General features: G+C 58.0%; 58 protein-coding genes and 3 pseudogenes (2 of these 61 running past the window's edge). 13 read left to right on the forward strand and 48 right to left on the reverse strand.

Translation table 11 applies throughout. From position 1 onward, the window contains the following. Positions 1 to 15 carry the beginning of an SDR family NAD(P)-dependent oxidoreductase gene (locus tag ACS5Q8_RS16735; protein ID WP_276197623.1) on the reverse strand. 753 nt of this gene lie to the left of the window's left edge, so the window shows 15 of its 768 coding nt (coding positions 1-15); the start codon lies at positions 13 to 15; the stop codon falls past the left edge of the window. A gap of 138 nt (positions 16 to 153) precedes the next feature. Between ACS5Q8_RS16735 and ACS5Q8_RS16740 the strand changes: the two genes are divergently transcribed. After that, positions 154 to 1,302 (forward strand): aldose epimerase family protein, encoded by a 1,149-nt coding sequence (locus tag ACS5Q8_RS16740; protein ID WP_276197622.1) that lies wholly within the window; start codon positions 154 to 156, stop codon positions 1,300 to 1,302. Between the two features lie 150 nt (positions 1,303 to 1,452). Further along, entirely contained in the window at positions 1,453 to 1,884 is a 432-nt protein-coding gene (locus tag ACS5Q8_RS16745) for a hypothetical protein (RefSeq protein WP_276197621.1), read from the forward strand. A gap of 52 nt (positions 1,885 to 1,936) precedes the next feature. Here the strand turns inward: ACS5Q8_RS16745 and ACS5Q8_RS16750 are convergent, their stop codons facing one another. Then, a complete protein-coding gene (locus ACS5Q8_RS16750) occupies positions 1,937 to 2,914 on the reverse strand; it encodes a saccharopine dehydrogenase family protein (RefSeq protein WP_443700032.1) in 978 nt (325 codons plus the stop codon). A gap of 15 nt (positions 2,915 to 2,929) precedes the next feature. Continuing rightward, complete coding sequence (locus tag ACS5Q8_RS16755; protein WP_276197619.1) at positions 2,930 to 3,673, reverse strand: SDR family NAD(P)-dependent oxidoreductase; 744 nt, start codon at positions 3,671 to 3,673, stop codon at positions 2,930 to 2,932. A gap of 138 nt (positions 3,674 to 3,811) precedes the next feature. On the opposite strand from ACS5Q8_RS16755, the gene ACS5Q8_RS16760 reads away from it, so the two are divergent. Together ACS5Q8_RS16760 and potE are read left to right on the forward strand one after the other, a co-directional pair. After that, positions 3,812 to 4,696 carry an AraC family transcriptional regulator gene (locus ACS5Q8_RS16760; RefSeq protein WP_426100889.1) on the forward strand — a complete coding sequence of 295 codons (885 nt, stop codon included), beginning with the start codon at positions 3,812 to 3,814 and terminating at the stop codon, positions 4,694 to 4,696. Between the two features lie 70 nt (positions 4,697 to 4,766). Then, positions 4,767 to 6,095: a putrescine-ornithine antiporter gene (gene potE, locus ACS5Q8_RS16765; RefSeq protein ID WP_276197617.1), complete on the forward strand. Its 1,329-nt coding sequence runs from the start codon at positions 4,767 to 4,769 to the stop codon at positions 6,093 to 6,095. Between the two features lie 114 nt (positions 6,096 to 6,209). Here potE and ACS5Q8_RS16770 read toward each other — a convergent pair whose 3' ends face one another. Genes ACS5Q8_RS16770 through ACS5Q8_RS16795 form a run of 6 tightly spaced genes read right to left on the reverse strand, consistent with a single transcriptional unit; the run spans position 6,210 to position 12,134 of the window. Beyond that, positions 6,210 to 7,952: an ABC transporter substrate-binding protein gene (locus tag ACS5Q8_RS16770; RefSeq protein WP_443697394.1), complete on the reverse strand. Its 1,743-nt coding sequence runs from the start codon at positions 7,950 to 7,952 to the stop codon at positions 6,210 to 6,212. 33 nt (positions 7,953 to 7,985) lie between these two features. Continuing rightward, positions 7,986 to 8,258, reverse strand: coding sequence for a DUF2160 domain-containing protein (locus tag ACS5Q8_RS16775; RefSeq protein WP_247397802.1), 273 nt, complete (start codon positions 8,256 to 8,258; stop codon positions 7,986 to 7,988). Positions 8,259 to 8,268: 10 nt separating this feature from the next. Continuing rightward, positions 8,269 to 9,069: a carbohydrate ABC transporter permease gene (locus tag ACS5Q8_RS16780; RefSeq protein WP_276197616.1), complete on the reverse strand. Its 801-nt coding sequence runs from the start codon at positions 9,067 to 9,069 to the stop codon at positions 8,269 to 8,271. Positions 9,070 to 9,079: 10 nt separating this feature from the next. Then, positions 9,080 to 9,946, reverse strand: coding sequence for a carbohydrate ABC transporter permease (locus tag ACS5Q8_RS16785; protein ID WP_247397808.1), 867 nt, complete (start codon positions 9,944 to 9,946; stop codon positions 9,080 to 9,082). Next, positions 9,943 to 11,040: an ABC transporter ATP-binding protein gene (locus tag ACS5Q8_RS16790; protein ID WP_276197615.1), complete on the reverse strand. Its 1,098-nt coding sequence runs from the start codon at positions 11,038 to 11,040 to the stop codon at positions 9,943 to 9,945. The genes ACS5Q8_RS16785 and ACS5Q8_RS16790 overlap by 4 nt, the downstream gene beginning before the upstream one ends. Beyond that, complete coding sequence (locus tag ACS5Q8_RS16795; protein ID WP_276197614.1) at positions 11,040 to 12,134, reverse strand: ABC transporter ATP-binding protein; 1,095 nt, start codon at positions 12,132 to 12,134, stop codon at positions 11,040 to 11,042. The genes ACS5Q8_RS16790 and ACS5Q8_RS16795 overlap by 1 nt, the downstream gene beginning before the upstream one ends. Before the next feature lie 287 nt (positions 12,135 to 12,421). Between ACS5Q8_RS16795 and ACS5Q8_RS16800 the strand changes: the two genes are divergently transcribed. Both ACS5Q8_RS16800 and ACS5Q8_RS16805 read left to right on the forward strand, forming a co-directional pair. Continuing rightward, positions 12,422 to 14,239 (forward strand): sigma-54-dependent Fis family transcriptional regulator, encoded by a 1,818-nt coding sequence (locus ACS5Q8_RS16800; RefSeq protein ID WP_465159163.1) that lies wholly within the window; start codon positions 12,422 to 12,424, stop codon positions 14,237 to 14,239. Between the two features lie 89 nt (positions 14,240 to 14,328). Further along, a complete protein-coding gene (locus tag ACS5Q8_RS16805; protein ID WP_276197612.1) occupies positions 14,329 to 14,658 on the forward strand; it encodes a DUF7693 family protein in 330 nt (109 codons plus the stop codon). Here ACS5Q8_RS16805 and ACS5Q8_RS16810 read toward each other — a convergent pair. The 5 genes from ACS5Q8_RS16810 to ACS5Q8_RS16830 form a co-directional block, all read right to left on the reverse strand. Then, complete coding sequence (locus ACS5Q8_RS16810; protein ID WP_465159164.1) at positions 14,628 to 16,745, reverse strand: TonB-dependent receptor family protein; 2,118 nt, start codon at positions 16,743 to 16,745, stop codon at positions 14,628 to 14,630. The two genes, ACS5Q8_RS16805 and ACS5Q8_RS16810, sit on opposite strands and share 31 nt — an antisense overlap. 223 nt (positions 16,746 to 16,968) lie before the next feature. Then, positions 16,969 to 17,238, reverse strand: a complete 270-nt coding sequence (locus tag ACS5Q8_RS16815) for a hypothetical protein (RefSeq protein ID WP_247397819.1) — start codon at positions 17,236 to 17,238, stop codon at positions 16,969 to 16,971. Between the two features lie 111 nt (positions 17,239 to 17,349). Continuing rightward, positions 17,350 to 17,643: a hypothetical protein gene (locus tag ACS5Q8_RS16820; protein WP_276197610.1), complete on the reverse strand. Its 294-nt coding sequence runs from the start codon at positions 17,641 to 17,643 to the stop codon at positions 17,350 to 17,352. A 73-nt stretch (positions 17,644 to 17,716) separates the two neighbouring features. Then, positions 17,717 to 18,430, reverse strand: a complete 714-nt coding sequence (locus ACS5Q8_RS16825; protein WP_426101012.1) for a hypothetical protein — start codon at positions 18,428 to 18,430, stop codon at positions 17,717 to 17,719. A gap of 1,332 nt (positions 18,431 to 19,762) precedes the next feature. Next, entirely contained in the window at positions 19,763 to 21,088 is a 1,326-nt protein-coding gene (locus ACS5Q8_RS16830; RefSeq protein WP_465159165.1) for an OprD family porin, read from the reverse strand. Positions 21,089 to 21,458: 370 nt separating this feature from the next. Here ACS5Q8_RS16830 and ACS5Q8_RS16835 point away from each other — a divergent pair, with 370 nt between their 5' ends. After that, complete coding sequence (locus tag ACS5Q8_RS16835; protein ID WP_465159166.1) at positions 21,459 to 21,620, forward strand: hypothetical protein; 162 nt, start codon at positions 21,459 to 21,461, stop codon at positions 21,618 to 21,620. Between the two features lie 287 nt (positions 21,621 to 21,907). Beyond that, the gene (locus tag ACS5Q8_RS16840; protein WP_465159167.1) at positions 21,908 to 24,508 is read left to right on the forward strand and encodes a cation-translocating P-type ATPase; all 2,601 of its coding nucleotides are present in this window, start codon (positions 21,908 to 21,910) and stop codon (positions 24,506 to 24,508) included. Positions 24,509 to 24,839: 331 nt separating this feature from the next. Here the strand turns inward: ACS5Q8_RS16840 and ACS5Q8_RS16845 are convergent, their stop codons facing one another. The 3 genes and pseudogenes from ACS5Q8_RS16845 to ACS5Q8_RS16855 all read right to left on the reverse strand — a co-directional run bounded on the left by ACS5Q8_RS16845 (position 24,840) and on the right by ACS5Q8_RS16855 (position 26,578). Beyond that, positions 24,840 to 25,022, reverse strand: coding sequence for a hypothetical protein (locus tag ACS5Q8_RS16845; protein ID WP_346429966.1), 183 nt, complete (start codon positions 25,020 to 25,022; stop codon positions 24,840 to 24,842). 1,006 nt (positions 25,023 to 26,028) lie between these two features. After that, positions 26,029 to 26,244 (reverse strand): annotated as a pseudogene (locus ACS5Q8_RS16850) (transposase); the annotation flags it as partial. Positions 26,245 to 26,410: 166 nt separating this feature from the next. Next, on the reverse strand, positions 26,411 to 26,578 hold the full coding sequence (locus tag ACS5Q8_RS16855; protein ID WP_426100875.1) for a hypothetical protein: 168 nt from the start codon (positions 26,576 to 26,578) through the stop codon (positions 26,411 to 26,413). A gap of 307 nt (positions 26,579 to 26,885) precedes the next feature. Here ACS5Q8_RS16855 and ACS5Q8_RS16860 point away from each other — a divergent pair, with 307 nt between their 5' ends. From ACS5Q8_RS16860 to ACS5Q8_RS16870, 3 genes and pseudogenes are all read left to right on the forward strand, one after another. Next, positions 26,886 to 27,722 (forward strand): S24 family peptidase, encoded by an 837-nt coding sequence (locus ACS5Q8_RS16860; protein WP_426100873.1) that lies wholly within the window; start codon positions 26,886 to 26,888, stop codon positions 27,720 to 27,722. Between the two features lie 51 nt (positions 27,723 to 27,773). Next, on the forward strand, positions 27,774 to 28,427 hold the full coding sequence (locus ACS5Q8_RS16865) for a putative 2OG-Fe(II) oxygenase (protein WP_276197606.1): 654 nt from the start codon (positions 27,774 to 27,776) through the stop codon (positions 28,425 to 28,427). Between the two features lie 170 nt (positions 28,428 to 28,597). Further along, a pseudogene (locus tag ACS5Q8_RS16870) lies at positions 28,598 to 29,468 on the forward strand (IS110 family RNA-guided transposase); the annotation flags it as partial. Between the two features lie 182 nt (positions 29,469 to 29,650). Here the strand turns inward: ACS5Q8_RS16870 and ACS5Q8_RS16875 are convergent. The 16 genes and pseudogenes from ACS5Q8_RS16875 to ACS5Q8_RS16950 form a co-directional block, all read right to left on the reverse strand. Further along, positions 29,651 to 30,813, reverse strand: a protein-coding gene (locus tag ACS5Q8_RS16875; RefSeq protein WP_095019831.1) for an IS3 family transposase whose coding sequence is annotated in 2 segments (ribosomal slippage) — positions 29,651 to 30,558 and positions 30,558 to 30,813 — 1,164 coding nt in all. Because the reading frame shifts where the segments join, the coding sequence is not laid out codon by codon here. A 2,052-nt stretch (positions 30,814 to 32,865) separates the two neighbouring features. Next, positions 32,866 to 33,384, reverse strand: a complete 519-nt coding sequence (locus ACS5Q8_RS16880; protein ID WP_465159168.1) for a lysis system i-spanin subunit Rz — start codon at positions 33,382 to 33,384, stop codon at positions 32,866 to 32,868. Beyond that, on the reverse strand, positions 33,384 to 33,809 hold the full coding sequence (locus tag ACS5Q8_RS16885; RefSeq protein WP_465159169.1) for a cell wall hydrolase: 426 nt from the start codon (positions 33,807 to 33,809) through the stop codon (positions 33,384 to 33,386). The genes ACS5Q8_RS16880 and ACS5Q8_RS16885 overlap by 1 nt, the downstream gene beginning before the upstream one ends. A gap of 430 nt (positions 33,810 to 34,239) precedes the next feature. After that, positions 34,240 to 34,398 (reverse strand): annotated as a pseudogene (locus tag ACS5Q8_RS16890) (glycoside hydrolase family 19 protein); the annotation flags it as partial. Between the two features lie 58 nt (positions 34,399 to 34,456). Next, on the reverse strand, positions 34,457 to 34,669 hold the full coding sequence (locus ACS5Q8_RS16895; RefSeq protein ID WP_465159170.1) for a hypothetical protein: 213 nt from the start codon (positions 34,667 to 34,669) through the stop codon (positions 34,457 to 34,459). Next, positions 34,647 to 35,057, reverse strand: a complete 411-nt coding sequence (locus ACS5Q8_RS16900) for a hypothetical protein (RefSeq protein WP_465159171.1) — start codon at positions 35,055 to 35,057, stop codon at positions 34,647 to 34,649. The genes ACS5Q8_RS16895 and ACS5Q8_RS16900 overlap by 23 nt, the downstream gene beginning before the upstream one ends. Continuing rightward, complete coding sequence (locus tag ACS5Q8_RS16905) at positions 35,027 to 35,899, reverse strand: hypothetical protein (RefSeq protein WP_465159172.1); 873 nt, start codon at positions 35,897 to 35,899, stop codon at positions 35,027 to 35,029. The genes ACS5Q8_RS16900 and ACS5Q8_RS16905 overlap by 31 nt, the downstream gene beginning before the upstream one ends. Before the next feature lie 73 nt (positions 35,900 to 35,972). Then, positions 35,973 to 36,662: a hypothetical protein gene (locus ACS5Q8_RS16910; RefSeq protein WP_465159173.1), complete on the reverse strand. Its 690-nt coding sequence runs from the start codon at positions 36,660 to 36,662 to the stop codon at positions 35,973 to 35,975. Next, positions 36,659 to 36,940, reverse strand: coding sequence for a hypothetical protein (locus ACS5Q8_RS16915; protein ID WP_177029703.1), 282 nt, complete (start codon positions 36,938 to 36,940; stop codon positions 36,659 to 36,661). The genes ACS5Q8_RS16910 and ACS5Q8_RS16915 overlap by 4 nt, the downstream gene beginning before the upstream one ends. A gap of 41 nt (positions 36,941 to 36,981) precedes the next feature. Continuing rightward, positions 36,982 to 40,581 carry a TipJ family phage tail tip protein gene (locus ACS5Q8_RS16920; protein ID WP_465159174.1) on the reverse strand — a complete coding sequence of 1,200 codons (3,600 nt, stop codon included), beginning with the start codon at positions 40,579 to 40,581 and terminating at the stop codon, positions 36,982 to 36,984. Between the two features lie 59 nt (positions 40,582 to 40,640). After that, a complete protein-coding gene (locus ACS5Q8_RS16925) occupies positions 40,641 to 41,228 on the reverse strand; it encodes a tail assembly protein (RefSeq protein ID WP_465159175.1) in 588 nt (195 codons plus the stop codon). 54 nt (positions 41,229 to 41,282) lie between these two features. After that, positions 41,283 to 41,627, reverse strand: coding sequence for a hypothetical protein (locus ACS5Q8_RS16930; protein WP_465159176.1), 345 nt, complete (start codon positions 41,625 to 41,627; stop codon positions 41,283 to 41,285). A 19-nt stretch (positions 41,628 to 41,646) separates the two neighbouring features. Further along, positions 41,647 to 42,039 carry a hypothetical protein gene (locus ACS5Q8_RS16935; RefSeq protein ID WP_465159177.1) on the reverse strand — a complete coding sequence of 131 codons (393 nt, stop codon included), beginning with the start codon at positions 42,037 to 42,039 and terminating at the stop codon, positions 41,647 to 41,649. Between the two features lie 161 nt (positions 42,040 to 42,200). After that, a complete protein-coding gene (locus ACS5Q8_RS16940; protein ID WP_247395570.1) occupies positions 42,201 to 42,656 on the reverse strand; it encodes a hypothetical protein in 456 nt (151 codons plus the stop codon). Between the two features lie 51 nt (positions 42,657 to 42,707). Then, the gene (locus tag ACS5Q8_RS16945) at positions 42,708 to 43,028 is read right to left on the reverse strand and encodes a hypothetical protein (RefSeq protein WP_247395571.1); all 321 of its coding nucleotides are present in this window, start codon (positions 43,026 to 43,028) and stop codon (positions 42,708 to 42,710) included. Between the two features lie 188 nt (positions 43,029 to 43,216). Then, a complete protein-coding gene (locus tag ACS5Q8_RS16950) occupies positions 43,217 to 43,675 on the reverse strand; it encodes an Hsp20 family protein (RefSeq protein WP_122676438.1) in 459 nt (152 codons plus the stop codon). Positions 43,676 to 44,008: 333 nt separating this feature from the next. Here ACS5Q8_RS16950 and ACS5Q8_RS16955 point away from each other — a divergent pair, with 333 nt between their 5' ends. Further along, complete coding sequence (locus ACS5Q8_RS16955) at positions 44,009 to 44,245, forward strand: hypothetical protein (protein WP_247395573.1); 237 nt, start codon at positions 44,009 to 44,011, stop codon at positions 44,243 to 44,245. Here ACS5Q8_RS16955 and ACS5Q8_RS16960 read toward each other — a convergent pair. After that, positions 44,229 to 44,495 carry a hypothetical protein gene (locus tag ACS5Q8_RS16960; protein WP_465159178.1) on the reverse strand — a complete coding sequence of 89 codons (267 nt, stop codon included), beginning with the start codon at positions 44,493 to 44,495 and terminating at the stop codon, positions 44,229 to 44,231. The two genes, ACS5Q8_RS16955 and ACS5Q8_RS16960, sit on opposite strands and share 17 nt — an antisense overlap. A 122-nt stretch (positions 44,496 to 44,617) precedes the next feature. Here ACS5Q8_RS16960 and ACS5Q8_RS16965 point away from each other — a divergent pair, with 122 nt between their 5' ends. Further along, on the forward strand, positions 44,618 to 44,866 hold the full coding sequence (locus tag ACS5Q8_RS16965; RefSeq protein WP_465159179.1) for a hypothetical protein: 249 nt from the start codon (positions 44,618 to 44,620) through the stop codon (positions 44,864 to 44,866). A gap of 53 nt (positions 44,867 to 44,919) precedes the next feature. Here ACS5Q8_RS16965 and ACS5Q8_RS16970 read toward each other — a convergent pair whose 3' ends face one another. The 14 genes from ACS5Q8_RS16970 to ACS5Q8_RS17035 form a co-directional block, all read right to left on the reverse strand. Beyond that, on the reverse strand, positions 44,920 to 45,723 hold the full coding sequence (locus tag ACS5Q8_RS16970) for a C40 family peptidase (RefSeq protein WP_465159180.1): 804 nt from the start codon (positions 45,721 to 45,723) through the stop codon (positions 44,920 to 44,922). A gap of 2 nt (positions 45,724 to 45,725) precedes the next feature. Next, positions 45,726 to 46,478, reverse strand: coding sequence for a phage minor tail protein L (locus ACS5Q8_RS16975; protein ID WP_465159181.1), 753 nt, complete (start codon positions 46,476 to 46,478; stop codon positions 45,726 to 45,728). Between the two features lie 9 nt (positions 46,479 to 46,487). After that, the gene (locus ACS5Q8_RS16980; RefSeq protein WP_465159182.1) at positions 46,488 to 46,826 is read right to left on the reverse strand and encodes a phage tail protein; all 339 of its coding nucleotides are present in this window, start codon (positions 46,824 to 46,826) and stop codon (positions 46,488 to 46,490) included. Further along, positions 46,826 to 49,876 carry a phage tail tape measure protein gene (locus tag ACS5Q8_RS16985; protein ID WP_465159183.1) on the reverse strand — a complete coding sequence of 1,017 codons (3,051 nt, stop codon included), beginning with the start codon at positions 49,874 to 49,876 and terminating at the stop codon, positions 46,826 to 46,828. The genes ACS5Q8_RS16980 and ACS5Q8_RS16985 overlap by 1 nt, the downstream gene beginning before the upstream one ends. Before the next feature lie 27 nt (positions 49,877 to 49,903). Beyond that, positions 49,904 to 50,206, reverse strand: coding sequence for a DUF1799 domain-containing protein (locus tag ACS5Q8_RS16990; RefSeq protein WP_308584886.1), 303 nt, complete (start codon positions 50,204 to 50,206; stop codon positions 49,904 to 49,906). Positions 50,207 to 50,223: 17 nt separating this feature from the next. Next, complete coding sequence (locus tag ACS5Q8_RS16995) at positions 50,224 to 50,604, reverse strand: phage tail assembly chaperone (RefSeq protein WP_465159184.1); 381 nt, start codon at positions 50,602 to 50,604, stop codon at positions 50,224 to 50,226. A 3-nt stretch (positions 50,605 to 50,607) separates the two neighbouring features. Then, positions 50,608 to 51,264 carry a phage tail protein gene (locus tag ACS5Q8_RS17000; RefSeq protein ID WP_465159185.1) on the reverse strand — a complete coding sequence of 219 codons (657 nt, stop codon included), beginning with the start codon at positions 51,262 to 51,264 and terminating at the stop codon, positions 50,608 to 50,610. Positions 51,265 to 51,336: 72 nt separating this feature from the next. After that, positions 51,337 to 51,753, reverse strand: a complete 417-nt coding sequence (locus ACS5Q8_RS17005; protein ID WP_465159186.1) for a phage tail terminator-like protein — start codon at positions 51,751 to 51,753, stop codon at positions 51,337 to 51,339. Further along, positions 51,750 to 52,346: a hypothetical protein gene (locus tag ACS5Q8_RS17010; protein WP_465159187.1), complete on the reverse strand. Its 597-nt coding sequence runs from the start codon at positions 52,344 to 52,346 to the stop codon at positions 51,750 to 51,752. The genes ACS5Q8_RS17005 and ACS5Q8_RS17010 overlap by 4 nt, the downstream gene beginning before the upstream one ends. Beyond that, the gene (locus ACS5Q8_RS17015) at positions 52,343 to 52,711 is read right to left on the reverse strand and encodes a hypothetical protein (protein WP_465159188.1); all 369 of its coding nucleotides are present in this window, start codon (positions 52,709 to 52,711) and stop codon (positions 52,343 to 52,345) included. Before ACS5Q8_RS17015 ends, ACS5Q8_RS17010 begins: the two co-directional genes overlap by 4 nt. Before the next feature lie 17 nt (positions 52,712 to 52,728). Further along, positions 52,729 to 53,232: a DnaT-like ssDNA-binding protein gene (locus tag ACS5Q8_RS17020; RefSeq protein WP_465159189.1), complete on the reverse strand. Its 504-nt coding sequence runs from the start codon at positions 53,230 to 53,232 to the stop codon at positions 52,729 to 52,731. A gap of 59 nt (positions 53,233 to 53,291) precedes the next feature. Then, positions 53,292 to 53,876 (reverse strand): hypothetical protein, encoded by a 585-nt coding sequence (locus ACS5Q8_RS17025; RefSeq protein WP_465159190.1) that lies wholly within the window; start codon positions 53,874 to 53,876, stop codon positions 53,292 to 53,294. Between the two features lie 47 nt (positions 53,877 to 53,923). Next, a complete protein-coding gene (locus ACS5Q8_RS17030) occupies positions 53,924 to 54,889 on the reverse strand; it encodes a major capsid protein (protein ID WP_042572010.1) in 966 nt (321 codons plus the stop codon). 12 nt (positions 54,890 to 54,901) lie between these two features. Further along, positions 54,902 to 54,973: the 3' end of a hypothetical protein gene (locus ACS5Q8_RS17035; protein ID WP_017479625.1), read on the reverse strand. 657 nt of this gene lie beyond the right edge of the window; the window shows 72 of its 729 coding nt (coding positions 658-729); its start codon lies beyond the right edge, outside the window; the stop codon is at positions 54,902 to 54,904.

A 54,973-nucleotide genomic window follows, 5' to 3' on the forward strand; every position in this document is an offset into this window, starting at 1 on the left:
CTGTTCAGTACTCATATCAAGGTTGCCTCGATCAATTAGTCTTATTTTATTTTACGAAATCGGCGTTTAAGGCTATAAATTTGCGGTCACACCGACAAAATATCGCACATTAGTAGAACTATTCCACTCAAAACAACAAAAGGAAGTTCGACCATGAAGCACCCTCGATACCTGCTGTCCGGCCTTGCCTTGTCCATGCTGATCGCCAGCGGTGGCGCGCAAGCGGCCGGTCTGTCCAGTGAACATAAACCGTTTGGGAAAACCAACGACGGCAGCGCCGTCGAGCAATACATATTGCGCAACAGCCATGGCATGCAAGCCACGGTGATCACCTATGGCGGCGTGTTGCAGGCGCTGAAAGTGCCGGACAAGCACGGCAAGGTCGAGGACGTGGTGCTCGGCTTCGACGACGTGCAGGGCTATCAGCGCGGCACGGCGTTTTTTGGCGCGACCATCGGCCGCTTCGGCAATCGCCTGGCTGGCGGTGCGTTTGAACTCGACGGCAAGCGCTATCAGGTGCCACTCAACGATGGTCCCAATTCGCTGCATGGCGGCGCCCAGGGCTTCGACAAGCGCGTGTGGCAAGCCAAGCCCGTCAAGGACAAGGATTCGGTCGGCGTAACCCTGACTTACCTGTCCAAGGACGGTGAGATGGGCTTTCCCGGCAACCTGACCACCGAAGTCACGTATCGGCTCAACGACAACAACGAACTGCACATCGACTACAAGGCCACCACCGACAAACCGACGGTGCTCAACCTCACCAACCACAGCTATTTCAACCTCGCCGGCGCGGGCAACGGCGATATCCTCAAGCAGGTGGCGACGTTGCATGCCAGCCACTACACGCCAGTGAATGCGACCTTGATCCCCACCGGCGAACTGGCGCCGGTCAAGGGCACGCCGATGGACTTTCTCCAGCCCACTGCCATCGGCCAGCACATCAAGGACGATCATCCGCAACTCAAATTCGCCGAGCCGAAACAGGGCGGGTTTGACTTCAACTGGGCACTGGACACCCAAGGCGATCTCAAACAACTCGCCGCCGACGTGTACGACCCCGACTCCGGCCGCCGTTTGCAGCTCTACACCACGGAACCTGGAGTGCAGTTCTATACCAGCAACTTCCTCGATGGCTCGGTGAAGGGCAAGGCAGGCAAAACCTACAAGCACTGGAGCGGTTTCACGCTGGAGACCCAGCACTTTCCCGACGCGCCGAACCAACCGAAGTTTGCCTCGACACGCCTGGACCCAGGGCAGACCTACACCCAGCGCACCGTCTTCAAGTTCTCCGCCGATTGAGGCTGGCGGCCGGCTTACCGGCGACCAAAACACGGTCGCAGGCAAGCCGGCGTCCGGATCTATTGTGATGCAAATAGTCCCCAAAACCGTGCTTGGCTGCTATTGTGCCGCGCTTTGAAAAGCCGCCGCCTACCAGCAAGGAAATGGACGTTGAACACTGACGAAAAAATGACCGGGGACCTGTTCGAGGTGGATAAGCGCCTGTCACTCAAACCCGTGGTGGACTTCAACACCTACCTGCGCAACGCGTTTGGCGACGGCCCATGCACCTGCGTGCGCTGTGCTGCCAGTGGCGGGGATGAAACCGGCTATGCGTTCCAGCACACCTTCAACCTCGACGCCAAACCCACCCACCGCCGCTTTGCCTCGACGGCCGGCAGCGATGTGTTGTTGATGTTGAAGAAGGCGTGGCTCTCGTACACCAAGGCGGAATTGCCGCTCAGCGGCGTGCTGGCGTTGCCGACGGTAAAGGAGTTTGTCGAGCCGCAGTTGCACAAACGCCTGGCGCCGCTGTTTCTGGCCAGCGGGTTGGCAAAGGAGGTGGACGGCGAACTGCGCATCCAACCGCAGGCGATGGCCTGATCCCCTCCCCTGAAAACCACCGAAATCCAATTTGGGGCTCAGGCGCCGGGCGCTATAAATCGATGATCCGCGTGCCTGCAATCGTCTGTGCAAAACCCACGCCGAACAGGCCTGCCGGGGTTGCAAAACCTACACGCCGCTCGCCGCCGAGTACGCGACGTGCGGCTTCCACGGCGGCCAGCGGCGTGTAGCTATAGCCATTGACGGTCTCGATCACGGAGCGCGCAACGCTGCCGTCGGCAGCGGTCACTTCGGCCACGGCGCGGGCGCGGTGGGCATCGCGTTGCGCCTGGTTGGGGCCGTCGGGCAGTTGTGACAGGTCACCGTCGGGGAAGGCCTCGCCAGTGATATGCACGAACATGGCGATATTGGGAATGCCCGTGGAGTGCCACGCGGTGACCAGGTCGCCAAACGAAAGCGGTGCGCACAAGACCGGACCGGCGCCGAAATCCAGGTGTTGCGGTGGCGCGTCCGGGGTGGCGACCAGGTGACCATCGATGCGCGCCAAGACGCCGGCGCCGATGATCTCGCCGACACTCATCGCCGAACCACGCGACATGGCGCCGGGCACCTGCAGCGCGATCCTCAGCGCATGGGGTTGCTGCACGCGGCTGGCGACGTGCATCGCCAGACTGTCAGTGGGAACCACGTCCCAGCCCACGCCAGGCAGCAGCATCACGCCGGCCTCACGGGCGTCAACACCGAGTTGCTCGGCCAGCCGGTACACATTGATCTCGGCGGTGATGTCGAGGTAATCGGTACCGCTGGCGATACAGGCGCGCATCAATGGCTGGGCGGTGTGTACGAACGGCCCGGCGAAATTGAGCAGGACGTCGATGCCCGTGAGGCTGGCGGCGGCATGCTCATCCGCGCTGAACACACGGTAGGCAACGTCCAACTGTGCGGCGAGAGCTGCCAGGGCCGTTGCGTTGCGGCCCGCAATCACCAGGTCGAGCCCGAGTGCCTTGGCGTGCTCGGCCGCCATGCGCCCGGTGTAGCCGGTGGCGCCGTAGATCATCAACGTTTTCATAAGGTGTACTTCCAATCAGATGAGGTAACCGCCCGCGACTTCAATCGTCTGGGCATTGATCCAGCGGCCTTCCTCAGACAGCAGCATCGCAATCACCCGTGCTACGTCTTCAGGCTCGCCGACGCGGCCCAGGGCGGTTTGCCCGGCCAGTAGCGCTTCGAATTCATCGTTCAAGCCACCGCCCAGTTCGGTGCGAATGGCGCCAGGGGACACCGCGTTGGCGCGGATACGCCGCGCGCCGAACTCCTTGGCCATGTAGCGGGTGAGCACATCCAGGCCGCCCTTGAACGCGGCATACGGTGCGACGCCGGCAGTGGCGACACGGGTGGTAGCGCTGGTGAGGTTGACGATGCCGGCATGCTCTTCCAGCAGCGGCAGCAAGGTTTGGGTGAGGAAGAACGGGCCCTTGAGATGCACATTGAACAGGCCGTCGAACTGCGCCTCGGTCACCGACTCAAGGGGGTTGAACAGACCGTAGCCAGCGTTGTTGACCAGCCCGCTCAAGCTGTTCACGCCCCACGTGGCGCTCAGGGCCAGTGTCACTGTGTCGCGAAAGGCCGCGAAAGCACTCACATCGGCGACGTCCAGTTGCAGCGCGAGCGCCTTACCGCCGGCGGCTTCGATGCGCTGCACCACCGCCTGTGCCGCGTCGGTGTTACGGTTGTAAGTGAGGATCACGCCGTGGCCCTGGCGGGCACACCATTCGGCGGTACTGGCACCGATTCCACGGCTGCCTCCGGTAATCACGATGACGCTCATGGCCTGCTCCACTGTCGAAAAGTTAAGTGACCACAATAGCGATCGCCCTACCCTGGGACGCTGCCGTTCCTACTCCAATCCTGCCTGTTTCTGCTTTTCCCTTGCGCAAGGTTCATCAGTGGGATCAGCATGGCTCTCATGAATAATCAATTGATCGAACTGCGCGCCTTGGCCGCCAAGGCGGAAAACCGTCGCACCGAGACTGGCATCCCGCGCGTGGCGATGGTCCAGGGCGCGATTCCGGAGCATATGCTCGCGGCCGTGTACGACCCGATGATCAACCTGATCCTCCAGGGCAGTAAGTGCATGACCGTGGGCGACCGCACCTTGCATTACGACCCGGCGACGTATTTTGTGATGTCCATCGAGTTGCCCGCCGTGGGGGTGGTCAACCCGGCGAGTACCGGTGAGCCGTACCTGGCGGTCAGCCTGACCCTGGACCCGACGGTGCTCAGCACCTTGCTCAATGACCTGCCGGCGCCCAGCGGCCGCGGCGAGCAGGAAGCCGGGTTTTCCGTGGCGGCGGTGACGCCTTCATTGATGGACGCTTGGGTACGCATGCTGCGCCTGATGGGCGATCCGGTGGCGATTGCAGCCCTGGCGCCAGCCTACGAGCGGGAAATCCTCTACCACGTGCTGCAAGGCCCGCACGGTTGGATGCTGCGGGAAATCGCCGCGCCGGACACCGCCATGGCGCGGGTCAGCCAGGCGATCCAGTGGATCCGCCGCGACTTTGCCGAACCGATCCGGGTAGACGCGCTGGCTTCGCTGGCGGCGATGAGTGCTTCGGCGTTTCATCGGCACTTCAAGGCGGTGACCAACCTGAGCCCGTTGCAGTATCAGAAACGCGTGCGCCTGCTGCACGCGCGCACATTGATGGTGGCCAGTGCGAGCAGCGTGACCCAGGCCGCGTTCGAGGTGGGGTATGAAAGCCCGACCCAATTCAGCCGGGACTACGCACGGGTGTTCGGCTTGCCACCGGCACGCGATACGGCGCGGATTCTCAGCGCGACTAAAGGATAGAGCGGCTAAAACCGTCGTCTGACGGCCTCAGCACAGGCTCGGGTTTTGCATTGATCACAAGGAGTTTCGGATGACCACACCCAGCAAGAAGATGAGCCTGTTGGGCCTGACCACCCTGGTAGCGATTAACATGATGGGCTCGGGGATCATCATGTTGCCGGCCAGCATGGCGCAACTGGGTGCGATTTCGCTGCTGTCGTGGGTCGTCACCGCGCTCGGTTCAATGGCGATTGCCTACGGCTTCGCCCAATGCGGGATGTTCTGTACCCGCACCGGCGGGATGTCGGCGTATACCGAGGAGGCCCACGGCAAGTCGGGGTTTTTCCTGTGTTCGTTTCTGTATTTTCTGTCGCTGATCATCGCCAATGTGGCGATTGCAATTTCGGCGGTGGGCTATTTGTCATCGTTTATTCCGTGGCTGGGTAGCGGGCCGGTGCCGTTGTTGGTCGGCAGCCTGGCGCTGATCTGGCTGACCACCGTGGCCAACTTCGGCGGCCCGCGCATCACTGGGCGCATCGGTGTGGTGACGGTATGGGGCGTGATCATTCCAGTGGCGGGGCTCTGTGTGATCGGTTGGTTCTATTTCAAGCCCGAGGTGTTCACGGCCGCCTGGAACCCACACCAACTGCACCTGTGGGACGCCGTCAGTGCGAGTATTCCTCTGACCCTGTGGGCCTTTCTTGGCATGGAGTCGGCCGCCCAGGGCTACGATGCGGTGGAGAACCCCAACCGCACCGTGCCCCTGGCCTGCCTGCTCGGCACGCTTGGGGTGGCCGTGGTGTATGTGCTGTCGACCTCGGTGATCCAGGGCATCGTGCCCAATGCCGAACTGGCCGCGTCCTCGGCACCGTTTGCGCTGGTTTACGCGCAGATGTTCAACCCCGGGGTCGGCCAGCTGATCATGGCGCTGGCGGTGCTAGCCTGTATCGGTTCGTTGCTGGGCTGGCAATTCACCCTGGCGCAAACGGCCAAGATGTCGGCGGACCAACGCCTGTTTCCGCGCTTTTTCAGCCGCGTCAGCGCCGCGAATGCGCCAGTGCTGGGGTTGCTGGCCTGTGCCACGCTGCAAAGCCTGATTGCCTTGTCGACCATCTCGCCCACTGCCAGCGCGCAGTTCAGCAAACTGGTGAACCTGGCGGTGGTGACTAACCTGTTGCCTTATGTGACCGCCCTCACCGGCTTGCTGGTGATGATGTATAAGGCGCACGCCAGCGCGACGGTGCAGGCGCGCAATACGCTGGTGGTGCTGGTGGCCGTGGGGTATTCGCTGTATGCGATTTATGCCTGCGGTGAAGACGCGGTGTTTGGCGCGATGCTGGTGCTGGCGTTCGGGTATCTGTTGTATGGCTTTCTGGCCAAGCGGTTTGTCGGGGAACAGGTCTATCCCCCTGACAGATGAAGATCAAAATGTGGGAGGGGGCTTGCCCCCGATAGCGATGGTTCAGTCAATGCATGTATCGACTGGCGCCGCAATCGGGGGCAAGACCCCTCCCACATTTTCTACCGAGTGCGTTTATTTACGCGCCGCCTCCCACTGTTTGAGCAGGTCGCCGTAGGCCACGGTTTCGCCTTTGGGTTTCTCGTTGGCCAGTTTCGGCTTCGGCGCGCCCGGCTGGTCGAACCAGTATTGGGCGTCGCGTTCCGGGTTCATTTTCGGCCCGCACACCGGTTGCACTTTGGAACGCTCCAGGCGCGCCATGATCGCGTCTTGCTCCTTGGCCAGATTGTCGAGCGCTTGTTGCGGGGTTTTCTCGCCACTGGCGGCCGCTGCGATGTTGCTCCACCACAGTTGCGCCAGGCGTGGATAGTCGGGCACGTTGGTGCCGGTCGGGGTCCACTCCACCCGGGCCGGGCTGCGGTAGAACTCCACCAGGCCACCGAGTTTCGGCGCCAGGTCGGTCATGGCTTGGGAGTTGATGTCGGACTCACGAATCGGCGTCAGGCCAACGATGGTTTTCTTCAGCGACACGGTTTTCGAGGTGACGAACTGCGCGTACAGCCAGGCCGCGAGTTTCTGCTTCTCAGGCGTCGATTTGAGGAAGGTCCAGGAACCCACGTCCTGATACCCCTTCTTCATGCCCTTTTCCCAATACGGCCCGACGGGCGATGGCGCCATGCGCCATTTCGGCGTGCCGTCGGCGTTTACCACAGGCAGGCCCGGTTTGGTCATGTCGGCGGTAAACGCGGTGTACCAGAAGATCTGCTGGGCGATATTGCCCTGGGACGGCACCGGGCCGGACTCGGAGAAGGTCATGCCCGCCGCTTCCGGTGGCGCATAGGCTTTCATCCAGTCCACGTATTTCTGCGTGGCAAACACGGCGGCCGGGCCGTTGGTGTCGCCGCCACGGGTCACGCTGGAGCCCACCGGGTGGCAGTCCTCCACGCGAATGCCCCACTCATCCACCGGCAAACCGTTGGGCAAACCCTTGTCGCCACCGCCGGCCATGGAGAACCAGGCATCGGTGAAGCGCCAGCCCAGGGACGGGTCTTTCTTGCCGTAGTCCATATGCCCATAGATGCGCTTGCCGTCGATTTCCTTGACGTCTTCGCTGAAGAATTTGGCGATGTCTTCGTAGGCCGACCAGTTCACCGGCACGCCGAGGTCATAGCCGTACTTCTCCTTGAACTTGGCTTTCAGCTCGGGACGTTCGAACCAGTCGGCGCGGAACCAGTACAGGTTGGCGAATTGCTGGTCGGGCAACTGGTAGATCTTGCCGTCCGGCGCGGTGGTGAAGGAGATCCCGATGAAGTCCTTGATGTCCAGGGTCGGCGAGGTGAAGTCCTTGCCTTCGTTGGCCATCAGGTCGGTGATGGATTCGGTCTTGCCGTAGCGAAAGTGCGTACCGATCAAGTCGGAATCGTTGACCCAACCGTCATAGATGTTCTTGTCGGACTGCATTTGGGTCTGCAGTTTCTCCACCACGTCGCCCTCCTGCAGCAGGTCGTGGGTCAGCTTGATGCCGGTGATTTCACTGAAGGCCTTGGCCAGTACCTTGGATTCGTACTCATGGGTGGTGAGGGTTTCCGACACCACGTTGATCTTCATCCCACGGAACGGTTCGGCGGCCTTGATAAACCACTTGAGTTCCTCGAGCTGCTGGTCGGCCGTGAGGGTCGACGGTTTGAACTCGCTGCCGATCCATTTTTTCGCCGCATCTTCATACGCATCGGCCCAGGCCGTGGCGCTCAAACCACTGAGGGCCAGTACGGCGGCCAATGAAATGCTATGTCGCAGCTTATTGTTTTTATCGAACATAGAGACCTCCTGGTTGTTTATTCATACGGAGCGCTAGCCCCAACGCATCACAGACAACAGCCACACCACAGACAGCGCGGACGCCACCCAGATGCTCCAGTCGGTTACGCCGATCACCAGCAGGTGCAGGTAGGCGCTTCCGAGAAGACCGATAAACAAACGATCACCACGGGTGGTGCTGATCGGCAAAAAACCGCGCCGAGGGATACTCGGCGAGCGCAGTTCCCAGGTGGTCATGCCCGCCAGAATCAGGGCGATACCGCCAAAGAACAGCGCGGTCGGGGTGGTCCAGGCCATCCATTCCATCATCGACTCCTCAGACCCGGCCCAGGGCAAAGCCCTTGGCCACGTGGTTGCGCACAAACCAGATCACCAGCATGCCGGGCAGGATGGTCAATACCCCCGCCGCTGCCAGCACGCCCCAATCGATCCCCGACGCCGAGACGGTGCGGGTCATCACCGCCGCGATGGGCTTGGCGTTGACCGAGGTCAGCGTGCGCGCCAGCAGCAGTTCGACCCAGGAAAACATGAAGCAGAAAAACGCCGTCACGCCGATGCCGGAGCCAATCAACGGGATAAAAATCTTCACAAAGAACTTGGGAAAGGAGTAGCCGTCGATGTAGGCCGTTTCGTCGATTTCCTTGGGCACGCCAGACATGAAGCCTTCGAGAATCCACACCGCCAATGGCACGTTGAACAGGCAATGCGCCAAGGCCACCGCGATATGCGTGTCGAACAGGCCGATCGACGAATACAGCTGGAAAAACGGCAGCAGAAACACCGCCGGTGGCGCCATACGGTTGGTCAGCAGCCAGAAGAACAGGTGCTTGTCGCCCAGGAAGCGATAGCGCGAGAACGCATAGGCCGCCGGCAGCGCCACGCTCAGGGAGATCACGGTGTTCAGGCTCACGTAGTACAGCGAGTTCAGATAACCGGTGTACCAACTCGGGTCGGTGAAGATCACCTTGTAGTTGGCCAGGGTAAAATGCTGCGGAAACAGCGTGAGCCCGCCGAGGATTTCGGTGTTGCTTTTGAAGGACATGTTCAGCAGCCAGTAGATCGGCACCAGCAGGAACAGCATGTAGATCAGCAGCGGTATGAGTTTGCGCTTGCTCATGTTGGCGGCCTCAACGGTTGGCGTCGGAATGGGTCATGGCGGTGTAGAACAGCCAGGACACCAACAGGATGATCAGGAAGTACACCAGGGAAAACGCTGCGGCCGGGCCCAGGTCGAATTGGCCGACAGCCATCTGGGTCAGCGTCTGACTGAGGAACGTGGTGGCGTTACCCGGCCCGCCGCCGGTCAGTACGAAGGGCTCGGTGTAGATCATGAAACTGTCCATGAAGCGCAGCATCACCGCGATCAGCAGCACGCTTTTCAGCTTCGGCAACTGGATGTGTCGGAAAACCGCCCACGCCGACGCCCGATCGATACGCGCTGCCTGGTAGTACACGTCCGGAATGGCGCGCAGCCCCGAGAAGCAAAGCAGCGCCACCAGGGACGTCCAGTGCCAGACGTCCATCACCAGCACCGTGACCCAGGCGTCCATGGTGTTGGCCGCATAGTTGTAGCTGATGCCCATGGCATTGAGGGTGGAGCCGAGCAGGCCAATATCGGCGCGGCCGAAGATCTGCCAGATGGTGCCCACCACGTTCCACGGAATCAGCAGCGGAATGGCGAGGATGATCAGCACCAGCGATGACCAGCGCCCCTTGGTCGGCATGGTCAGGGCGATGGCGATGCCCAGCGGGATTTCGATCAGCAGCACGCACGCCGAGTAGATGAACTGGCGCAACAACGAGTCGTGCAGACGCGGGTCGAGCAACACCTGCTTGTACCAGTCGGCGCCGACGAAATAGCGACTGGACTGGTCGAAAATGTCCTGCACCGAGTAGTTGACCACCGTCATCATCGGGATCACCGCACTGAATGCCACCAGCAGGAACACCGGCAACACCAGCCACCAGGCCTTGTTGTTCTGCACCTTGTTCATGGCAGCACCTCCAGCAGGTAATCGTCGGCGTAGAGCATCAACCACTGCGTGGGGAAGCTGATGGAGGCGCGCCCCTCGGGCACGGGTTTGTCTTCGGCCAGGCGCACTTTCAGCGGTGCACCGTCGAGGTTGAGGGTCAGGATCTTGTAGGTGCCGAGGTCCTCCACATAAACGACGTCGGCCTGGAGGGCGTCGGGATTTGGCTCATCCCACACGTGAATGAATTCCGGGCGGATGCCCACCTGCAAGGTCGTGTAGTGCGTATCGGTAATGCGTTGCTGCAACGCGGCGGACATGGGCAGCTGGGTGCCGGCAAAGCGCACGCCGCCCGCCTCGGCCTGCACTTCGATCAGATTCATCCCCGGGCTGCCGATGAAATAGCCGACAAACGTATGGCTCGGCCGCTCGAACAACTCGCGTGGTGTGCCGAACTGCACGATCTGCCCGCCGTACATCACCGCGATCTTGTCGGCGAAGGTCGAGGCTTCCAGTTGATCGTGGGTCACGTAGACCATGGTGATATTGAACTGCTCGTGGATCTGCTTGAGCTTGCGCCGCAGTTTCCATTTGAGGTGCGGGTCGATCACCGTCAGCGGCTCATCGAACAGGATCGCCGAGACATCGTCGCGCACCAGACCACGGCCCATGGAAACTTTCTGTTTTTCGTCGGCGGTGAGGTTGCGCGCCTTTTTGCCCAGCAGGCTTTGCAGGTCGAGGACTTCGGCGATTTCCTGCACTTTGCTGTGAATTTTCGCCTCGGCCATGCCCTGGTTACGTAACGGGAAAGCCAGGTTGTCGAACACCGTCATGGTGTCGTACACCACCGGGAACTGGAACACCTGGGCGATGTTGCGTTTTTCCGGGGTCAGCTCGTTGACCACTTTATGGTCGAACAGCACCTGCCCTTCGGACGGGCTGAGCAGGCCGGAGATGATATTGAGCAGGGTCGACTTGCCACAGCCCGAAGGCCCGAGCAAGGCGTAGGCACCGCCCTGCTCCCACACATGGTTCATTTCCCGAATGGCGTAGTCTTCAGGACCAGTCGGCGTAGGGCTGTAGCTGTGCGCCAAGTTCTGCAAATGGATCTCGGCCATCAGGCAACCCTCGCGACACGGCGTCCGGGCGCCTGGACCAAACGGCCCTGGCTGTCGAACACAAACAGTTTATGGGTGGGGATGTACACGCGGATCGGCGCGTCGACGTCGTACTCATGCACCCCCGGCAAGTGCAGCACCAGCAGGAAATGCTCGCTGCGTACATGCAGGAAGGTTTCCGAGCCACTGATCTCGGCAACTTCCACGGTCACCGCCAGTTCGAGGTCGTCGTCGTTGCTGGGCACCAGGGCGATATGGCTGGGGCGCACACCAAAGCGGAACTCGCCCTCGCCGATGGGGCGCAGGTCGACGTTGAGCGGGAAATGAATGAAATTGGCGAAGCTCACTTCGTTGCCGCTGATGCGTCCCGGCATCAGGTTGATCGGCGGTTCGGAAAACAACTCGGCGGCCAATACGGTTTGCGGCTGGTGGTAGACCTCGGCCGCCTTGCCGCTCTGGATCACCCGGCCTTCGTGGAGGATGGTGGTGGTGCCGCCGAGCGCCAGCGCTTCGTTGGGCTCGGTGGTGGCGTAGATGGCAATGGTGTGGCGGGCCTTGAACAGCTCGCGCATTTCCTGACGCAGTTCTTCGCGCAGTTTGTAGTCCAGGTTCACCAACGGCTCATCGAACAGGATCAGTTCGGCATCCTTCACCAACGCGCGGGCCATCGCCGTGCGTTGCTGCTGGCCGCCGGACAGTTCCAGCGGGTGACGCTTGAGGAATTTCTCGATGCGCAGCATCTTCGCGGTTTCGAGCACCTTGCTCTGGATCAGCTCGTTGGACACACCGGCCTGGCGCAACGGCGAGGCGATGTTCTCGAACACGGTCATGGTCGGGTAGTTGATGAACTGTTGATACACCATCGACACGTTGCGCAGGCGCACCGGTTTATGCGTGACATCCACGCCGTTCATCAGGATGCGGCCGCTGTCGGGCTTGTCCAGGCCGGCCATCAGGCGCATCAGGCTGGTCTTGCCGGACAGGGTGCGACCGAGCAGCACGTTGAAAGAGCCGGCCTCGAAACGCAGGTTGGCATCGTCGATCCAGGTCTGGCCTTCGATGACGCGGGAGACATGTTCCAGGGTCAATGACATGACACGCCCTTTTTTATTATTGGAATGAATCTGGCCAGTCGTCAGAGCGAGTTTCATGCCAACTGCGGCAGGTGCTTGATCCACAAGCAAATGCCCTGAAAGAGATGTTCGGGAGTGAACAAAAATGAACAATGCTGACTGAACAACTGAACACTCGCCGGGTTGACAATGAACAGTTCTGAACAACACTGTTTTAACCCGATTTACTGAACACCGCCCCTTCGACATTGACTTGGTTACATCCGTTAGATTGTGCAAGACCCCAAAACAATAAAAAGAAGGTCTCCATGGCCGAACCGCTGACTCACGACACCCTCATCCAGGACTCCTGGCGCCGCTGCCGCGCGTTCGGCCTGGACCATCTGAGCCCACCCAGCTTTGACCAACTGCCCGCCGAGGGCATTAGCCAATTGCTGGAGAGCCAGCATTCCTTGGTGCAGACCACCCACCAGGAAGTATTGCCTTACTACGAGAACATCCTGAGCAACTCCAACTGTCTGATCATGCTGGCCGACAACCAGGGCCAGGTGTTGACGTCGTGGGGCACCCAACGCTTCATCGAACCCAAGTTGGCCCGTGGTTTCAGCGCCGGCGCCAGTTGGATGGAGCGCTCCAGTGGCACCAATGCCATCGGCACAGCGTTGGCCTGCGCCCAGGCGGTGCATATCGAACACGATGAGCACTTCCTCAAGGCCAACCGCTTCATGACCGGCTCGGCGGCGCCGATCTTCGACGCCCAGCGCGAAATCATCGCGGTGCTGGACGTGTCCAGCGACAGCTACCTGCCGCCCTCCCACACCCTGGGCATGGTCAAGATGATGAGCCAGACCGTGGAAAACCGGCTGATCCTCAACCTGTTTCGCGGCGAGCATTTCCAACTGACCTTCAACACCGGGCTGAACAACCTCGACAGTCAATGGGCGGGCCTGCTGATCTTTGATGAAAGCGGCCAGGTGTTGTCGGCCAATCGGCGCGCCGACAATTTGCTGGGCATCAGCCTGTCGCGGGTGATGATCGACCGCTTGTTCAAGGTGTCGATGCTGGAGTTACTGAATCAGCCGCAGGGTTTGCCGTTTTCCTTGCAGGCGGCAGGCCGCAATCGCTTCCAGTGTTTATTGAAGCGGCCCAAGCAGATGCCGATACACGCACGCGTTTTCAGCCAACCGGCGCCGCCTAAAGCCGCATCGATCAGCCTCAACACCCTGCATTTCGGCGATGTGCGCGTGGAAAAGGCCGTGCGCCAGGCCGAACGCCTGCTGGAAAAGGACATTCCGCTGCTGATCCACGGTGAAACCGGCGTGGGCAAAGAGGTGTTCGTCAAAGCCCTGCACCAGGCCAGTTCGCGCAGCCAACAGGCGTTTATCGCGGTGAACTGTGCGGCGATTCCCGCTGAACTGGTGGAATCGGAACTGTTCGGCTACGAAAAAGGCGCGTTTACCGGTGCAAATCAAAAAGGCAGCATCGGCCTGATCCGCAAGGCCGACAAGGGCACACTGTTTCTCGACGAGATCGGCGATATGCCACTGCCGACCCAGGCCCGCTTGCTGCGGGTCTTGCAGGAGCGCTGCGTGCAACCGGTGGGCAGCAGCGAACTGTTCCCGGTGGATTTGCGCATCATTTCCGCCACCAACCATGTACTACGCGAGCAGGTGCAGGCCGGGCGCTTTCGCGAGGATTTGTACTACCGCATTGGCGGATTGACCCTGGAGCTGCCGCCACTGCGCGAGCGCACTGACAAGCAGGCGCTATTCCAACACCTGTGGCAGCAACACCGCGAACCGACCCAATGTGCCGGGCTGAGCGCCGAGGTGCTGGCGTTGTTCGAGCAGCACCCGTGGCCGGGCAATTTGCGCCAGGTCAGCAGTGTGTTGCAGGTGGCGTTGGCCATGGCCGAGGGGCAGGCGATCCGTCCGGAGCATCTGCCGGATGATTTCTTCGTGGATCTGAACGTGACGGCGCCGCTGCCCGCCAGCGCGTCTCTGGATGACAGCGTCGATCTGACGCTGCGCTTGAAAGCGGCGGGCGGGAATATTTCCCACCTTGCGCGGGAACTCGGAGTGAGCCGCAACACGCTGTACAAGCGCCTGCGCCAAGGCAATGACTGAACAAACGCGATTGAGACAGGGCCACCTCGGACTTGAAACCGCCCCGTCCACACGCGACACTTCGCCGCTCCATCACGAGGACACTGCCGATGACCGCAAGCGCCGCCACCGTTTCTGCACGGGAGGCTTATCAAGTGCTCAAGGATATGGCCCTGGAAACGCGGGTCATCAGCGCCTGCGCGGCAGTGGATGACACGGTGAGCGTGGAAATCGACGGCTGGCAGGTAGTGCTGCTGATCCAAGGCGCGGTGCTGGTGGGCTGCCAGCACTGCCGCTCACCCGACGGGCGGAATGGGTCATTGGACAGTTGGCAACGCTACGGCACCAATCCGGTGGCATTGATGAGTATGTGGGAGCAGGCGCAAGTCGAGCGCCTGTTGTCGGTGTCTCAACGCCAGCTCCACGACACGCCGGTGTAAATGCCCCGACCATCCCCAGGCGTGGAGCGGGCGGCGTCCAGGCCGTTATCGTTGTAACCGGGCGTGACTGTGTTGGCGTAGCGGCGGTTGGTCAGGTTGCGCAGGTCGACCCAGGCTTGCCAGTCCTGCTGCGGGGCGTCGTAGCCGAAGGTCGCGCCGAGTAAGGTATAGGCCGTCGCGTAGTAGGAATTGGCGTAGTCCACCGCCACACGCGAGGAGTGCTCGGTGTTGAGGCTGGTGTAGAAGCCGGTCGGATGGCTATAGCGCAGTTGCGCCTGGTAGTAGTGCTTGGGAATGCCCGGCAAGGTGTTGTCGCCAAAGCGCTCATCGTCGCGGTAGTGGAAGTCGCTGAAGGTGTAGGCCTGGCGCAGGGCGAGCTTACCGCTGCGGCCGCCGTCCCACAGCGGGCTGAGCAGGCTCAGTTCGACGCCTTGGTGAACCGTGGGGCTGGCGTTGGATTCGGCGAGGATCGCATTGCTGGTAGGGGTCTGGGCCTGGGTTTCGACGGTGAGCAACTCGTGGCGCACTTCGGAGCGGTACAGCGCCAGGTCCCATTGGCCGAACCACGCATCACCCCGACCACCGACTTCCAGCGTGGTGGCGGTCTGGTTTTTCAAGCTCACGCCTTCGCGTTGCAGTCCGGTCGCCGGGCCGCTGCCTGGCCCGAAGTATTTGTTGGAGCCCCAGATCATCGACCAGGCATGCGGCGGTTCGACCGATCGGCTCAGGTTGCCGTACACCTGCAATTGTGGGGTGAAGTCATAGCGCAGGCCGATACGCGGCGCGTAGTCCCAGTCATGTTGACTGAGCGGCGCCTGGCCATCGGGATAGGTCACCTGGGTTTCGCGGCGGGTGTAGATCGCGGCCAGGCCGGTGGTCAGCCACAGGTCCGGGACCAGTTCCAGGTCGTTGCCGATGTGCAGCACGGTGTCGGAGCCCAGGTAGCTGTAGTCGCGGGTCTTGGTGCCAGGGGCGTAGCCTGCGGTATTGCCGACAGGAATGCGCACGTATTCCGACGCGCCGTTGTTCGGCATCGCCTGGGTGGTGCGCAAGCCGATCGTGGTTTTGCTGTCGTGGCCGAACAGCGTGTCCTGGCGAATGTAGTTCAGCGTGCCGCTGATATCGGTGTAGGCGACTTTCAGTCGATTGGTGCCTTCGCGCAGGTCCATCGGGTAGTCGTGATAGGCCAGGCCAACTTCGATCCGGGAATTGTCGTCGAGCTGCAACGTGGTCTTGTTGGCGAGCCAGGTGGAGCCCGGTTGCAGGCGTTTTGAGTCGCGGGCGGCGTTGAGGCTGTTGGCGGCACGCGGATCGTGGCTGATCTGGTAGCGCGTGAGCTTGCCCGGCGTATCGTTGGTGGTTTCGCGGTAGCGCACGTAGAAACGCGTCTCCAGCTGCGGGTTGAAACGGTAGCCGAAGTTGGCCGCGATGCCCTTGCCCGTGCCGGCGCTCTGCTGCTGATAGCCGTCGGATTCGGAATCGGTGAGGCTGATGTAGTAGTCGGCGTCCCCCAGCACCTGGCCCGAACTGATCTCGCGCTGGGCATAGCCACGGCTGCCCGCTTCATAGCGCACTTGCAACTTGGGTGCGTCGTACCCGGTGTGGGTCACGTAGTTGACCGCCCCACCCAGGGCCAGCGCGCCCTGGTCAAAACCGTTGGCGCCGCGCAGCACCTCGACGCGGCTTTGCCACAAGGGGTCCTTGAGTTCATAAGGCGTACCGCCGGGGCCTGTGAGCGGCAAGCCGTCGAGCATCTCGTACAACCCGGAAGCATGGGCGCCGGGGCTGCGATTCAGGCCCGAGCCACGAATCGAGAGCTTTACCCCTTCATTATTCGCCGCCTTGGCGTACACCCCGGCCTGGTACTTGAACACGTCCTCGTTGGTGCTCACCCGTCCCTGTTGCACGCTGCCCATGTCAATGTAATTGGTACCGCCGGGCACGCTCTTGAGCTGCGCCTGCGCCACTTCACCCGCGCTGGCTTCACGGGTGGTGACTTCGATCGGCGCCAATTGCAGGTCTTCGGCCTGCACAAGGGAGCTGAGGGTCAGGGCGGCAAAAAGCAGCGGAGGTTGGCGCAGCAGCATGGGGCGGGTCCTTGGAATGCGGGGGCGTGAAGGCCAGGCCAGGCACGCGAACTGTGATGGGAAGACAGGGATGCTCGCCAGGTCACGCTTTATTAACGAACCGGAGCCTTCCTACAACAGCATCGGACCCTGCCTGTTTTTAAACGCCATGGGATTGGGGAGTCGCGACCAGCCGAAAGGAAATAAGCACTCCAATCATTGCAAAAGAAGCCCTGGCGGCTCCCTAGTCAGCGGCGGGCTCCAACGCCCGCATGAAATCATCCGCCTCCGAGCCCGCCGGGAACCGGAAGCCGTACATTTCATCGGTGGCCAGAATCGCGCTGAGGGCGTCGCGAAACTGGGCTTCGGTCGGCGACTCCTGCAGCAGTTTGTGCGCCTGTAACAACAGGTCGGCAGAGACACCTTGAACACTTGCGGCGTCAATCACCGCAAACAGGATAAATCGCAGACGAATTTCGCGATCCGTGGGCCAAACCGTTTTTCGCTTACCCAAGGTAGGGCCTCATATTTAAGAAAAGTCCGAGGCTATTGCCGACGGGTGGGCGTTTCAAGCAGTGCAGTGCAAGATAGGGCACTTCCTACAGAGGAAACGGAAACTCCGCACTCAACCGCCCTGTCGACGCTGCCGAGTGGCTTGCCAGCACATCAGCGAGCCGGCCGTCACCAGCACGGCGCCCTGCCAGAATTGCGCGGTGAGGTGAGCCCCCAACCACAGCGCGGCGAACGCCGAGGCCAACACCGGCCCCAGTGTGGAGATCAACGCCGCGCCACCCAACGGGCCGAAGCGTTCACTGACACTGCGGATCAATCCAGCGGCAGTGCTCCACAGGAGAATCGCCACCAAACCGCATGCTGTGGCGGCACGCTCGCTGTTGATCTGCAGGGTTACCCCTGACACCCGAAGAAATCTGGCGATGATGCTACCAGCGATCCACGCGGGCCTGGGGATTCAAACCGGGCAACGTCAACGCTCACTGCACCGGCAGGAAATTCATCAGCAACAGGCTTTGCGCATAATTGACGCCCATACGTCGGTAGCGCTCATCGAGCATCTGGGTCAGCAGGTCGAGACGCGCGACGATCTTGCCGAACTCGACGGCGAAGCTGAGGTTACTGCCCTCTTCCGAGATCTCGTTGGAAAACAGCAGCAGCACGCCGTTGGCGTCCTGACGCTGGCTGAGCAGCCAGGTGGCCTTTTCGATATTGCGCGCAGCGTTGCTGACGAATTGCGGGTCGATCGAGTCAGAGATATAGAACTGGGTGCGCCCGCCATGCGCGGTCACCAGCATGCTGCCAATCGCATAGATAAACGCCCCGACCCGGTCGCCACGAAACTCTGGGCTCAAGGAATAGCTCAGGGCCGCCAGATCACGTCGGTCCCCCAGGGCAGGCAGCGGTTGGCGGTTCTCGATGGCCTGACGGATTTCCCGCGAAGCACTCACCGCGTCCGGATAACCCGACTGGCGCCACTGGTTGGGGTTACGCAGGTACAGCTTATTCATCAGCAGATACAGACTTTGCAGGTTATCGCGCATGCCCAGGGTGGCCATGCGATCGACACTGGTCTGGAAGAACTCATCAGGTTTGCCATCGCTGAACTGCCTGGCGATATCCCGCCCCTGTTGCTGGCTGCAAGCGGTGGTGCAGAGCATGAACACGACAACCAGCCAAAGCGGGCGGCTCATCCATCGGGGGATAAAAGGCGGGAACGTATGCTTCATCTGCACCAGGTCTAGTTCTTATGTCCACACGCAGTATGGGTGTGGCTGGGACAGAGATAGATCCGAAAAATCCGAAAAAGTGCGGGATTAGGCAACAGAAAGCCCTGAATTTCATGAGAAGTGCCCAGCGCATGTTAGTGCGTATCGCGACCCGCAGGATTACCCAATAAAAACCTGATACCGAGCGGTTTATTCATAACTACAAAAGACAGGCCTTTAAATATTTAAGCCCCTGCAAACCCCGCAAATTTAAATACCGTTTCCTGCAAGGCACCTGCTGTGTCGGTTCAAACGGGAAACGAGGGCGCTGAGCGCCGGCTCGACGACCGAAGTGACACCGAAACCACTCAAATCAATAGAAACGAGATTGAATACAATTAACAAAAACATAAAATTGATGAGCATGCTGCCTGCCAGATCGTTACACCCCTGACGTATCGGCTCTAAACTGAGAAAGATACTCAGCTATTCCGAACGAGGTGCTCGATCATGGCGTTCTGTTTTGGTCTATTCTCGCCGCGTCACCATTACAAAAATTACGTTTTGATCGATAACAGCGGTTGCTGTATAGGATTCAAGACGTGCGCTCGACATCCTGGCGGAAAATGGGTTGAAACTGAAGAGATAAACCTAACCTGGCTAAACAAACCATTTATCAACAGGTGCTCACCTCCCCCTTCAAGCCCCCATCCAAAGGCATAGAACAAAAGACATTCGCACTCAAAAGCAGACTGCTTTTGTTTCACCATGCCTCTTTGCATACATACTTATAAACACGCAGCTCACTCACATCAATATCACAATATTTTCACACTTCACACGGTTCAAAACCAATCAACTTCCTTAAGCATGGGAAGCACTCTCAATTATTTTAATTGCATTGCTTTCACATCAACTATCAAACAACGGTACCGATAGTATTAACTCAATTTACAGCTGCTTAAGGAAATCAACATGACATCTGCAATCAACGGCTCAACTCAAGCCAATTTACCTCAAGCGATAGTCACTCCGCGCCAAGCGCCCCCCGCTCCGATGGTAGACAGTGATGGCGATACTGACGGTAGCAGACCAGGCGAAGTAGAACAGACCAAGGCGACCTCAGGGTCGGTCGGTACACGAATCAACACAACCGCGTAACAATCCGCAGGTTTAGGCTCCAAAAACGGGGGCCTAAACCTCGTAGTGCAGACCCAGACATAGAGCGCTTTATACAAACAAAACGGCCAGCTTCAGCAGGGCTGAAACTGGCCGTCATAGCATTGTGTCCTTCGGGCTTGGCCGGTAGTCGTCCGATTAGAAAATCGAGATTGGGTAATCCACGATCAGACGGGTTTCGTTGTAATCCCCTTCCGCCTGATCGGCGTTACCGCGGTGCCAGGCTTGACGCACTCGCATCGACAAGTCTTTGACTGGGCCGGTCTGCACCACGTACTTGGCTTCAAAGTTGGTTTCGTGGTGCTTACCGTCAGCGCCATAACCATAGGCTTGGTAGGCACTGCCGACCGGCATGTGCGTGCCGTCGATATTGTCACCGTTCAAGTAGCGCGTCATAAAGCTCAGCCCCGGCACGCCGTAAGCCGCCATGTTCAGGTCGTAACGGGCCTGCCAGGACCTTTCGCCTGGGCCGTTAAAGTCAGAGTATTGAACCGAGTTGGCCAGGAAGATGGAATCGGCCAAATCACCCGATTTGTTATTACCCACGGCCACATAGTCAAACGGCGTGTCACCGTGCACTTTCTGGAACGCCAGTGTGACGGTATGAGCACTCAGGAAAGAGTATGCCGCTGCCAACGACCAAGTGGTGTTGTCGATGGTACCGGCTTTGGACTGGCCGGAATCGAGGGTGCGGTAGATATTGAAGTCCAGGTTGAGTGACTGATCGGCAGTGAACGGGATAGTGTAGTTGGCATTACCGTAGTATTGATGCCAGACGTCTTTGAGGTCCGACGCAAACACGCTCATGGACAGGTTATCGGTCAGCGTGTATTTACCGCCGAGGTAGTCAATGCTCTTGGCCGGCACGTTTGCATAACCGGCATACAGTTCATGGCTATTGTTGGTCGTGGTCGGACCGTTACTACTGGTGAAGTGTCCGGCGTCGAGGTTCAATCCTTCAATTTCGCTGCTCAACAAGTTGAAGCCAGTCGCTGTTTGAGGCGTGGCGCGAGTACCCGCCGTGGCCAGGACGGGGTTGTTGGGCTGCAAGTTGCCATAATGCAGTTCAGTCTTGGAAAAGCGGGCCTTGATCGACGCGCCTGCGCTACTGAAATCATTCTCCAGCCGGCCGTTGCTGCTGACCGGCAAGTTGCCAGAGTCCGCATTGCCTTTGCCACCATCCAGTTTCACGCCCCAGTATCCGTAAGCATCCACACCAAAGCCGACAGTGCCTTGGGTAAAGCCGGAGGTGAAGTTGCCTTGCATCACCTGCAACCAGTCCTGTTTGTCGCCCGCCGAATTTTTACCGTCACGATCAAAATAAAAGTTGCGAAGTAGGAGATTCAAGCTACTTCCGTCAACAAACCCCTTAGCCGTCGTTTGATCATCCACACCGGCGGCTGAGGCTAGTTGACTCACACCCAGCGAGACCGTCAGCGCCACCAAATTCCACTTAAAAGACATTGTTCGTTCCCCTGTTTTTAATAGAGCTGCCTCGTCTCTCGGTGCACAGTCAGCAGGGTGCCCCCTGAAGTCAGGCCGTCAAAGCGAACAGTTATAAGTCGATGGCAGATGAGAAAAATTCTAAGTCGCAACGCATTGACTGCGCAGCGCGAGGCACCGTTTTATAACGGTTTAGTTTTTGTACAGGGCAGCCCCTAAGGGGGAGAACTTATAACACCTCCCCGCCGAAAGAATGATCTCGTTTCCCGTGAAAGTAATTTTCCATTTCTGTAACAATTCAGGCTTATACAAGAAAGGCGAACGCGTGAAATGAGTTAGACATCCATGTTTCTCATATATCTAAAGTCCACAACATAATGCGTTCAAAGCGATGCAACCCATTGATTTCTTTAAATTCCCCATCAAGCTCAACCGCTATAGCGGCAAGGGTGAAGTCATGTCTGAGGAAATAAAACCGATCCAGGCAACCCCAGTCGTACTCGATGAAAACGGCATACTCTGGCACCCGGACCTGCCATCACTCAAAAAATGAAGACGAAGAAGTGAGTGCCGAAATCTATACGCGGCAGCCGATCGCGTCGGATTCACGTCTAACTAAACAACGTTGTGCTAGCGTACCTGGAGGATGAATTACATGATGGTCTTAGACGCACGCATCGAGGTCGATACGACTATAAGCCTCGAGGCAGGACATCACATCGCTATAGAGCCTGCCTGCAAGTATCGCAGCGGCGTGGGGGTACGGAACCTGATGACACACACTGTCCCATTGCACCCTCTTGATATGGATCGTGATCAACCACTCATAAAGGTCGCTCTGTGAATACTGAGCTACCTCATTCAGGTTCGCCGCTGCTTAAGGGTTTGTGCGAGGAAGAGGTGCAGCGACGTCTGACGCAGGACGGGCCGAACGAACTCCCCGCGTCCCGCCGACGCAGCGCCCTGCGCCTGATATGCGACGTGGCCTTCGAGCCGATGTTCCTCCTGCTGGTCGCGTGCGGCGCTTTGTATATGGTGTTGGGCGATGTCCAGGAAGCCCTCATGTTGCTGGGCTTCGTCTTCGTTGTGATGAGCATCAGCTTTATCCAACAGCGGCGCAGTGAACGCTCCTTGAATGCGTTGCGGGACCTCTCCAGCCCCAGGGCTCAAGTGCTAAGGGGAGGTAAGGAGTGCAGCGTTCCCGCGCGGGACTTGGTCGTTGGCGATGTTGTAATGCTGGCTGAAGGCGATCGCGTACCCGCTGACCTGCTACTGACAACTTGCGCCAACCTATCAATTGATGAGTCCTTGCTGACCGGAGAATCCGTGCCCGTCAGCAAACTGGTCGCCCCGCAGTCTCATACACTCGGTGATCCAGCGCCGCCACCAATAGATGTGGCGCTTGCACAGGCGTTTTCAGGCACATTGGTCACATGCGGTACCGCCCAGGGACGTGTCACAGCCACAGGCGAGCGCAGTGCGCTGGGCCGGATTGGCCAGTCACTGGCAAACATTGAGGTGGAACCCACCCCGACGCAACAGGAAACGCGTCGTGTGGTCAAGCGGGTCGCTCTCATGGGCCTGGTGCTGGCGGCGGCGCTCGCTATCGCTTTCGGGCTGCTGCGCGGTGACTGGCTGCATGGGATGCTTGCTGGCCTGACGCTGGCGATGGCGATTCTACCGGAAGAGTTACCGGTTGTACTGACGCTCTTTCTAGGCCTCGGCGCCTGGCGACTCGCCCGTGAGAAAGTGTTAGCGCGCAGCATTCCTGCTGTCGAACTGCTCGGTGCTACCACCGTCTTATGCGTCGACAAAACAGGTACGCTGACGGCTAACAGAATGACGGTCAGGCGCCTTTGGTCCGAGGAGGCCGTGTATGAAGTCGCTGGGGACGGTACTCACGTCGGCACGCCTTTGCAGGAGGCACTCCACGGCGTGCTTGAGTACGCGGTTCTCGCTAGCCACCGCCATGCTTTCGATCCGATGGAGTCGGCCATCGGCGAGACCGGGCAGAGCCTGTTGGCGCTCACCGAGCACCTTCACGCTGACTGGACCCTGATCGAAGACTATCCCTTGTCGCCCCAGATGCTCGCAATGTCGCGGGTCTGGCAATCGCCGAATCAACGAGAGCGACTCATTGCCGCAAAGGGTGCGCCCGAGGCAATCGTCGATTTGTGCCATCTGGATCCCGCCCGCAGCGCGCTCATTGCGGCTCAGGTCCTGGCAATGGCAGCAGACGGGCTTCGCGTTCTTGGCGTCGCACAAGCGACCTTCGCCACCGAGGTGCTACCCGGTTTACAGCACGACTTCGACTTCAGGTTTCTAGGGTTGGTCGGGCTCGAAGATCCGATTCGCCCAGATGTGCCGCAGGCTATTGCCGAGTGCCGGGCCGCAGGCATCCGCGTGGTGATGATGACTGGCGACCACCCGGCCACAGCGATTTCGGTCGCCAGGCAGGCCGGTCTGGGCACCGATGCCCCTGTGATCACTGGAACCGAACTGTCCTCCCTGAACGATTCGGAGCTGGACAAACGGCTTGGCACGACGCAGATCTTCTGCCGCGTTCAGCCAGACCAGAAACTGCGCCTGGTACGCGCTTTCCGTGCGCATGGCGATGTAGTTGCCATGACCGGCGACGGCGTCAACGACGCACCTGCACTGAAGGCAGCCGATATTGGCGTTGCGATGGGTGCGCGTGGCACCGAGGTAGCACGCGAAGCCGCCGCACTGGTTTTACTCAATGATGATTTCGAGTCGTTGCTGACCGCAGTGCGCTATGGCCGCCGCATCTTCGCCAACTTGCGCAAAGCGATCGTATTTGTGGTGGCCGTACACGTGCCGATTGTCGGCCTATCCATGCTTCCAGTGCTTTTCGGCTGGCCGATGGTGCTGATGCCGGCGCACATTCTATTCTTGCAACTGATCATCGACCCTGCCTGCTCGGTCGTGTTCGAGGCCGAACCGCTTGAGCCAGATGCGATGAAGGCGCCTCCACGTCGACAGGACCAACGGTTATTCGACAGCGCGGTGATGACGCGTGGTATCTGCCAGGGCATTGGCTTACTGATACTGCTTCTAGCGACGTATGCGGGTATCAGGTTCTTTGCGCCGGTAGCGTCTGACCGAGATGAGCTTGCCAGAACACTAACCTTCGTCGTACTGGCGCTGGCCAACCTCGCCCTGATCCATACAAATAAGTCATGGCGCCGCACGCGCTGGATGGGGCATGGCGCGTTTGGTGCCCAACTGAGCTGGATCGCTTTCGCAACGTTGGCCATGTTGGCGCTAGCGCTCTTTTTTCCGCCTGTTACCCAGCTGTTCTCCTTCGTGACACCCGCGCCAGTATTGATACTCTTCGCGTTTGGCATCGTCGCCCTTAGCTTGATGTGGTTCGAGGTGGTGAAATGGGTAATAAACATGAGGAGCGAGCATAGTGGCTGAACTATGCTCGTTGGCGCTGACCGAAAGCCTTTGGTACTAATTCTTGAGTTCGCCAGAGGCCGCACATCAGGCAGTCGTTGATCTGGGCATTAATGACGGTACCGTCTGCGAGGATCTTAAAAGTCGGTTTCAAAATGAATCGTATCCGTCCGGTCAAGTTATCTAGCGCACTTTGCAAAACCAAGACATGGTGTTCGCTTAAGTGGTAGCCAGCCAATCAGATGAGAAATCGATGTATGCATGGGGCTGAAACGATAGCCTCCAGTCTCGCGCCACGATCTGGCGCATTCGAAAACGTGGCGCGGATTAGACGAAATCGCGACCTATAACGCTATAGGCCGCCACGGACACTCAAGGAATCAGTCATCCCGATCATCACGATCTCGGCCGTGATTACGATCATACCCGCGATCATCGTATCGGCGATCGTACCCACGGCCTCGACCTTGATCATTGTCGTAGCCCTGGTCGTATCTCCGCCCATGATCATCCCCTCTGTAACGATCATGCCCATACCTTCCTCCGTCGTCCCAGATAGGCACGCAACCACTAAGCAGAATAAGACCAGAAATGGCCAAAAGTGTTACTGCTGCGCGCTTCATCTTGAACGTCCTAATTGCTTGTGGGGGTTAATTTTTTGACTGCAAATTAGCCCAATGATTCAGCGGTGCCCCCGAATAAACATCAGCCCTTCGCCGACCTAACCAGCTACAAACACCGTGCCCAACAGCGCAAGTGGCTGAAGAACCGTAACTGGGTATTCGGCCTCTGGTGGGCAGCATGTTTGGCCGCATGAAGTTGGATATGGGCAACCCAACGATCGTCGACCAGAACCCGCTGCAGGCGCGACCGGCTTGGACGCCTGATTTTTCCAGAGTGAACTGAAATGCGCCCCCGAAACACAGAGAACAGGGACTTACCGCCGGGAATGGCACGATGCAAACGTCCGCGCAAGAACGGTAAGCCGACTCGTTAATAGCCTCAAGCCAAGACCTTGATCATCAACCTGCCGCAGCGACAGTAGAGCTATCCGCCAATAGAAAACTATAAACAAACTAGCAAATGCTCACGAAATCATCACAAACTTTTCACCACTCACTTGAAAACCAAAGCAACAAAAAACTTAAGCTCAAGAAACTCTCTCAGTTATTTTTATTCATGGGACTTTTAATTAGACCGCTTAACACATTGAAATAACATGCCGATAGTATTAACTCAAACCACCGTTTCTTAAGGGGATTCACATGACATCGGCAATCACTGGTTCGACACAGATCATCCAACCTCAACACGCAGCTATCAAACCCCAAGTCCGGCCAGCCGTGTCGGCAGACAGCGACGGCGATCATGACGGTAGCACTGCAAGCAAAGTCGAACAGCCCAAAGCAACCTCAGGATCGATAGGTACACGAGTCAACACGACCGCGTAACTGTCAGAAGACCTAGGAGGAGCAACAAACCCCCTCTGCGTCTTTGAAGGTTTTCCATTTGGCCCGTGCGCGGGCCCTTTTTTTGGTTCTTCACGGATTACCGGGAAAGACGCTCTTGATCTTCATGAAAAAGAATTCGCTATCCCGGTAACCATACGCCATACGTTTGATCACCTTTATTCGATTGTTTATTCCTTCCAACTGACCAGCGTGCATTGGCCAGCGAACCCGACTGACGATGCCTCGCCAGTAACCCTTTAGTCTTTTGGCAAACTGCATCAGGGCAGGTATCTCGCTTTCATGGGCGTGACGCTAGGAGTAGCGTAACCGCAGTCCATCGCAGTCCCATAATTAGATTCTTTTTTTGACTATTTGTTGTAACAAGCAAACCAAAATAAAATGTAGGAAAATCGCTATTTTACCCCCTGAAATCTAATCGTTCTGACATAAGCTTGGCACGCCCTCAGCACGATCAGTCCTTGGTTCCCGTCACTGGTGATGGCGTTAATTCGTTGAGCATGCGCCGGGGCAAGTTGGGTTCGCGCGGCGCCATAAACCCCGCCGACGGCGCCGGGCACGACAGGTGCAGGTCACGGCTCAGTGCCTGGGCGTAACCGTCTTGGCTCAGGCTGGTACGCACGATCCGGGTGCAGACCCGCAATGGTGATCTCGCTACCTGATGCATCCTGAAGACGGTCTGCCAGGTCAGCCGAGGCCTTTCGGTGACCGCCTGCCAACTGCCACAGGTGCCCTACCGTCGTCTTAGCTGCGGCAGCCAATGACTGGCGCCGTTCGTTTGAAGCGCTGGCGAGCCCATCGCGCAGATGGTCATTCATGGATCTCTTCTTAAATACAGGTTAAATTTAGCTTGAAGCTACTATTTCAGCAAAAACTGTTTAGCCTTGAGCACATTTAGCATTGAGCTAAACACTGGCATTCTTGCCTGTATGGATATTTATGAGATTCGCAAGCAGCAACTAGTCAGCCTCATAGGCGCCCAGCGAAAAGGCGCTTGCGCTGAGCGCTGGGGGATGGCTCCTGCGCACCTGAGTCAGATACTGTCTGACAAGACTGCAAAGAATTTGGGCGATGACGTTGCGCGTCGAATTGAAGTAATTGAGGGCTTGCCTAGAGGCTGGTTTGATTCAATCTCGGCGGATGAAGCCATCAATTTAGTTGGCGGGGATTCTGATAGCGCCGGAGTGGGTGACGCGTCAGGGCAGACCACCGCAGACCAAGTCAGGCTGATGCTTGCCAACGTTAAAGGGTTGTCGAGTACTGCCAGAGATAGGATTATTGCGGCGGCCGATGAGTCGAGTAACGTCGTCACAGTCGACTTCTCCCGCCCCGACCCGGTCGGCGATGAGGTGTGGATCGCACACTACGATGTCCGTGGCGCAATGGGTGCCGGTGAGGTACACCATGGCTATCCCGAGATACTCCAGGGCATCCGGGTAAGCCCTAAGCACCTACGCGAGATGGGCATCGAGTTCAAAGAGCACTTTCACCTGAAAATGGTGACAGGCTGGGGCCAGTCGATGGCGCCGACGATCAAGAACCGTGATCCGCTGCTGGTTGATATTACGATCAGGGAGTTCACGGGTGAAGGAACTTATGTGCTCACCTGGCAGGGCCACCTGCACATCAAACGACTGCACATCCTCGATGAAGACCATTTCGAGATGATTTCTGATAACGAGAGGCATGGTGTCCGAAAGATCAGAAGGGACGATACCTACATTCAGGCGCGAGTGCTATATGTGTGGAATGGACAGCCGCTTTAGCGCCATGCCCCTCACCAAGGCAAACCAGCAAATGTACCGAGAGCCAAAAAAATGAAAGCCATGGTTGAACCTGAAGCAATTAAAATAACTCGGCTATTCACCACTCCTGTCGCAAGCATAATTCATCCGTTAGCACACAGCCTCAATCCTCAGCTCCTGGAAATTATCCGTGAGCGGATGGAGAAAGATCCAGGATCTCGCCATAGCAACCAGGGTGGATGGCAGTCAACTGGCGACTTCAATGAGTGGGGCGGTATTCAGGGGCGGGAATTACACGATTTTGCCAGCAAAGCTGCCTCAGAATTAACCGCTGTGCATTCCCAGGAGTTCGGCTTAAGCGAAGCGCAGTTTCCATGGACTAGTAACAGTTGGGCGAATGTCAATCTCGCAGGTCAGAGCAACTCCGTGCACGGCCATGCGGGCGCATTCTGGTCTGCAGTTTATTGGGTAGACGATGGTGGGCGTCATGAAGACCCAAGCATAGGTGGTGACTTGAGTTTTATTGACCCTCGCGGCTTGATGCCTTCGGTATACAATCCGAGTCTGCGCATGAAGGTAGAGGGATGCGTGAGTGCTGGTTGCAACGCCAGCTTTGCCGCAACTAGCGGCATGCTGCTTCTATTTCCCTCTTGGTTGATGCATTCAGTAGAGTTGTTCAGCGGGCATCGCCCACGTGTTTCTATCGCGTTCAATTTCGGCTTGTAATTCTGGGTAAGTGAAACTGAATATATTCAAAGTTGTGAATTAGTCACCGCTTACTCCTGGAAGGCTAAGGACTCTAAAGCCCGCCGATCACGGGCTAATGAGATGGTCACCCCCAACACCCTGTGAGGGCTACGCTTTCACGGGGTGTTTTGTTTTCGGAGGCCATCATCATGAGCGAGTCAGCGCTGATCGGTATCGATCTCGGCAAACACACTTTCCACCTGCACGGCCAGGATAAGTCGCGAGGTCTTTCGCAGAAAATGCTCACGGGCGCAGATGATGCGGCTTTTCGGCAATGTGCCGAGCTGTGTCGTGGTGATGGAGGCCTGCGCAGGGTTGCATTTTGTCGCTCGCCAACTGATGGCGATGGGGCATACGGCCAAGCTGGTCTCTCCGCAGTTTGTTCGCCCCTTCGTCAAGGACAACAAAAACGACTTTGTCGACGTTAAGGCGATTTGCGAAGCCGATTCTCGTCCATCCATACGCTTCGTTACGCCTAAAACCGAATCTCAGCAAACCCTGTCTGTGCTGCATCGGATGCGCGAATCGTTGGTGCGTGAGCGCACCAAAACGGCTAATCAGATGCACGGTTTCCTGCTGGAGTTTGGCATCAGCCTGCCCAAGGGATTGGCCATCATGAAGCGTTTGGCGAGCGTCTTGGCCGAGCATGAATTACCCGTTCGTCTGACGGTATTGTTACAACGCCTACACGATCACTTCGTCTATCTGGATGAGCAAATCAAGGTCTTGGATAAAGAACTGGCGGGCCAACTGGCCGACGATGACCTGGGTAGTCGTTTGCTGAGCATGCCGTGTTTCGGCCCGATCACCGCCAGCCTGCTGGCTGTGGAGATGGGCGATGGCAAGCAGTACCGATGCAGTCGGGACTTTGCTGCCTCCTTTGGCTTGGTGCCCAGGCAGTACAGCATGGGCGGCAAGGCCAATTTGCTGGGGATCAGCAAGCGGGGTGACAAGCACCTGCGACAACTGTTGGTGCAGTGTTCCAGGGTCTATATGCAGAGGCTGGATCACCCTTCAGGTTTTGCGATAGCTGAACAACAGATGATGTGAACGGCACACCGGCCTGGCGAAAATCCTGACACAAAAATCGGCTTCAGAAGCCGACATTTTTTTAAGGATCGTCAGGCGCGACGCTCATCGTGGGGCTGGGGCATGCCCCAACAGACGCCGGATAGATTTAAGCAAGCCAACCACTGTAGTGGTCAACTCATCCCGGACACGGTTTTGAGTTTTTCTTCCGTTTTCGCTGGGGCCAATCCATCGTTAAATTGATGAGGTCGGATCCAGTTGTAGTGATGCATCAGGTACTGGCTAATGTCTCTCTGAGCCTGGTGGCCGGTCATGTAGCCAGTGGTTGGTATCCACTCTGTTTTCAAGCTGCGAAAAACCCTCTCCATCGGCGCATTATCCCAGCAGTTTCCTCGGCGGCTCATACTCTGACGCATGCGATAACGCCACAGCCGCTGGCGAAAGTTGCGGCTGCCATATTGCGATCCCTGGTCTGAGTGAAATAGCAGGCCTTGCGGCTTGCCACGCTGCTCGTAAGCCACGTCCAACGCCTTGATCACCAAGTCTGCATCCGGCTTTTCTGATAACGCCCAGCCCACCACTCGACGAGCGTAAAGATCCATGACAACCGCAAGGTAGTGCCATTTCCCCTGTGCCCAGATGTAGGTGATGTCGCCGCACCAGACCTGGTTGGGCGCTTCGACATCAAATTCTCGGTTCAATATATTTGGGATATCCGGCCGCTCGACTGTCGCCTTTTTATAGGCGTGTGATCCTGGCTGCTTGCTGACCAACTCCAGCTCACGCATCAGCCTGCGTACCTTAAACCGTCCAATTTGCTCACCTTCTTCTTGCATCATCAACGTGATGCTTCGACTGCCGGGAGCACTTCGGCCCTGGGTGAACAACTCGCTCACTCGGCTACGCAGCCTGAGCCGCTCAACATCTGGTGTTCGCCGCCTTAGACGATGCGCGTAGTACCCCGAACGAGCGACCTCAAACGCCTCGCACAAGCAGTCAACAGGCTCATGGACGCTTAGCTGATTGATCAGCGCGTACGCTCGAGATCTTCCGACATCAAGAGCGCGGTAGCCTTTTTTAATATTGATTTCTCGCGCTCGAGGCGAGCAATCCGAGCTTCCAACTCCTGGATTTTTTGCTGCTCTGGTGTCAGGGCCTTGCTCTGGGGCGTGACGCCGGTGCGCTCTTGCTGAAGCTGGTCGACCCAGCGGCGCAGCGCCGACTCACCAACACTCAGTGAACGACTGGCTTCGATGAAGCTGTAGTTTTGCTTGAGCACGAGGTCGGCAGCCTCGCGTTTGAATTCAGCGGAAAAGGTACGGCGTTGTTTGGTCATCTGACACCTCGATCTGGCGAGTATTCTCGCCTAAAAGGGTGTCCGGTTTCATTAGACCACTACACACACCACCCGTTAATCAGTATTGCAAAAATGGGGGTGACCATAGATTTCTATGCTTGTCAGAAAGGTGCCAGTTCCTCTTCAGGTTCAAATTCTACCCTGCCCGCTAACTCGACCTCCTGTTGCTCCCACCTCTCCGTCACGCTGCCGTCATCGTTGACAAGCGCATCACGGAGACGGTCTACAGGCGCGCTGGCGAGATCGTGAAGCCGACTCGTTGATCTCGAATCTGGCGGAGTTGCGGAAACCGCCTGAAATGATGCTTCCCAAACCCCAGAAACACAAAAGCCCCGCATTGCGGGGCTTTTGTATGAATCTTGGCGGGAAACCAGGGATTCGAACCCTGGGAACGCTATTAACGTTCGCCGGTTTTCAAGACTGCCGACTTAGCAATACAAATCAACAGCTTAGGTCTTCATCATTTCCGCACCAGAGCATTTTTTGATGCCCTACAAGCCGCATAGAACAAGGGGCGCGCATCAGGTTGCGGAAACGACTTACCCCTCCCTCGGCGTCCTGCCGACCGAACACCAAACCAGAACCAGCTACAGCTCGCCGCCTCAAATCGCGCCACGCAAAAAACTTGATCATCAACCTATCGCTGCGACAGCAGAGTCATTCACCAATAGAAAATATAAAGCCAACTAGAAAATTATCACAAGTTTTCACCACTAACTTGGCAGCCAAATCAAAAGAAAACTTAAGCTCAGGAAATCCTCTCAATTATTTTTTATTCATCAGGCATTTAACGCCCCCCCTAAACTTCAAAGAAACATGCCGATAGCATTAACTTAAACCACCGTTTCTTAAGGGGATTCACATGACATCGGCAATCACTAGTTCGACACAGATCACTCAACCTCAACCCGCAGCAATCAAACCCCAAGTCCGGCCAGCCGTGCCGGCAGATAGCGACGGCGATCATGACGGTAGCACTGCAAGCAAAGTCGAACAGCCCAAAGCAACCTCAGGATCGATAGGTACACGAGTCAACACGACTGCGTAACTGTCAGAAGACCTAGGAGGAGCCCCCTCTGCGTCTTTGAAGGTTTTCCATTTGGCCCGTGCGCGGGCCTTTTTTTTGGGTCGCGGCTACGCTTTCTATGACCTCAAATGGATCTAATGCCTCTACAAATCACAGGATCATCAACGCGATGCCATAGATTAGAGGATTGCCAAGCAGCTCATATACAACCAGATCAGGTACTGAGCTGATCGCCACAAAGACCGGCACGGTGACTCGCGATGAGCGCACCGAGCTTGCGACCCTATCGTTTGCCCATAAAAACCTGTCATTTTTTTGGAAATGAAATATAGCTTTTTTCCCAGCACTCTACGTGACCTGGCCCAATGCAAGCTGTGCCTAACAGCCCCCGATATGCTAGGAATTTCGAAGCAAAATATGCAGAAAAAACCTCAAATTTCAATGGCCTCAGCCTGAAATTAAGCTATACCTAGATAGCTACCAATAAGGTGATCATCATGCTGTGGCTCAAGTTACTTTTCTTCACTTCATCTAAATTCCGCAGCTTCGTCAGAATTGATCAAAACGGCGTCTGCTCAGAGCTAATTCGATGCCAACAATCGCCTGGTAATTCATGGGTGGAAGTGGATGAGTTCTGCTTGAGTTGGCTCGGCAAACCGCTACCTGGACATGCCTGCAAAATGAGTCTCGTGGGGGATGGATCTGCTATCAAAATGATCCCCCGTCCATAGGCCGCTCTGGGAAGGTCGGCAGCGGCCGCAGCAACCAATCGGCTTGAAATACGCTAAAAAACGCGATAACACTTGCCAGCGTCAAGCGACAGAGTAGATCCATACTGAAATTTCAGACTCTCATGAAAGGCCTGACTATTAGAAGCGCCAAAAACAGCGCCCAACAAACGACCAAGAGTACCGTAACCGCAGTCCATCGCAGTCCCATGATTAAATTCCTTTTTTGACTGCTTGTTGTAACACGCAAACCAAAACAAAAATGTAGGAAAATCGCTATTTTATCGCCTGAGATTTAATCGCCCTGACATAAGCCTGGCACGCCCGCAGCGCGATCAGTCCTTGATCGCCGTCACCGGTAATGGCGAGAATTCGTTGAGCATGCGCTGGGTCAAGTTGGGCTCGCGCGGCTCCATGAACCACGCCGACGGCGCCGGGGGCGGCAGGCACGTTGCAGCCACTGGCTGAATCCGCGGCGTCGAGAAGGACTGACAGCCGAACATCAGAAGTGGCAAGGCGATCGCGCAGAACAGCCTGGTTGCGTTGGGCATCGGATAATTCCCTGGTGTGTTGTTGGTCCTGGCCGGCGAGCTGCTGCTCCAGGGCCAGGTGCTTGTCCTGCTCGGCGCGGGTTTGAGCGGCGGCGGCATTGCTGATCGCCGCAAGGTCATCCTTGTGCAGGCCTGCCTGCTCGGCGAGCTTCTCGCCCATCCGCCAGTCCTGCACCTGCCAGGTGCCGGCAGCGCTGATGACCATCGCCAGCAGGATCGCGGCCAGGATCTGCCCGGCCGTCATCACGGCACATCCTTGAAGAAGACGTGATGCCCGAGGCGCAGGGTCTGCTTGGCCTTCGCCGCCCAGGCCGGAGCCTTGGGCATGGTGGTCGCGTAGTAATGCGTGGCGCCGCCGGTAGGGTCGGCCACGGCGGCGGTGATCACCTGGTCAGCCGCGCGTTGGGCCTGGGCAAACTGCGCGGCCGGGATCGCCTTGGCCCCACTCAGGTATGCATAGTTCGGGTCGTTCTGATTCCAGCAACTGAACTGCCAGGGCTTCAGGCACACGCCTGCATAACCCTCCCCCCACCACGACTTGTCCTTGCCGTCGAACACTCGGTTACGGATGGTCCAGGCCACGGCGATCTGTCCGTCCATACCTTCGCCACGGGCCTCACCCCAAAGGGTGCGCGCCAAGATATCCCGGTCTTTTTCGGTTACGGTCATACTTTTCTCCATGCGAAAAAAAACCCGCACAACGGCGGGGATTAGAGGTGAAAACCAGCTAGGTAAACTTGGGTGCGCGGTGCAGCACCAAGGGAATATTGGCAATACAGCTATTGCGATAACGAGTTCCCACAACGTTATTATTTGACAGCTTCTAGATGGGGCACATCGCTATCATCTGCGCCAAATTACGCATAGCAGAAGGAACGCGTTAATCGTGTTGAGACCCGCCAAAACTACCAATCACCACGGATGGGTTTGGGTCTATAAAAAAATCAGACGCCTTGGATTCTCTCGTTTTACTGCTTTTTACAGGGTAAGCCTCTACGTTCTACGAGGAGATACTGGAACTTTTAGGTTCAAATATGGCTGGCAAAAATTCCGCTTCCGCCGTTAATTACGGATGGCGCCGGGTTTAAAGGTTTGCCTAGCCCGACTCGTGCCCGACCTGGGCGATGAATGCGGCGGCACGCGGTGCGCCGACGATGCCGTAACGGTTCATGGCCGCGTTCAGGACTGGAACAAAAACGCCGGCTTGGCGGCCGGCGTTCGGGAAGATCTGCAGCAACTGCTGCTCGGTAATCGGCATGGCTTTTTTCCAGACAAAAAATACCCGCTCATGGCGGGTGGCGGTGTTCGGCAGAAACTCAAGACGCTGGTGGAGGGCTCAGCCGGTTGATGGTTGCGCGGGCGGCTGTGCGTGACTCTTTGATGTCGTCCGGGATGGGCGTGCCATCCTCAAGCAGGGCGAAGGCATGCCAGTTGGTCTCATCCAGGTATGCGCGGGCCTGGTCGAGGCTGACCTCGTCCGCAAGATCCTGCGCCGTCTTGATCGGTTCAAGCTGGCTCAAATCCACCATTTTCGGGTCCCTCCTGAATTTCTGGCAGTTCAATCACGGGCGGCGCGGGTGGCGAGGTGTCGGGGAACTTTACCGGACCGCTGTGCGCATCGATTACGATTGGCTCTACTGGATTGCGGTATTCCTCGGGGCTGTTCCAATCGACAGGAAGTCGAAGGGTGAAGTACAAGGTCTTGCCCTTGCGCTCAACGTACTCAGTTTCAACGAAGAACTTATTACCAACCGCACTGCCGGGAAGTCGATAACCGTCAGGGATGCCGGAGAGGTCAATTTCCTCTCCATTGATAGTGAGAAAATCACCATCAATAGATGCTTCAAGTGGCCAATCAACAAGATCAGCCCAAAGTTTAATCCTCATCACTTCCATCTCCCCCAAACCATCAGCCATGCAACAAAGGACTGCGTACCGGCCCCATTTCTTACAGAAAAACTCACCGTAGTTAAGGACTCCATATAGCACGTGGTCACGCCAAAGTGGTCATGACTTACATACGGAGCTAACGTCACAACGGGGGCCGCAAAATTTACCGAGATTAACCCGCTAGGGATTGTGAAGGACTTAAACACCAAAGAGTTTGCAGGCACTGACTCAATAAGCCCAAGCGGACCCTGAATACACATCATTCCGTTAGCATACTTAGCCACCCAAAATCCGTTAACAGTGGCAGCCGACATAACCCCACCACTTGCAGGATCGTAAAGGGCTGATGCCTCGTCGATCACTAAGCGCCATGGTCCCCAGCGCGTTGACGTTACCCCATACCCCGTGCGCCTGAAACTCGGATGGGTAACACCAGCAATGCCACTTAACCCGGTAAAGACCTGCTGAACATGGTCTGTTGGGGAGAGGATTGTTTCCAAAATCCCATATGTCCAGCCGGGTGGCTTTGTTCCAACTGTTGTAGTCGATACATATCCAGACCCTAAGACCTGAGTAGTGGACACATCGTCCATATCCAAAACGTAAGTCGATGGTTCAAACAGCTTCATTCTGCGCCGTTCTGCCTGACCTATTGCCGGGGAGAGCGGCAAGGAGTCCCGCATAGAGGAAAATGGGATGGATGGTGAAGATCCATTACCGCCACGGTTAACCGCGAGCGGCGCAGAAGGCGTGCCAATCCCCTGGTAGAGCTCCAAGGTCATCGCATTTATCTTTGAGCTCGCCACGCGGGGCGTGTCGCCACCGAGACCTGTAGGCGGCGTACCGAGAATAATTTCTTGTCTTGCCATGGCTTTCTCCAGGCGAAAAAATACCCGCATAGCGGGTGGTGTAGATCAATTGGTGAGTGTGGTGAGCGCTCGATCAGGTGCCGGGAAGTCTGGCGAATACCGCGCCGGGCATGCCCATGTTCGACCATGCGCCAAGCGCCGTTATACCAAACACCTGTAGGCACGACTGGGAGTAGTTGAACCTTACGCCGATAGGTGTCCAGTTGATGTGCGTCGGGGTCAATAAGCCTCGCGAGAACGGGTTGATCATGAAGTACTCGTCAGAGAGCAGGGCTGCGGTCAGGGAGTTGCGCCAGTAATACCCGTTTGCAATTGGGTTTATCTGCACCTTGCCCTGGAATGACCACGAGCTACTTGCCTTTGTGAAGAGTACCGGTGTGGCGCCAGAGTCGAATATCACGGAACTGTTAGCGCCCCACATTCTCAATCCATAATCTGCCTTTGTTATTGATGCAAAAACGGCTGCAAACCACTTTCCGTAAGGCCTATAGTCGATATTGATCGTGGTCAGTACAAACCCAGTCCAGTTCCCCGGACCGCCAGAAATAGTCATCCCGGTGTATAAATCATCTGGTCTGTCAGGGGTATTCCTGATGAAGATGCACGGAGGCTCAGGCGTTATTATCGCCGACGGGAATGTAACGTAGGCAGTTGAGCTTCCCGAAGCCTGATAAGTCCCGTTGTATAGCGCGCATAGTCTTGGCTGTTCTGAGTCGATCTGAACGTAGTTACCGTCATTTACAACCGATAGGCCGAAATTCAATTTTTAAACCTCATTACCAAAAGCCTGAACTGAATGCTTGTGCTAAACCAATCGGTCTCTGCTGGGTTTTTATTTCTCACCTGAACAACGCCCGGCGAAACAGTCATATAAGGCAGGGCGCTGCTACAGTATTGGTTCGCAGCTGCAACTGTCGGAAGTACGACAGCAGTACAGTTCGCAGGATCAAACCCGGGGATGGACACCGTCACCACAGGGGTGACGGCCAGGTTGTAGAGCGCATTGTGCAGCACCTGATAGGTGTAGCTGTCGGTATCCATTTCGAGCACGCCATTCGCGCTCCACGTCCTCACTCCATAGGTCATGGCGAAAGTCTCCCCACCAATACACGCAGAAGCTCGTTGATGTCGTACACCGCAAGGCCATCGTTATTGAGCAGCGTCGAGCCACCGGTGCCAGCGCTGCGAAGCGTGAACGTGCCGGCCTTGACGTTGATTTCCAGCAACGGCCGCCCCTTGGAGTCAACCGCTTCAGATCTCAGCGTCATTCCCAGAATGATCTCCTGGATGAATGCCTTGTTGATGACCGCTTGGTTTATGAAGACCTGGCCACCACTCACCACGAATGGCGTTATCAGTTGCCCGCTCACCTCATCCACAATTGCGAAGCGTTGAGCGAACGCGAGGATCTCCGATGTATTGCCGTCAGAGCCCAAGGAAAGCCCTGCCATTACCTTCTTGCCGTTGCTGGTGGTTTCGGCCTTGATTGTCGTCATCGCCGAAACCTTACCGTCGGTGGTGACTTGGGCCTTGCTGACGACCTGAATAGCTGCCGAGTTATCACCGGCTACCGCCTTAAGGGTTTTGATCTCTTCGGCAGTGGCTGCTTTGTCAGTTGCCATGGCTGTCTGGACGGTCGTGATGCTTGCCGCGTTCGCCGCCACGTTCGCTTCGACAATATCTGTACGCTGCGACTGCGCGAAATCCCGCTCAGCAATTGCGGACATCAGCGACCAGGCCCCGGCCGAGGCGGTGTCATCACCCGCACTGCCCTGCTCCGAGCCTGCAGAGTCTGATTTCACCAGTGCATAGACGCCTTCCAGGCGTTCGGCAGTGGCCGTGACCTTGCCGTCCACCTCTTCGATGGTTGCTTTGTTCTGGCTGATTTCCAGCGCCATCGCCGCGTTCGTTTCGGCGATGGTGCCCAGGTTGAACCAGTAGCTGGCGTTCGGCGGCGTGGTGTTGACCGGTACCGCCTTGGTGGCCTGGAACAGTTGCTGGCCTACACGGACCATGTCGCCCTTGGCGTAGGTCTTTGTGGAGACGTACTCCAGAGCGTCGACCACTTCCGAGATTAGATCCTCCAGCTCCTGCTTGGCCCTCTCCAAACGATCGTTGACCGAGCCCGGCCCATCACCAGTAATCAGGTCTATTTCTTCCCGCAGGCTCTGGTACAGCGCGCCCTTGCCGATCTTCTCGGCGAAGTACTTGTCGTACTCCGTCTGATCAGAACTGGCCCGGCCATTCACGGCGCCCGGGATCGGCCAGAACGGCCCGACGTTGCCGGTACGGTCCACCAGGCGAGCCCAGAAGTAGACGCTGGCCCCGGCCAGGATGTTCTGCATCTCGTGCTTGGCCTGCGGGTAGCTGAAGTCGCTCAGCTTCACCGCAGTGGTTAGATCCGGTGACAGGCTGTACCAAAGCTCCGTCCGCTGGGTGTCCTCGGCGCCCGGCGGGAAGCCCCACTGGATGCCAATGCCATAGACCAGGCTGCTGGTGGTCAGGAAGGCCACCGCCGGCGGCAGGCCAACCTTCCCTTCTAGGTTGGTCAGGTTGGAGCTCTTCCAGATCGAGGAAATCTCGAAGGCGCTCACTGACCGAACCCGGGCCACGTAGGCGCCCGAGTAAATGCCAGTGATGTCGACGCTGGTCGAACCGGTGCGCTGCACCTTGATCCAGTTGCCGCTGTCCTTGCGCCACTCCACGTCATAGGCGACCGCGCCAGTCACGGCGGGCCAGGAGATGTTCATGGTGCTGATGGCGATGCCCTGGTTCACGGCGTAGCTCGACGTCAGCGTGACGCTCGCCGGCGCCGGAACGACGGTGATCGGCACAACGCTGATTGGACGTTCTTCCAGGCGCGCGCCGGTGTCGATGTGCGCGAATTTGCTCGGGTCATACTGCACGGCCGAGATTTCAAAGACGCCAGGCTCCGGCCGGGCGACGCTCACCACCCTGTACAGCGGGATGGCGAGGTCGTCGGCATCCAGCGCCCACACCAGTTCGGGTTCGGGCGCAACGGAGTAGGCAACGGTAACGGTGACCTGCCGGCCGCTGACCAGTTGCACGGTACGCCCCTCGCACTTGCCGTCGGGCAGGTTGAGGATCAATCGGTCACCGGGCTTGGCCTGGGTATCACGGTCCAGTGTGATGACCTTGCCGTTCACAGCCGAGATGCGCCCGCCCACCGGTCGACCGGCCAGGAGTTCGTCGGCAATCGGGATCACGTAGCCAGGCAGCGGGATGCGCCCGTCGAGGCCGACCTTGAAGGTAACGGCCCGGTCCTTGGAGTTGGTGAGCAATGCCCACTTGCCCCGGCGCTGCGCCTCCGACTCGCGGGTGCAGCCGATGGCGCTGATCTCCAGCGGGTTGTCGCCGTAGCGGCGCTGCAACTTGGCATCCGTAACTGCAGTGACGTCGGTGTCGTAGTTGTTCGCCGGGTTGTCGTAGCTGATCAGCGCGCGGCTGTACCGGGTGCGCTCCGATGCGCTGGAGTAGGTGAACTTACCGTCGATGACGTTCGCCCGGGTGTAGGCGAAGTCGAAGTCAGTGGCCCGAGGCATATCCGACAGGGTGAAGACCTGGCCCTGGGCCCAGTAGGTCATGCCCCGGTAGATCGCCGAGATGTCACGTAGCAGCGACCAAGCGTCAGCTTTGCTCTGTAGGTTCAGGTTGCAGATAAAGCGCGGCTCCTGGCCGCCCTTCCCGTCCGGCACCAGTTGGTCGCAGTACTGCGAGATGCGGTAGAGCTCCCACTTGTCCACCATCCACGGTTTGATGCGGCGGCCCAGGCCGAAGCGATCGGCTGTGGTGATGTCGTAGGTCATCCAAACAGCGTTGTCGGTCCAGGCCTGCTTGAAGGTGCCGTCCCAGATCCCGGTATACGAGCGCGACACAGGGTCGTAGTTGCTCGGCACCTGCATCTTCTTCAGCTTGGTCTCGACAGTCACGGCCGGAATGCTGCGGAACTGCTCGGCCGAAAACTCGAGGTAGAGCAGCGCGGTGTTCGGATAGCGAATCTTGGCGTCGATCACCTCAGTGAAGCCGGCGATCTGCATCGTGTCGGAGATTTTGTTGTTGTTCTGGTTGATCGTCAGACGGGTGATGCGCATCAGCCAGCCGGTGGTGGCCCTGGGCAAATCGATACGGCGCGTGCGCTCGTAAGTGCTGGTGGTCTTGCCGTCGACAGCCTCGCTAAGCACCTGCTGATAGGCACCGCCGTCGGTGGCCAGCTCAACTTTGTACACGATCCGGTAACCGTTGATGTTGCCGCTGGCATCCACAGACTGGAGCGCCGGCCAGGCGAAACGCACGCGTACAGCCGAAAGCTGGATGTTGGTGATTGCCCGAACCCAGGGCGTGCCACTGCGCAACTCCGTACTGATGGTCGTTTCGTTCTCGACCGATGGGATGCCCTGGATATAGGTTTGGTCCACGGCCCCGGTGCGCCACTCCCACTTCACATTCGGGAAGTTCATGTTGCCCTGGGGGTCTTGCAGCGGGGTGTTGTCGAGGTAGATATCGCGCGCTGTCGGAGTACCTTCGAATTCACCCTCGCCCGCGGCGATCAGCATCTTGGCGATGGCAACAGAGCGCAGGCTATCCGGGGCTTCTGTTGGCGTTTTAGGCTTCTCTTCGCCGCCCTTGGCGCCGTGAATATCAATCTTGCGTGCTGCGCCCATGCTTTTCTCCAGGCAATAAAAAACCGCCTCATGGACGGTTGCAGTGCTTCAGGTGTTGGCTACATCTGGTCTTCGGCATAAATGGCGGCACTGATGATCGCCCCACCCACCCGCCGCTTGCCGTAGCAGAGCGGTACCGGGTTACCAGATGCAGTGGTGTTCTTGGCGCTGCCGAAGGCATAGCCGGGAGTGTTCTCTGGTGCGGCACTGGTTTTGAGTCCGCCGGCTTGGGGACTGAGCATTTGAATCACGCCGCCAGCGACCAGACCGATGCCGGCGGGAGCCAAATATGGTGCAGTAACCGGGAAAACATAAGAAATAGCGAGTAGCACTACACCAACGATTGTCTGGAGAATCCCAGCCCGTTTGCTACCAGTAATTACCGGCGCAATGCGGATGTCGCCTTCTCCGCCAAAAGCGAGCTCGCCCTCTCCAATATTCTTTTTCCCCCTGAACACCGCGAACTCAATCCCTCGAGACTTCGCATTCGACAAGAACCGCTCGAAGCCAGGAACCTGCACGCAGAGGGCCTTGATCGCCTCGGCGGTCGTTCTGATCGACAGTTTGAAGGAGCGACCGAACTGGCGTAGCTGACCGAAAAGCAGGATGGTGGTGAGTGGCTGGTATTCGATTGCGAGCGCTGCCATAGTTTTCTCCTGGCATGAAAAAGCCGCCCGAAGGCGGCTTGATGTAGTTGTTCGTTAAAGGCAGTCGCGGACTGCCTTTTCAATGGCTGATCGACCGTAACCGGGCGCCCAGGACAATCGCTGATACAGCGCGATGCTGCTGCCATTTGAGGATTGATTCACCTCAAGAAGCTCCTCGGCTGTCGAGTCGGTAGCAACGATGAGCCTATAACCAGTCGAGGTTTCGGTCATCGTGGCTCCTGAGCGAGCATCCTGCCATTTGGGCATGACGCAGAGGGCATATTGTTTCGGAGCCTTACTCGACGAGGCGCTGATGGTTGCCTTTCCGCCTTTGAGGTCGCCAGGTGTTGTGCACCCCGCCAGCATCACCACCGCTACCGCAGCTATCAAAATCCGCATGATTGCGCCTCCTGCCTAATCACATGACTTTGATTGGAATGCCGCTGGAGCCTATCTCCCAACCGCCGACAAGCCTGTCATTGTGGATAAGGAATTTATAAGGCTTCGCGCCTACATAGCCGCCATAGCTATTCTTTGCATTGACCGTAACGTCAAGCAAGTAACCGGCTTCAAGCTTGCGCCCCTCAAAAACGCTACCCACCATATAGCCACGATAGACAGAACCGAAGCTGTAGCGCGCAGATTCTGGATCTTTCAGATAGATGTTGAAAAAGTTTTTTACAGCCTTTTCGGCATCAGCCTGATAAACCGATGCCCCGTAATCTGAGGCCTGAATCTGCTCTGGCGTTGGCTTGGAAGCGCAGCCAGTAAGCAATGAAAACAACAGAAATATCAGTGCAGCTGAACGCATTTGGTACCCTCCATGTTTTTTGAAGAATACCATTGAAACGCCAGCACGAAAGCCCCGCATGGGCGGGGTTATTTCGGGTTCGGGGGAGGCTAGGCGGCGCAGATGGGATAGGCTAGATGCAAAAAGCCCAGCGCAGGGCTTGGCTCTTTTTTTCGTGGATGTTAAGAACGTTCGGGCTTTGCAGCAACGTACCCATTTACCTCGTTATGGCAATCAACCGTCAGTTCATTTAGATAAGGGGTCATCTCCAGACGCTCCATCAGCCGGAGCAGGTCTGTAGCGGACTCACGAATAGACGTCCAATCTTGATGATCGAATATCAACCGGTCGCCACAATGGAAAGCGTCTTCAGACAGGCCATTACATAGTTGCCAGAGGTTTTGGAGGCCGCGCTCTACTTCGCTTGGCATGGCATTACCACAGGCCGCCAAGGTCTCGTTCAACGGCAACATTGTCATGGACCAGGCTTCGCATGCAGGGCAGTCAGGAATAGCTTCTCGCTGCTCATCTGCACTCATCGCCAAGAATTCCAGAGCAGGAAATACTTCACAAACGGCGAGTACCCGCTTGAACTCCCCCTGCCCGTACCATTCCCAGAGCGTCGTTGCGAATCCCATCTTGAAGCTCCTAAACCGCTACCGCCTCTATCAAAATTCGCATGCTTGCTCCTAAAAAATTGATCCGCCGAAAGTGAAGAATTTGAACGATATCTTCTCGTCATTCACATCTCTCATTTCATAGCGAATTCTGTCGAGCCCGTTATCTACACGAGCGGCTTCAAGATGCATGAACTGGGTCAACCCACCACCAAACCCGCTCAAATCAAGAGCGCTGACATCATGAAAAGTCAGTGTCACCGCATCCAAATCTGACCCATTGGCAGAAAGCACCAAAACCAAATCGTATTTGAAATCGTCGAATTTGATGTTGATCGACATAACACAATCATGCTCGCGCAGCAGATCGTTTAAGCGATCAAGCCTATCCATGTGTCAACCCGTCCGGGGTCAAATTCCACGCCATGTGCATGTCGTTCCCTCGTTGGTTTGGCGGGACTGTAGCATCAAGGAAACGGCTCCAGAAGGTCGCACGTTCTGTACATGAGGCTAAGCCTTAAATCCGAGTACACAAAAACAAAAAAGGCGCTACTAAGAGCGCCTTTTTTGATACCGCCTAGTTACTGCAAGCTAACCTGACGCAGCTCTGGAGTACCTTCGCTACCGATAGCAATTTTCTTAGGCTTGGCTTCTTCGGGCACCACACGCAGCAAGTGGATGCTCAACAGTCCGTTGTTCATCGAAGCACCGCGCACTTCAATGTGATCTGCCAGTCGAAACGACAACCGAAATGCTCGTTGCGCGATACCCTGATGCAGATAGGTTACTTCTTTTTCGGTTTCGCGCTTGTCCCCAACGACTGTCAAAACACCCTTCTCGACCTGGATATCCAGATCCGCTTCTGTGAGCCCCGCTACTGCGATGACAATTCGATATTCGTCATCACCGTGCTTTTCCACATTGTGAGGCGGATAGGTATTCGGAGTCTCGCTGCGAAGCGCCGATTCAAACAGGTCATTGAAGCGATCGAAGCCAACAGATTGGCGGAACAAAGGGGCCAGCGAAAGGGTAGTAGCCATCTCAAAATCTCCTGATTAAATCCAAGTGATTAAGTGCGCGACCCTCATTCGGCGTCGCGTGATAAAAATTTATGTTGGCCGAAAAAAATTTCAAGAGGGCAGAAGAAAATTTTTACGCGGCCGAATTTTCACTCGCTGAAGCAGCGGTTCAGCATTAAGGAATGCTCGAACCGCTCTCCTGATTTGTCCACAGCGCTACGTCCTGGTGTGTTGCCTTAGCGCAGCATTCTTCCGCTCGCTTCCTGTCCAGGCATCCAGCGTGGATGGAACAACAGTAACTGGGTCGGGGCTTGCAGTAGTAGCCTTTTGCCTTCACCCAGCCAAGGAATGGTCATGTCGATCAGAAGTCTTACAAAGAACCTCCCAGCAGATCCAGACAATAAAGGCTGGGTATTGGGCTGGGCAGTCTTAAAGGACCGTCCTGGCCCTTGGCATCTCGTCGACGTCTACCCCAGCAAGACAGTAGCCGAGGCTCAAGCGGCACAATTGAATGATGGGTACATCGTTGAATATGGCTCCCACAAGCTCGGCTCAGATGACTTTATCGGAGGGCTTACACCGCCGGAATGAGTACCGGGGCAGAGGACGCCTGGAAGCCAATCCGACCAGGCCCGGAGACAAGTTGTGCTGTCAGCCCGGGCGTCCCTTTGTAACCACGGCGGCAGCCACCCTTGCTCTGGCACTTACCGGAGAATTTCACGCGGTCAACCTCGATGCCGCCATCCAGAATGGCAACCTCGGCTTCAGCACCACAGATACTGCCGCCGGTAATGGTGAAGAGGTCGTGAATGGTCAGCACGTAACGCTGGCATGGCTGCATGCAGCCCTCCTGCTGCCGAATGGGCAGTGAGAAATGAATAGAAGGATTACCCAGTCCTTCGCCTGCAAGCCCAAGGACTGGGGTTGCGCCAATTTCGGCGCGTTTATGACCTGGAGGTCAATGTGAGTGAAGAACAACGAGTGATTACCCCGTTCGAGCTGGGTGTATGTGCAGCGATGACGGTAATCGGAACAGCTATCGCCAATCTCGACGTGCCCGGCAGAACCAAAGTTGCTGATGCCGCAAGATCTTTAATCGAGGCAATGCCAGCCGATAAAACGATTATAAAAGATCGTTCGGCCCATCACCTTGCGCTTGAATCTTTGATTTCAGGTCTTTTGCCAGAGCTGTCTCAGAACTCTGCCGAGTAATCCACTCAAGCAGCTTCCCTGCGTCTTTGTGGCCGGGGAAGCCTTCACCATTCTTATCGCAAGCCATTTGCTTCTCCTGCGGCCCTGCCGCGCCATGTTGGTTGTTGTGCGTCTTTGTGCCTGAGAATCAGGCGTGTGCGGTCATGCCATGGTCCGCCGAACACCAAAATCTCGGACGGCCTACCGTACATGTGGTGAAGCATGAAAGGCCCGGGCCCGAAGGTGCCCGGCTCTTCGCCGGGTAGCGCTGGGTCAGTGCCCAGGTAGATCCCCGCATGATTCGGGTGAGCCGTCCGGCCGACCTGCATAACGATCAGATCCCCTCGCTGTGGCCGGTCGACACGTACAAAACCGGCGGCCTCGTAGTTCGCCTCGTACAGACTGGAGTTCTCCGCACTCTCCCACCAGCCATCGACGCGCTGGAATGCTTCGAACTCCAGCCCCCATTCCCGCTGGTACCAATCTGCGCAGACCTGCCAGCAATCCCATGCGCCGTGTACAAACGGACGCTGGAGCAGCGGCGTGCGGCCGGTTGGCGTGATGGTGCGCAGATCGCCCTCGGGCCAACTCAGAATGTGCCAGGGCAGCTCTGTGGCCTCGCACATGGCTAGGTCGTGCGGTGATGGTCTGCTGGTGGCGTCCGGATGCGAGTGGACAATGCCAATCACCTCCCCCAAATCTTCTGCCGCAGCGTAATCCTCGGGATCAAGCCGAAACTCTTCGTTCGGCTCCGTGGCGATATTTCGGCACGGGAAGTACTTCTGCGCCCGCCCGACGGTCAGCAGCAGACCGCAGCACTCTTTCGGGTACTGGGCTGCGGCGTGCGCCTGGATCGCCGCAATGATGTGTTTGCGCATGGTCAGCTCCTGGCTATCAGGGAAACGGCGGGGAAGCCACCGAAGGACAGCTCGTTGTTCTCCCCAAAGCGCAACTTGCAGGACGACAGGCAGCCCTTGCACTGATCCTTGGCGGGATCATCCGTGGGGTTGTCCTCGTCATCGAACATGACCGCGCCGGTGTAGCCACAGTCCGGCCCGCGATAGCCATTGGTCATGGCCCAGTGGCAAAACGTCGTCATCTGCCGGCCGGGCAGTCCGTGGTTGTCGATCTCTCCCGGGGAAGACAGCTCCCAAACCACAGACTCACTGTCCTCGCTGGTTTTCTGGTCGATGTACCAGATCTCCAACGCTTCCTGGGTCGGGTCTGCAGTCGGGTTGCCGTCGGGGAAGTTAGCCGCGTCCAGATACTGGGCCAGGGTCTCGCGAACCGTCAGCTTGAACTTGAGCATGTCCTCGAAGGCCAGGCACAGCGCCGTGACGCGGCCGTTGACGTTGCCGGCGGCGAATGTCGGCCGCGAGGCTGTGCCGTCGCTACTCGAAGAAATCCCATCAATCTGCACCGGCCAGGCCGCGTACTCCTCTCCCTGCCACCAGATCGACTTCGCCGGCAGATCCTCTTCCGAATGCTCGTAGGCCAGCAGCTCTTCAGGTGTGTGCGGAATGGCATGCCCGTGGAAGCGCAGGTAATCCGCGCCGTACTCAGTCCCGTCAATTTCAAACAGGCGAATCTCGCCGCCGGGCTCCAGTTTCTGGATGTCCGTGATCAGTGCCATGGATTGGCCTCAGGGATGAAAGGTTTGCTTGAAGGTCGCGGTGATGGCGTAGACCTGACCGCCACGGTGAACCGGTTTGTAGCCGTTGCACTTGTAGAGGCCAAGCACTCCCAGCGGGGGTTCCCACAGGAAGCCCTGGGCGCCCTTGTGCCGATCGAGGAAGGCCTTGATTTCCAGAACGCGAGCTTTGGCGCCGGTGAACGTGAGCGGCCAGGATTGGGACTGGTTATTGAGGCCATCTTCGACCGACTGCTCGTACCCATCGCCGAACTGCTTGGTCCGGACGCGCTGGGTCACATCACCCTCCGCGCCCTTTTCCGTTGCCCAAGTGAATCGTTCGATTGCCATCAGCGCCCCTTGATTGCTTTGTTGATGACGCCGCCCTGGCCCATGTCCTTGTTGCGTAGCTGCTGATACTTCTGCTCAACAAAAGCCGCCAGCTCCTTGCCAAACATGTCGTAGCCAGGCACGTCGGCGGAGGACGATGCGTTGCCATCCCCGTCGATATGCACCTCGACATTGATCTGCGTTGCGCCGGACCCGCCGCCCATGGCCATAACGCCAAGCTTGCCGCTGGACGTCCGAGTCAGTGGCATGATCGCCTCCGGACCGGCCTCACCAGCGATACCCATGTTGCCGTTCGCCATGCCGAACGAGGTTGGCTTGCTGACGATTGAGTTGGTGAACGCGCCGCCGTCGGCGAACATCTGCACGCCGCCCGACCAGGCACCGCCCAGGGCTTGCGGGAAGTAGCTGCCCGAGTAGCCCCCCGCTGAAGCGCCAAGGTTGGAAGATGTAGCGCCAGCAGATCCAGCGGCCAGCCCGTTGCCGCCGGCGGCACTGCCGCCGAAGTAACTCGCCGCAGCCCCCACCAGGCTGCCCAGCAAAGCGGAACTGGCCTGACGTGTCGCAATGCGCGCCATGTCCGCCAAAATCGACTTGGTGAAGTCCGCGAACGACGCTTTGCCTGTAACGGCGAAGTTGACCAGCGAATCCTCCATGGAGCTGAAGGCGTTGCCGAACAGGCTCTTTGTCTGGCCGGCGATATTTCGCGCCGAATCCAGGTAATTGTCCCAAGCCGCCGTCGCGCCCTTCGTCCAATCGCCCTGCGCGTTCTCCACATCCGCATAGTTCTGCCGGATCTGGTCGGTCGCAGCCTTGTTCGCATCGGCGAGCGCCTGGGATTTACGCTTGAACTCCTCCTCCGACATGTTCCGCGACGGGTCGGACTTCTGGTTGGCCAACTCCAGGGACTGCTGAGCAAACCGGTCTTGCTGGCTGTTCAGCTCGCCGCTGAGTGCGTTTTGACGATCACCCTGGCCCACGCCGAGGACTGCCCGCTGGCCAGCCAGCTCCAAGGCTCGCTGCTGCTGCCCCAGCGCCTGAATGTAGGTGCTGATCGCGCGCTCCTGCTTGGCAAGGCGCCCGGCGTCATTGGTGGCCAGCACTTCAAGCTGGCTATCGGCATCCTTCTGCGCCTTGACCATCCCTGCGCGTGCGTCAGCGATCTTCTGGTCAAGCTGAATGCTTTGCGCGGCCGACGTGGTCTTCTTGCCCTTGGCGGCCTCAAGCGCGGTGATCTCCGCCTCATAGGCTGCCGTCACCTGATCGCGCTCGTTACCGATCAGGGCCTGGCGGCGCAACAGGTAGTCAGCCTCGGATACCAGGCCGGCCTTCTGCGCCGCGTCCAGTTCCTTCTGGTAGTTTTTGTAGTCGGCGGCGATGGCCGCCAGGTTGTTCTTGGCGTCGTTGAAGCCGGTCAGGTCGACCTGAGAACCCGAGGCCTTCGGGTCTTTGAACTTGTCGTTGATGTTGGAGATGTTCTTATCGATCGCCGCCTGATCGAGGCGAGAATCCTTCGGGTCGACCTTGCGGATGTCTTCGAGTTGCTGCTTGTACTCCTTGATTGCCTCGGTGCGCTTCTGCTCATTCGTCCACGACGACTTGGTCAGTGCGTCGATTTTCGCCATGGACGACACTGCATCGCCCTGCGCTTTCGCTTGCTCGCTCTCCCACTTGGCGATATCGGCTTGCGCGGCCTTTTGATCCTCCAGCATGTTCAACTGGTTGGTGTAGTAATCGACCATCACCTGTTTGTTTTGGAAGACACCGACGTTGCCCTTCTGGGCTTCGGCCAGGTCACGGCGCGCCTGTTCGATATCGGCGCCGATGTCTGGCCGACCGAGATTCTTGAGGTTATCGGCGGCGCGCGCTACGGCGTTGTAGCCTTTCTCCCAGAAACTCAGGTTTTCCAGAATCTTCGGGGTGCGCTCGTTGATCGCGTCAGCGTAAGACTCGGTCGCCAGCTTTACCGCACCAGCGTGGTCGCCCTGCTCTTCCAGCGCCGTGATCTGCGAGTAAACCGAAGCTTTCAGGTAGTGGTACTGCTCGTTCAGCGCGGCGGAAGCCTTGACCGGGTCGTCGGCCAGTTTGGAAAACTCGGCGACTGTCTCACTCACCGCCTTGCCCGTAGCTTCCTGCATGGACACAGCGGCCAGGGTGATGCCGGTGAAGCTCTCGCCAGCGATCTTGCCGTTCTCGGCCAGCAGCGCGAGAACCGCAGCGGCCTGCCCGGTAGTGCCCACGGTTGCGCTCACCTGCCGCGCCATGTCGCCCAACTGCCCGGAGCTCACGCCGGCGTAGTTGCCAGTGAGTATCAGTGATTTGTTGTACCTGTCCTGCTCCTCGCTGCCTTTGTAGTAGGCGACAGCCAGGCCACCAACGGCAGCAGTGGCAAGGGCCAGCGGGGCAAGTATTGCAAGCAGTCCTGCCGCGCCAGCACCGGCGCCGGCGCCCAACTGAGCAACGGCGCGCACGCCGCTACCCCAGTCGCCCGACGACAGTGCATTACCGAGCTGCATAACGTTTTCCTGCGCCTGGCGGGTGCCGAGGCGCAGCTTGTCGAAGCCGGTGGTGGTTTTTTCGAGCTTGGCGTAGTCCTTGTCGATATTGCCCAGGGCTTTGTTGTAGTCGTCCTGACTCAGGCGCCCCGCGTCCAAGTGCTTGCCCAGTTGCTCGACTTGAGTGTCGAGTTTCGCCAGCGCCGCGCGGGCCGGGTCAATGGCCCCCAACAGGCTGTTGAGAGCTTTTTGCTCATCCAGAGCGGACTTGGCCAAAGCCACCTGCTGCTTGTCGAGCTGCGCGGAGATCTTCGCCGCTTCGGCCTCGCCATAGGCGCCGGTCTTGGTCAGCTTGGCGAGGGCGTCCCGCTGCTTGGTCAGGTCCTGGGTGGTCTTGGCGTTGGTCGAAAGCGACTTTTCCAGCGCCTCCATTTCGCTCATCAGCGAGACGGCGGACTGCTCTGCCCGGCCACCAGCCTTCGCCATCTCATCCAGACTCGTTTTGGCCTGGATCGCATCGGCCGAGTCGATCTTGACGCCGAGTTCTACAATGTTCATCGACTCACCTTGAATAAGTGCCCGTGGTTACGGGCGGTTTTCCCTTTCCTCCGCCATGACGCGCAGGGCTTCGCCTTCCAGCACCTGAAGGTCAGGGAAGATTTCAGCGAGTTTCTTTTTCTTGATGCCGAGGAAACCGGCCACGTCGCGGATGCTGCTGTAGTCGAGACCGATCGCGCCGCCGGTGCCCGCCCGCCACTGGGTGGACATCCTGTTGAACAGGAGGAAGGCAGGCCAGTTGCAGGGCCAGACCTCCACATCTTCGTCAAGGTCGCCCGGGGCGAAGCCAAACACGCTGATGAGCTCATCGGGCGCGCTGGGCGAGTACATGGCGCGCGCGGCCTCGATCAGTTTCCCAGGCGGGCCTGGCTGTAAGCGCCTTCGTGAGCTTTGACGACAGCCTCGGCGGCGCCATGGCAGGACTTCACGAACGCGACGACGTTGTCGTCGTTGTATTCGTCGTCGAAGCCCCAGCCAACCACGAGATCTTTGATCTGCTGCGCCTGCTGCTCGGTATCTACAGCGACGATTTCCGACCAGGTTGGCTTATCGCCAAGAGCGGCGCGCGCCTTTCCCTGCTTTTCGTTCCATTCGTCAAACAGGGCGGCAAGCTCCGCACGATCCCGGTACTTGAAGGTGAACTCGACCTTCTCTGGCGTGCTGCCAACGATGGGGATCAGCACGAGCGCATTGAACGTGGCGTTCTGCGCGATACGGATCTTGGCCATGGGTTACACCACCGCAGTCAGGTAGCGAGTGGGCTCGGCCTGCAGCGCGAGGCTGACGGTACGGGTCAGCAGGTTGTTGCGGGACACGGCCGGCTGCTTGGAGAACGACGTGTAGGCGCCGTACAGCAGAGTGTCGTTGCCGGGGAGGTTCAGGCGAGCAGCTTCGACCTGCTTGCCGGCGTCAGCCTTCATCAGCACCTTGTTGAAGTCCTGAATCGGGTCATCGGCCAGGGTCAGCACCATGCTCGCGGCCGACTTGTCGGTGGGAATCTGCTTGCCCTGGTCGTCCTCAAGGAACACCACGTCAAGGTAGTTCTGCTCGCCGCCGGAGAAAGCGACATCGGAAATCTGCGGGATCTGCACCCAGGTCAGAACCTTGCGCATGGTCCCGGCGCCGCCGCCAACAGAGAAAACCTGGGTATCGGTGGTATCGATGCCTTCAAGGGTGATTGCCGTCGCGGTTGCTGCTTTCACACGCACCACCTTACTGTCCAGCTTGCTCCAGCCGGATGTCAGCAGAACGATATCGCCAGCCGCGAGGGTGCCGCCAACAACGGTGGCTACGGCCTCGGTAGCGTTGCTGATGGAGGCAAACGCCAGCGCAGCGGCATAGGTCGCAGCGTGCTGGAAGGTGCCGCCGTTCGGGATCTTGTAGCCCATGGGTATTTCCTCTTTGCAGATATGAAAAAACCCGCTCAATGGCGGGTTCTTGGGGTTGCCCAATGGGCGGGATCAGTTGGTGTCGCAGCGGTAAGAAAACGAGACCGGTACGGTGTAGGTGGAATCGCCAGTGATACCCGGACCAGGGTCAACCGGTGACATAGTGATGACGGTCACCTCACCCTTCGTGTCTCGACCATAAACCGGGAACAGACTAATCAGCTCAGCCGCAATGGGGTTGGTCTTGGTCTTCCCAGTGCCCGCCGGCGCAATAACGCTTGCCTGAAACACTCCGGTGTACAGCCGGTGATCGCCGCCGAGCGTGTTGCTCGCGGTGTCACCTGGGATTGTGAAGGCGCGAAGGTAAGTCTCGCCCGCCGCCGGCGTATAGGCGGTGTTCTCGAAAACGATCTTCAGCTTCTCCGACCTGGCAGCGTTCCAGGCGATCAGCTTGGCCTCGTAGATCGAGGCGATGATGGCGTGACTCATACCTGGTTGTTCCTGATGGCCTCCAGCACGATCTGCTGGAAGCGAGCCACGGTTACCCGGACCATGCCGCCGGGGGCCTGGGTCGAATGACCAAACTCCAGCGGGATCGCGTAGGGCAAGTTGTTGATGATGTAGGCCATCTGGCCGGCGGTGAAATCACTCATCGCGGCAACCATTGCAGCGGTGGTTTCGGCGCCGCTCTGGTCAACCTCATCAAAGGTGACGCTCTCTACCACGCCAAGCGAGATGTGCCAGTTCGCGCGGAACCGTCCGCCGACGTAGCCTTCCGGTGCGATGATGTCCATGCCGTCGTTCAGCTTGCGGCCTTTCTTGAGCCTGCCACCCTTCGTGAGGTTGGCCGGATCACTGCGCAGCGCGCTGTTGTGGTCGTCGACGGCCTTGTTGTACTGGGTCGCCACAGCGTTCTGCGCCCAGATCTCCGGGTTACCTACGGGAGACATGCGGATCAGGCTGCTGCCGACCTCGATGATGATCTCGCGCACACTGGCGTCGATGGCTTCGCTGGTTTGGGCGGCGAACTCGGCCAAACTCAGTGCGAAGCTGCCGGATTGACCGGCGCCTGCCCGGCTCATGACCGCACCTGCAGCTCATGCAGGATCGGCGTGCCGGCGGGGTTGACCTCTTTCAGCGGAGGGACGATTGACCAGGTGCGGCCCTGGACCACAACTTTGTCGAGTAGGCCCGGGACCCAGGCCAAACTCTGCGCCGCGATCTTGAGCTTCTTGTCGCCCTGCTTGATGAGGCTGTTGTTTTGGAATTCTTGGCCGGTGAAATCGAGCAGGATACCTTGGGCGGTTTGCTCGACGGTTGCGCCTGGAGCTTCGCCGCCCGTCTCCGGGTCGTACTCGCCCGGCTCCGCCTTGCTGATGGTCACGGGCTGGCCGAACTCTGTGATCATCTCTAGAGCCATCACGGCCATTTCGTCGTAGAAGGCCATGGTGGTCTCCGCTTCAGCTATGCGCGCACCGCGAACAGCCCGCGCTTTTGTAGGTAATCGGCAAACTGCGTTGCGCTCGGCCGATCCGGCGCCGCCGGCAACAGTCGGCCGCTGGTGTTCGGGATCGTCGCGTACTCGCGAGTCACCGCCCCTTCGACGCGCTCCAGAGTCACAGCTCCCTTGCGCTTGTCGATTGGGTCGATGTCGTCCTGATGAATCTCGGCGGCCAGGGCCATTTGGCCGTACTGGATGCGCGCCGGCAGGTAGTTGCTGGGCTTGATTTCATGATCCAGCAGCACTTCCCGGCGCGGCCAGGACAAGGCCTGCTCGCTGCTCATTTTGCGTCCTTTCCAGGTCATGCCATCCATCGCCAAGGCGGCCCGGCGCAACAACGCTTCCTGTTGAGGAACGCCTGCGGGGATGACCGTGCCGAATTTCACGGCATACAGGGCCAGGTCCTCGGCGCTCGCATAGCTTTCGGCGTCAGGCTTGCCGGTGCCGTCCTCGATGATTAGTGTCATGCGTCAACTCGCTGGAATGGTTTGTAGATTGGCCGCCGCGTCACCGGCAGCCAGCAGTATCACGCCTTGGGCAGATCAGTGACGAGCTTTTCCAAGGAGTCTTTCGAGGCATTGGCCCGGTATGGCACCTTCGCTTCGTCGAGCTTGGCTTTCAGCGCCGCGATTTCTCCAGCCTCATCAGCCGGCGGCGTGACGGCGGTCTTCTTCAGCGCTTCGATCTCACCGCGCAATTCGTCGATCGTCAGGAGCAGGCCGTCACGTTCAGTGGTCAGTTCGCCAACCGAGCCATGAATGGTGCCCAGCACTTCAAACAAGCGCAACGCCAGTTCGCCTGACTCGGGACGGTGAATCTCACCAGAATCCAGGCCATCAACAAGGTTCTGGATCGATCCATGTTCAGCACGCAAAGCCGCGATAACTTTTTCCAGTTCGGCCTGGTTGGCCGCGCCAACAATCTGCACACGCTTGGCCTCCTTCACCGACACGTCGATACCGGCCGCTTCATACCCGTTGACGACTCTGGGCCAATCGCCGATTACCAGCACGCTGGTCACGCCGGCTTCGGGCTTGTCGAAGTGTTCCGGATTGCGGTACCGCTTCTCCGGGTCGAAGCCGCTCAGCTGGTTGCTGTAAGTCAGTTCCATGTGTTTCTCCAAGGCGGCCGTCGCCGACCGCGCGTTGAGTTTGAGGCTTAGCCGCCAGTTACAGGAGGTGTTGCAGTGAGCGTGATCATTACGCCAGCGGTGACCTTGTTACTGCCCGCATGCTTGACCCAGTTGGCAGCAGAGCCGACTGCGGCCAGGGTTGGGTTGGAGCCGCCGGTGGTTGCTTTCCAGCTGTAACCCAGGACATCAATGTTCACGGTGCCTTCAGCGCGGTAGCCGATGCTCAGGTTCTCCTCGTCGTTCACTTCATACGAACGGAAGCCTGGGGCCTGCGACTCGGTAATGGTGACGGCGTTTGGCAGCAAGCCAAAGATAACGTCCGCCGGTGCGGTGTCAGTCACCAGCACAGGCTTGCCCAAGGTGCCAGGCAGGCCGCCGTAGATCACGACACCAGCCTCTTCGTAGATCTTGTTGGTGATCGCTTCGTCGACGATGTCGAAATAGGCGCTGGAGTGCATGACCCACAGTGCGATGCGGCCGAACTTGTCGCCGAACTTGCGCATACCGCGAGTCAGGGTCTTCTTGCCGTCGGTTTCGATGTTGGCCGAAACCACCATGTCCGCGTTGGAGCCGATGGCAGCACGCAGACCAGCAGTTGCGTATTGGATGAAACCTTCCAGGGTCGCGTCAGCAACGTCGGCACCAACGATCTGGGAGAACTCCTCGACCGGACGACCACGGCGCTTGAACGCCTCTTCGGTGGTCTGGTACGGGCCGTACTTCCAGGGAGCCTTGACGCCGACAGCTTCGCCAGCGCTGATCTTCTTGGCAGTTACCTTGCCGTCAGAGTTGACGTCGCGGTGTTCCAACGACCCGTTCAGCTTGTAGAGGGCGCGTTTGCGGAAGTCGCCTTCGATCAGTTCGTTGTCCAGCACCATCGCGCCGTTGGACGATGCGTTGAACACATCCAGGTTGTCCTGTACGCGCTCCAGGTATGCGGTTTGCGCCTCATCGTTGTAGATGATCAGGTCGCTGTTTACGGTTGTAGCCATGGGTCAATCCCCTTACTTGGGCAATGCGAGATATGCGGTTTGGCCGTGCTTGCGCTGGAAGTCGCGCTTCTGCTCGGAGGTCAT

The organism is Pseudomonas sp. PAMC25584 (assembly GCF_058135675.1).

What these genes read in the sequence shown, in the direction of transcription:
- ACS5Q8_RS16740 (WP_276197622.1), top strand. Translation starts at nt 154, where the DNA reads ATGAAGCACCCTCGATACCTGCTGTCCGGCCTTGCCTTGTCCATGCTG.
- ACS5Q8_RS16750 (WP_443700032.1), bottom strand. Translation starts at nt 2,914, where the DNA reads ATGAAAACGTTGATGATCTACGGCGCCACCGGCTACACCGGGCGCATG.
- ACS5Q8_RS16755 (WP_276197619.1), bottom strand. Translation starts at nt 3,673, where the DNA reads ATGAGCGTCATCGTGATTACCGGAGGCAGCCGTGGAATCGGTGCCAGT.
- ACS5Q8_RS16760 (WP_426100889.1), top strand. Translation starts at nt 3,812, where the DNA reads ATGAATAATCAATTGATCGAACTGCGCGCCTTGGCCGCCAAGGCGGAA.
- potE (WP_276197617.1), top strand. Translation starts at nt 4,767, where the DNA reads ATGACCACACCCAGCAAGAAGATGAGCCTGTTGGGCCTGACCACCCTG.
- ACS5Q8_RS16770 (WP_443697394.1), bottom strand. Translation starts at nt 7,952, where the DNA reads ATGTTCGATAAAAACAATAAGCTGCGACATAGCATTTCATTGGCCGCC.
- ACS5Q8_RS16775 (WP_247397802.1), bottom strand. Translation starts at nt 8,258, where the DNA reads ATGGAATGGATGGCCTGGACCACCCCGACCGCGCTGTTCTTTGGCGGT.
- ACS5Q8_RS16780 (WP_276197616.1), bottom strand. Translation starts at nt 9,069, where the DNA reads ATGAGCAAGCGCAAACTCATACCGCTGCTGATCTACATGCTGTTCCTG.
- ACS5Q8_RS16785 (WP_247397808.1), bottom strand. Translation starts at nt 9,946, where the DNA reads ATGAACAAGGTGCAGAACAACAAGGCCTGGTGGCTGGTGTTGCCGGTG.
- ACS5Q8_RS16790 (WP_276197615.1), bottom strand. Translation starts at nt 11,040, where the DNA reads ATGGCCGAGATCCATTTGCAGAACTTGGCGCACAGCTACAGCCCTACG.
- ACS5Q8_RS16795 (WP_276197614.1), bottom strand. Translation starts at nt 12,134, where the DNA reads ATGTCATTGACCCTGGAACATGTCTCCCGCGTCATCGAAGGCCAGACC.
- ACS5Q8_RS16800 (WP_465159163.1), top strand. Translation starts at nt 12,422, where the DNA reads ATGGCCGAACCGCTGACTCACGACACCCTCATCCAGGACTCCTGGCGC.
- ACS5Q8_RS16805 (WP_276197612.1), top strand. Translation starts at nt 14,329, where the DNA reads ATGACCGCAAGCGCCGCCACCGTTTCTGCACGGGAGGCTTATCAAGTG.
- ACS5Q8_RS16810 (WP_465159164.1), bottom strand. Translation starts at nt 16,745, where the DNA reads ATGCTGCTGCGCCAACCTCCGCTGCTTTTTGCCGCCCTGACCCTCAGC.
- ACS5Q8_RS16825 (WP_426101012.1), bottom strand. Translation starts at nt 18,430, where the DNA reads ATGAGCCGCCCGCTTTGGCTGGTTGTCGTGTTCATGCTCTGCACCACC.
- ACS5Q8_RS16830 (WP_465159165.1), bottom strand. Translation starts at nt 21,088, where the DNA reads ATGTCTTTTAAGTGGAATTTGGTGGCGCTGACGGTCTCGCTGGGTGTG.
- ACS5Q8_RS16835 (WP_465159166.1), top strand. Translation starts at nt 21,459, where the DNA reads ATGCAACCCATTGATTTCTTTAAATTCCCCATCAAGCTCAACCGCTAT.
- ACS5Q8_RS16845 (WP_346429966.1), bottom strand. Translation starts at nt 25,022, where the DNA reads ATGGGCATGATCGTTACAGAGGGGATGATCATGGGCGGAGATACGACC.
- ACS5Q8_RS16860 (WP_426100873.1), top strand. Translation starts at nt 26,886, where the DNA reads ATGGATATTTATGAGATTCGCAAGCAGCAACTAGTCAGCCTCATAGGC.
- ACS5Q8_RS16865 (WP_276197606.1), top strand. Translation starts at nt 27,774, where the DNA reads ATGAAAGCCATGGTTGAACCTGAAGCAATTAAAATAACTCGGCTATTC.
- ACS5Q8_RS16880 (WP_465159168.1), bottom strand. Translation starts at nt 33,384, where the DNA reads ATGACGGCCGGGCAGATCCTGGCCGCGATCCTGCTGGCGATGGTCATC.
- ACS5Q8_RS16885 (WP_465159169.1), bottom strand. Translation starts at nt 33,809, where the DNA reads ATGACCGTAACCGAAAAAGACCGGGATATCTTGGCGCGCACCCTTTGG.
- ACS5Q8_RS16895 (WP_465159170.1), bottom strand. Translation starts at nt 34,669, where the DNA reads ATGGTGGATTTGAGCCAGCTTGAACCGATCAAGACGGCGCAGGATCTT.
- ACS5Q8_RS16900 (WP_465159171.1), bottom strand. Translation starts at nt 35,057, where the DNA reads ATGGCTGATGGTTTGGGGGAGATGGAAGTGATGAGGATTAAACTTTGG.
- ACS5Q8_RS16905 (WP_465159172.1), bottom strand. Translation starts at nt 35,899, where the DNA reads ATGGCAAGACAAGAAATTATTCTCGGTACGCCGCCTACAGGTCTCGGT.
- ACS5Q8_RS16915 (WP_177029703.1), bottom strand. Translation starts at nt 36,940, where the DNA reads ATGGATACCGACAGCTACACCTATCAGGTGCTGCACAATGCGCTCTAC.
- ACS5Q8_RS16920 (WP_465159174.1), bottom strand. Translation starts at nt 40,581, where the DNA reads ATGGGCGCAGCACGCAAGATTGATATTCACGGCGCCAAGGGCGGCGAA.
- ACS5Q8_RS16925 (WP_465159175.1), bottom strand. Translation starts at nt 41,228, where the DNA reads ATGGCAGCGCTCGCAATCGAATACCAGCCACTCACCACCATCCTGCTT.
- ACS5Q8_RS16930 (WP_465159176.1), bottom strand. Translation starts at nt 41,627, where the DNA reads ATGCGGATTTTGATAGCTGCGGTAGCGGTGGTGATGCTGGCGGGGTGC.
- ACS5Q8_RS16935 (WP_465159177.1), bottom strand. Translation starts at nt 42,039, where the DNA reads ATGCGTTCAGCTGCACTGATATTTCTGTTGTTTTCATTGCTTACTGGC.
- ACS5Q8_RS16940 (WP_247395570.1), bottom strand. Translation starts at nt 42,656, where the DNA reads ATGGGATTCGCAACGACGCTCTGGGAATGGTACGGGCAGGGGGAGTTC.
- ACS5Q8_RS16945 (WP_247395571.1), bottom strand. Translation starts at nt 43,028, where the DNA reads ATGGATAGGCTTGATCGCTTAAACGATCTGCTGCGCGAGCATGATTGT.
- ACS5Q8_RS16950 (WP_122676438.1), bottom strand. Translation starts at nt 43,675, where the DNA reads ATGGCTACTACCCTTTCGCTGGCCCCTTTGTTCCGCCAATCTGTTGGC.
- ACS5Q8_RS16955 (WP_247395573.1), top strand. Translation starts at nt 44,009, where the DNA reads ATGTCGATCAGAAGTCTTACAAAGAACCTCCCAGCAGATCCAGACAAT.
- ACS5Q8_RS16960 (WP_465159178.1), bottom strand. Translation starts at nt 44,495, where the DNA reads ATGCAGCCATGCCAGCGTTACGTGCTGACCATTCACGACCTCTTCACC.
- ACS5Q8_RS16970 (WP_465159180.1), bottom strand. Translation starts at nt 45,723, where the DNA reads ATGCGCAAACACATCATTGCGGCGATCCAGGCGCACGCCGCAGCCCAG.
- ACS5Q8_RS16975 (WP_465159181.1), bottom strand. Translation starts at nt 46,478, where the DNA reads ATGGCACTGATCACGGACATCCAGAAACTGGAGCCCGGCGGCGAGATT.
- ACS5Q8_RS16980 (WP_465159182.1), bottom strand. Translation starts at nt 46,826, where the DNA reads ATGGCAATCGAACGATTCACTTGGGCAACGGAAAAGGGCGCGGAGGGT.
- ACS5Q8_RS16985 (WP_465159183.1), bottom strand. Translation starts at nt 49,876, where the DNA reads ATGAACATTGTAGAACTCGGCGTCAAGATCGACTCGGCCGATGCGATC.
- ACS5Q8_RS16990 (WP_308584886.1), bottom strand. Translation starts at nt 50,206, where the DNA reads ATGTACTCGCCCAGCGCGCCCGATGAGCTCATCAGCGTGTTTGGCTTC.
- ACS5Q8_RS16995 (WP_465159184.1), bottom strand. Translation starts at nt 50,604, where the DNA reads ATGGCCAAGATCCGTATCGCGCAGAACGCCACGTTCAATGCGCTCGTG.
- ACS5Q8_RS17000 (WP_465159185.1), bottom strand. Translation starts at nt 51,264, where the DNA reads ATGGGCTACAAGATCCCGAACGGCGGCACCTTCCAGCACGCTGCGACC.
- ACS5Q8_RS17005 (WP_465159186.1), bottom strand. Translation starts at nt 51,753, where the DNA reads ATGAGTCACGCCATCATCGCCTCGATCTACGAGGCCAAGCTGATCGCC.
- ACS5Q8_RS17010 (WP_465159187.1), bottom strand. Translation starts at nt 52,346, where the DNA reads ATGAGCCGGGCAGGCGCCGGTCAATCCGGCAGCTTCGCACTGAGTTTG.
- ACS5Q8_RS17015 (WP_465159188.1), bottom strand. Translation starts at nt 52,711, where the DNA reads ATGGCCTTCTACGACGAAATGGCCGTGATGGCTCTAGAGATGATCACA.
- ACS5Q8_RS17020 (WP_465159189.1), bottom strand. Translation starts at nt 53,232, where the DNA reads ATGACACTAATCATCGAGGACGGCACCGGCAAGCCTGACGCCGAAAGC.
- ACS5Q8_RS17025 (WP_465159190.1), bottom strand. Translation starts at nt 53,876, where the DNA reads ATGGAACTGACTTACAGCAACCAGCTGAGCGGCTTCGACCCGGAGAAG.
- ACS5Q8_RS17030 (WP_042572010.1), bottom strand. Translation starts at nt 54,889, where the DNA reads ATGGCTACAACCGTAAACAGCGACCTGATCATCTACAACGATGAGGCG.